This window comes from Streptomyces sp. AC512_CC834, from assembly GCF_019049325.1.
In the GTDB taxonomy this organism is placed as follows: domain Bacteria; phylum Actinomycetota; class Actinomycetes; order Streptomycetales; family Streptomycetaceae; genus Streptomyces.
The window spans coordinates 225071-282741 of the sequence record NZ_JAGMUO010000120.1 but is presented as its reverse complement, the minus strand read 5'-3'; the positions used below and the strand labels follow the sequence as shown (position 1 = coordinate 282741).

Genomic DNA, 57671 nt, shown 5'->3' with positions numbered 1-57671 from the left:
CCGGGTCCCTCCGGGAACGTCGAGTATTTTCTGTGGCTGCGGGCCGGGGCCGGCGAACTGGACCCGGCCGACGTTGACCGTGCAGTGGCGGAGGGGCCGCGTTGACACAGAACCGAGCGCGTACTGTTTTCCTGCTCGCCCACACCGGGCGCCCCGCTGCCATCCGCAGCGCGGAGCTGGTGGTCAAGGGGCTGCAGCGGGCCGGGATCGGGGTACGGGTCCTGGAGGCGGAGGCGCGTGACCTCCCGCTGCCGGGAGAGGTGGAGCTGGTCGGCGAGGCCACTCCGCAGTGCCTCGACGGATGCGAGCTGCTCATCGTGCTGGGCGGCGACGGGACGCTGCTGCGCGGCGCCGAGTTCGCCCGGGCCTCCGGGGTGCCGATGCTCGGCGTCAACCTCGGGCGGGTCGGGTTCCTCGCGGAGGCCGAGCGGGACGACCTCGACAAGGTCGTCGACCGGGTGGTGAACCGGGCGTACGAGGTCGAGGAGCGGATGACCGTCGACGTCGTCGTGCACCGCAACGGCGACATCGTGCACACCGACTGGGCGCTTAACGAGGCGGCCGTGCAGAAGGCCGGCGCCGAGAAGCTGCTGGAAGTCGTGCTGGAGATCGACGGGCGGCCGGTGACGGGGTTCGGCTGCGACGGCATCGTGCTGTCGACGCCGACCGGGTCGACGGCGTACGCCTTCTCGGCCGGCGGCCCTGTGGTGTGGCCCGAGGTGGAGGCGCTGCTGATGGTGCCGATCAGCGCCCACGCGCTGTTCGCGAAGCCGCTGGTGACCTCGCCGGACTCGGTGCTCGCGGTGGAGGTGCTGCCGCACGTCCCGCCGGGGGTCCTGTGGTGCGACGGGCGGCGGACGGTGGAGCTGCCACCCGGGGCGCGGGTCGAGGTGCGGCGGGGGGCGGTGCCGGTGCGGCTGGCTCGGCTGCACCATGCGTCCTTCACCGACCGGCTGGTGGCGAAGTTCGCCCTGCCGGTGTCGGGGTGGCGCGGGGCGCCGCACTAGCGATCTCGAAGGGGTGGTTCCGGTGCGGTGCGTCGCGGGCCGCCGGGTGCGTAGTGGCTGGTCGCGCCCCGCGGCGCAGCCGCGATCAGCGCAGTTCCGCGCCCCTGGCGGCATGCGCCTTCCCGGCGTGACATGGGTGGCCTGTGTGCGCTTCCCGCCCTCGACCTCGTATGGTCGGGTCCGTGCTTGAGGAGATGCGGATACGGTCGCTCGGAGTCATCGACGACGCCGTGGTCGAGCTGTCGCCCGGGTTCACCGCTGTCACCGGTGAGACGGGTGCCGGCAAGACCATGGTGGTCACCAGCCTGGGGCTGCTGCTGGGCGGACGCGCGGACGCGGCGCTTGTGCGGATCGGGGCGAAGAGCGCGGTCGTCGAGGGGCGGATCGCCGTGCCCGGGGGCGCCGCGGTCGCCGTCCGGGCCGAGGAGGCCGGGGCCGAACTGGACGACGGGGCGCTGCTGATCAGCCGTACAGTTTCCGCCGAGGGGCGCTCGCGCGCGCACCTGGGCGGGCGGTCGGTGCCGGTGGGGATGCTCGCCGAACTGGCCGACGAGCTGGTGGCCGTGCACGGGCAGACCGACCAGCAGGGGCTGCTCAAACTGTCCCGGCAGCGGCAGGCCCTGGACCGGTACGCGGGTGACGCGGTCGCCGGACCGCTCGCCAAGTACGCCGAGGCCTACCGGCGGCTGCGGGCCGTCGCCACCGAGCTGGACGAGATCACCACGCGCGCGCGTGAGCGCGCCCAGGAGGCCGACCTGCTGCGCTACGGCCTCGACGAGGTGTCGGCCGTCGAACCGCGCGCAGGCGAGGACGTGGAGCTGGCTCAGGAGGCGGAGCGGCTGGGCCACGCCGAGGCGCTCGCGTCGGCCGCCACGGCCGCCCACGCCGCCCTGGCGGGCAACCCGGAGGACCCCGAGGGTGTGGACGCGGCGACGCTCGTCGCGGGCGCGCAGCGGGCCCTGGACGCCGTACGGTCCCACGACCCGGCGCTGGCCGGACTCGCCGAGCGGATCGGCGAGGTCGGCATCCTGCTGCGCGACGTGGCCGGGGAACTCGCCGGATACGCCGACGACCTGGACGCCGACCCGCTGCGGCTGGCCGCGGTCGAGGAGCGCCGGGCCGCGCTCACCACGCTGACCCGGAAGTACGGCGAGGACGTCACCGCCGTGCTGACCTGGACCGAGCAGAGCGCCGCGCGGCTGACCGAGCTGGACGGCGACGACGAGCGGATCGGTGAGCTGACCGCCGAGCGGGACGCGCTGCGGGCGGAACTGGGCGGGCTGGCCCAGGCGCTGACCGACGCGCGTACCGATGCCGCCGAGAGGTTTGCCGCCGCGGTGACCGCAGAGCTGGCCTCGCTCGCCATGCCGCACGCGCGCGTGTCCTTCGCGATCCGGCAGACCGAGGACCCGGAGGGCGTGGAGGTCGGCGGCCGGCCGGTCGCGTACGGGCCGTCGGGCACCGACGAGGTGGAGCTGCTGCTCGCCCCGCATCCGGGTGCGCCGCCGCGGCCGATCGCCAAGGGCGCGTCCGGTGGTGAGCTGTCCCGCGTGATGCTGGCCGTGGAGGTCGTCTTCGCCGGGACCGATCCGGTGCCGACGTACCTCTTCGACGAGGTCGACGCCGGCGTCGGCGGCAAGGCGGCGGTGGAGATCGGCCGGCGCCTCGCGCGGCTGGCGAAGGGCGCGCAGGTCGTGGTCGTCACGCATCTTCCGCAGGTGGCCGCGTTCGCCGACCGGCAGCTTTTGGTGGAGAAGACGAACGACGGCTCGGTGACCCGCTCCGGCGTCAAGGTCCTCGAGGGCGAGGATCGCGTCCGGGAACTCTCCCGCATGCTCGCCGGCCAGGAGGACTCCGAGACGGCCCGCGCCCACGCGGAGGAACTGCTCGCGACGGCCCGGGCGGACGCGTAGCCCGGCCGGGGGGAGAGGGACGGACGACCGCGACACGTTCACTCGTACGAGTGAGGTGGTTCTGAGTTGGCGGCTCACCGGTGGCTTGCCGGTGGTCAGGCGGTGGTCAGTCGGTGGGTTGCCTGTTGTCCCGTCGCGCTGGTCGTCGTTCCCGGAACACCCGTGCGGCCTGGCATCCTTGACGGAGCGGCGCACAGGAAACCGCGCGGCGTGCCCCGTCCCCACCATCCTTCTGTACGTTCTTCGTGACCGTCCCCCGCCGAACCAGGAGCCCCGGCCAGGTGACCCCCGTGAGCAGCCACTCACCGCACGGCCAGCAGCCACTGCGCACCGTGCAGGTGCTGGGCGGCGGCAACGCCGGCAGCAGCGCGCACGTGCGCTCGCTGGCCGCGGGGCTTGTCGCACGGGGCGTGAAAGTGACCGTGTGCGCCCCCTCCGATGCGGAGTGCACCTACGACTTCACGGGCGCCGGAGCCGACCACGTGCACGTCCCGCGCAGCAGCGACCCCGTCTCGGTCGCCGCGCTGCGAACGGTGTGCGCGAACGCCGACCTGGTGCACGCGCACGGACTGCACGCCTCCTTCCGGGCCGCCCTGGCCCTCGGCGGGCGGCGCGTGCGCACTCCGCTCGTCGTCACCTGGCACGACCGCGTGCACGCCGAGGGGGCGCGCGCCCAGCTCCTGCGCGTGCTGGAACGGCGGGTGATGAAGGCCGCCACCGTGGTGCTCGGCGCCACCTCGGAACTGGTCGACGGGGCGCGGCGGACGGGCGCGCGCGACGCCCGGCTCGGCCCCGTCGCGCTGCCCGCCCGGCCGGTCCGGCCCGCCGGGCCCGAGGACCCCGACCGGCTGCGCCCCAAGGTCCGGGCCGGACTCGGTGCCATCGGCCGCCCGTTGCTGGTCGCGGTCGGCTCCCTGGAGCGGCACCGGGGGTACGACGTCCTGCTCGACGCCGCGCGCGTGTGGCGCCGCCTCGACCCGGCGCCGCTGGTCGTCGTCGCCGGTGAGGGGCCGCTGCGCGGGGAGTTGCAGGAGCGGATCGAGGGCGAGGGACTGCCGGTGGTGCTCGTCGGCAGCCGCGACGACGTCCCCGAGCTGCTGGCGGCGGCCGACGTCGCGCTGTTGCCGAGCCGCCGGGAGACCGGGCGTTCCGTTCTGGCCCAGGAGGCGCTCCACGCGCGCGTGCCGCTAGTCGCGGGCGACGTGGGCGGCATCCCCGAACTGGTCGGCGACGCCGCCGAACTCGTCCCGCCCGGGGACGCGGAGGCGCTCGCCGACGCCGTCGTCCGCCTCCTCGACGACCCCGCGCGGCGGGACGAACTGCGGGAGCGGGGCATACGGCAGGCGGCCACCTGGCCGACCGAGGACGAGACCGTCGCCCAGGTCCTCAGCGTCTACGACGAGTTGACCCAGCCCACACCGTTGCCTTGAGCGCCCGCCTCGCGGGCCCGGCCCTCAGGAGACGTGCCGTCGGGCGCGCAGGGCCAGGCTCAACGCCAGGACGGTCTGCGGGTCGTCGAGGTCGGTGCCCAGCAACTCACCGATCCGCGCCAGCCGGTTGTAGAGCGTCTGCCGGTTGAGATGGAGTTCGCGCGCCGTCTCCGCCTTGCGGCCGGCGTGCGCCAAGTACGTCTGGAGGGTGGGCAGCAGGGGCGGCTTCGAGCGGTCGTCGTGCTCGCGCAGCGGGCCGATCGCCCGGTCCACGAAGGCCGCGAGGTCGGGATGGCCGCGCAGCCGCCACAGCAGCAGGTCGATGTCGAGGCGCCGGGCGTCGTACCAGGGCCGGTCGGTGAGGCCCTGTGCCGCGGTCGCCGTCTCCGCCGCGTGCCGCAGGCCCGCCGACGCCGCCGCCCAGCCCCCGGCCACCCCGACGACCACGACGGGCGGCTGCGCCCCCGGCCGCCGCATCCCGGCCCGCTCCACGCCCGCCCGCAGCGCCGCCGCGACCCGGTCGGCGACGGCCGCCCGCTCCGACTCCGAGCGCAGGCCGAGGAGCAGCGGAACCCGGCCCTCCACCGGCCGTACGCCCAGCAGCACCGGCACCCCCACCGACGCGAGCTCCTCGGCGACCGCGCGTGCCAGCACCGCCCAGCCGCCGCCCGCGGGGGACAGGGCGTCGCCGAGCCGCATCACCACCGGGAGCAACGGGCTGCCGCCCGGCTTGAAGCCCAGGACGCGTGCCTGGGCCGGGGCGTCCTCCGCCGCGATCCGGCCCTCGGCGAGGTCGGTGAGGAAGTCGCCGCGTCCGCGCGCCGCCAGCTCCTCCTCCTGCCGTGCCTGCATCAGCACCACGGCGAGGATGCCGGCCGCCCGCTCCGCCGCCATCCGGTGCACCGGCGCCAGCGGGGACCGTACCGGCAGCAGGACCATCCGGGCCCGGACCGACCCGGCGCCGGGTCCTCCGCCGGGCACGTCCACCAGGACCGAGCCCGCCGGGGGCGGCGCCTCCTTGTGCGGGCCGCGCAGCCCCTCCCAGACCTGGAGGGGGTCGGCTCCCTCGGGGCCGGAACCGGCGGCGTACAGCAGGCGGCCGTCGGTCGTCTCCAGGAAGACGGGGTTGCCGGCGAAGTCGGCCAGGATGGCGAGGACCTGAGGCACTCCGCCGCCGCCCAGCAGGGCCTCGGTGCAGCGGCGGTGCACCTCCTCGGCCCGTTGGAGCAGCGCGTAGTGGCCGTTGACGATCTCGGTGTGGATCTCCTCGGTGACCGTGACGAACGGCACCTCGCGGTGCAACTGCGCCAGCGGCAGCCCGGCCGCGCGGGCCGTGTCGACCAGGGCCGCGGGCAGCCGGGCGAAGCGCGGGCCCAGCTCCACGACGAGGGCCGCGATGCCGCGCTCGGCCAGCGTGCGGACGAACGCCCGCTGCTCGGCGGGGCGGGTGCCCAGGCCGTACCCCGTGGTCAGCAGCAGTTCGCCGCCCTTGAGGAGCGAGGCGATGTTGGGCACCTCACCGGCGTGCACCCAGCGCACGGTCCGGTGCAGGCGGTCGGCACCGGCCAGGATCTCCGGCAGGCCACTGCGCAGCCCGGGCAGCTCCAGTGCCCGCTGCACGGTGATCCCGGCGCCCTGCGTGTCGAATCCGCTGTTCCTGCCGCTGTCCATGAGCCGGACGCTACCCGTGCGCCCCTGGTCGGGACATCCCCGGGACGGGACGCCGGTCGGCACGGCGGCGACCGGGTGGTCGACGGGCCATGACCATGAACATCACCGTGGTGGCCGCCGCACGTGAGGACGACGGCTCCCTCGACGAGCCCCTGCGGGTGGCGGTGCGGGCCGACCGGCTGGGCTACTCCGAGGTGTGGCTGGGGGAGGGACCGGCCTGGGACGCGTTCGTGCCGGCCGCGGCCGTCGGGGCGGGCACCGGGCGGGTCGCTCTGACCGCCGGGCCTGTCGCCGTGTCGGTGCGGGATCCGCACGGCATCGCTCGGCGCGCCGCCTCGGCGGCCGCGGTCACCGGGCCCCCGGTCGGGGTGGCGCTGGACACGTCCGGCAAGCGGGTGGTCGAGGGGGTGCACGGCCGCCCCGGAGGAGACGGCCGCGGCACCGCGGGAACCGCTGCACGGGACGCCGGGGGAGCCCGTGGTGCCCGGCAGCGGCTTCGTGCGACGGCATCGGCCACCGGCCACCGGGGGGTCCGCTCACCGTGGCGGCCTTCGGCGACCGCGCGATCTCCGTCGCGGCGCGGTACGCCGACCGCATGCTGCTGGACGTGGTCTCGCCCGAGCAGGTACGTGTCCTGTGCGCCAAGCTCGTCGCGGCGGCCGACGAGGCCGGGCGGACCCCGCCGACGCCGCCGCGTGGGTGCCCGCCGCCGAGGACCCCGACCCCGCCTCGCTCACTGTTCGAGGCACTGTTCGAGGCCGCCGGTTTCGGCGAGGCGGTCGGGTCGGCCCGTGGCGGCGCCGACCCCGACACCCTGCCTGCGGGCGCTGCCACCGGAGGCGGCGGCCACGGTGGGTCTGATCGGCGACCTCGACACCGTACGGGCCCGGACGGACGCCTGTGCCGAGGCCGGCCTGGACGAGACCGCCCTGGTACCCGCGACGGCCGGCAACCCCGGCGGAGAACGGACGCCGACGGCACTGGTCGGCTCACTGGCCGGCTGAACGACCGCGCGGGTGCCGCAGCGGGGCATGCGCGGGCCGAGGCGCCGACCTTGCGCGAGGTCGGCGCCCACCCCCTCGTGCCCGGGTCGGTTCAGCCCCCGTACGCCCCGCTCGCCGTCAGGCGTAGTGCCGTGTCGATGAGGGGGACGTGGCTGAAGGCCTGGGGGAAGTTGCCGACCTGGCGTTGGAGGTGGGGGTCCCATTCCTCGGCCAGCAGGCCGAGGTCGTTGCGCAGGGAGAGCAGCTTCTCGAAGAGCTTGCGGGCCTCGTCCACCCGGCCGATCATCGCGAGGTCGTCGGCCATCCAGAACGAGCAGGCGAGGAAGGCGCCCTCGTCGCCCGGCAGGCCGTCCACGCCCTCGTCCTTGCCGTCCGTCGGATAGCGCAGGATGAAGCCGTCCGACGTGGACAGCTCACGCTGGATGGCCTCGATGGTGCCGATGACCCGCTTGTCGTCCGGCGGCAGGAAGCCCATCTGCGGGATCAGCAGCAGGGAGGCGTCCAGCTCCCGGGAGCCGTAGGACTGCGTGAAGGTGTTGCGTTCCTTGTCGTAGCCCTTCTCGCACACGTCTCGGTGGATGTCGTCGCGCAGTTGCTTCCAGCGCTCCAGCGGGCCGTCCGCGTCGCCGGACTCGATCAGCTTGATGGTGCGGTCGACGGCGACCCAGGCCATCACCTTGGAGTGCACGAAGTGCCGGCGCGGGCCGCGCACCTCCCAGATGCCCTCGTCCGGCTCGTGCCAGTGGGACTCCAGGTAGCGGATCAGCTTGAGCTGGAGCACCGAGGCGTAGTCGTTGCGGGCCAGCCCCGTCATGTGGCCCAGGTGCAGGGCCTCGGTCACCTCGCCGTACACGTCTAGCTGGAGCTGGTGGGCCGCGCCGTTGCCGACCCGGACCGGGGTGGAGTTCTCGTAGCCCGGCAGCCAGTCCAGCTCCGCCTCGCCCAGTTCACGCTCACCGGCGATGCCGTACATGATCTGCAGGTTCTCCGGGTCGCCCGCGACCGCGCGCAGCAGCCACTCGCGCCACGCCCGGGCCTCCTCGCGGTATCCGGTGCGCAGCAGCGAGGACAGGGTGATCGCGGCGTCCCGCAGCCAGGTGTAGCGGTAGTCCCAGTTGCGGACGCCGCCGATGTCCTCCGGCAGGGAGGTGGTGGGCGCGGCCACGATGCCGCCGGTGGGGGCGTACGTCAGGGCCTTCAGCGTGATCAGGGAGCGGACCACGGCCTCCCGGTAGGGACCGTGGTACGTGCAGTGCTCGACCCAGTCGCGCCAGAAGTCCTCGGTGGCCACCAGCGACTGCTCGGGCTCGGGCAGCGCCGGCGGCTCCTTGTGCGAGGGCTCCCACGAGATGGTGAACGCGATCCGGTCACCCGGCGCCACCGTGAAGTCCGCGTACGTGGTCAGCGCCTTGCCGTAGGTCTCCGCCTCCGTGTCGAACCACACGGAGTCCGGACCCGCGACGGCCACCGTGCGGCCCTCGTGCTTGTGCACCCAGGGGACCACCCGGCCGTAGCTGAACCGCATCCGCAGCTCCGAGCGCATCGGCACCCGGCCGGAGACGCCCTCCACGATCCGGATCAACTGCGGCGCGCCGTCGCGCGGCGGCATGAAATCGGTCACCCGGACCGTGCCGCGCGAGGTGTCCCACTCGGACTCCAGGATCAGCGAGTCGCCGCGGTAGTTCCGCCGGGCCGCGACGGGTGGTTCGGCACCGGGGGAGTAGGCGGGTCCCAGCCGCCAGAAGCCGTGCTCCCCGGTGCCGAGCAGACCGGCGAAGATGGCATGCGAGTCGAAGCGGGGCAGGCACAGCCAGTCGACTGTGCCGTTCCGGCAGACCAGGGCAGCGGTCTGCATGTCTCCGATGAGTGCGTAGTCTTCGATGCGCCCGGCCACGTGCAACTCCAGTCGAACGGCCACGTCACCCCACGTGGGGGCGGTCGCTAGTGCGGTCAAGGGTGGGGTCAGGGGTGTGTGTCAGTGGGATGTGTGTCATGTGTCGTTGAGCCATGAAGCAAAGCAGCCGTCGGGCCGTGGAGCCAAACGCTGTGCCGCAAACGACAATTGTTGCTCAACGAACTGACGAGCTCTCGTTGTTCCGGGGCTGACGGGCGAGGGGTGGTGCCATGTCGCCGGGCGGGCTCGGCAGCGAACGTCCGAGCAGGATACGACGCACGTAGATGATCTGTGTGCCGCTCCGGGCAACCCGGGTCCGCCGAACGGGTGACCACCCGGTGAGGAAACGGTGACGCTCCCGTCTGCGTGTCCGGGCGTGCGCGGAGGGTGTCCGGAAGCCATCGCCCCGAGGCGCTGATACGCTGGTAGCCCGTGGACCGGTGGGAGAAAAACCCCGGAACCGCAGCGACGGCGCCGCCGACGACCTCCGGGACGACCGGGTCGAAGGACGCGCGCACCGCACCCCAGACCGCGACCACGGGAGCCCCCTCTTGGCCATGCCGCCCGCTGCTTTTCGAAACAGCACAGCTTCGACGACCAAGCACATCTTCGTCACCGGGGGTGTCGCCTCCTCGCTCGGCAAGGGGCTGACCGCCTCCAGCCTCGGCATGCTGCTCAAGGCACGGGGTCTGCGCGTCGTGATGCAGAAGCTCGACCCGTACCTCAATGTCGACCCCGGCACGATGAACCCCTTCCAGCACGGTGAGGTGTTCGTCACCAACGACGGTGCGGAAACCGACCTGGACATCGGACACTACGAGCGCTTCCTCGACCGTGACTTGGACGGCTCCGCCAATGTCACTACGGGCCAGGTCTACTCGACGGTGATCGCCAAGGAGCGGCGCGGCGAGTATCTCGGCGACACGGTGCAGGTCATCCCGCACATCACCAACGAGATCAAGCACCGCATCCGCCGCATGGCGACGGACGAGGTCGACGTCGTGATCACCGAGGTCGGCGGCACCGTCGGCGACATCGAGTCGCTGCCGTTCCTGGAGACCGTCCGCCAGGTCCGGCACGAGGTGGGCCGCGACAACGTCTTCGTCGTCCACATCTCGCTCCTGCCGTACATCGGCCCCTCGGGCGAGCTCAAGACGAAGCCGACCCAGCACTCGGTCGCGGCGCTGCGCAACATCGGTATCCAGCCGGACGCGATCGTGCTGCGCTGCGACCGCGAGGTGCCGACCGCGATCAAGCGCAAGATCTCCCTGATGTGCGACGTCGACGAGGCCGCGGTCGTGGCCTGCCCCGACGCCCGCTCGATCTACGACATCCCCAAGGTCATCCACACCGAGGGCCTGGACGCCTACGTCGTCCGCAGGATGGACCTGCCGTTCCGCGACGTGGACTGGACGACCTGGGACGACCTGCTCGACCGCGTCCACAAGCCCGACCACGAGATCGTCATGGCCCTGGTCGGCAAGTACATCGACCTGCCCGACGCCTACCTCTCGGTCACCGAGGCGCTGCGCGCGGGCGGCTTCGCCAACAAGGCCCGCGTGAAGATCAAGTGGGTCACGTCCGACGACTGCAAGACCTCGGCCGGGGCCAAGGCGCAGCTCGGCGACGTCGACGCGATCTGCATCCCGGGCGGCTTCGGCGACCGCGGCGTGCTCGGCAAGGTCGGCGCGATCAAGTACGCCCGCGAGAACCGGATCCCGCTGCTCGGCCTGTGCCTGGGCCTGCAGTGCATCGTGGTCGAGGCCGCGCGCAGCCTGGCCGGCATCTCGGACGCCAACTCCACCGAGTTCGACCCGGCCACCGGCCACCCGGTCATCTCCACCATGGCCGAGCAGCTCGACATCGTGGCAGGCGAGGGCGACATGGGCGGCACCATGCGGCTCGGCATGTACCCGGCGAAGCTGGCCGAGGGCTCCATCGTGCGCGAGGTCTACGACGACAAGGAGTACGTCGAGGAGCGGCACCGCCACCGCTACGAGGTGAACAACGCCTACCGCGCGGAGCTGGAGAAGAAGGCCGGCCTCGTCTTCTCGGGCACCTCCCCGGACGGCAAGCTCGTCGAGTACGTCGAGTACCCGCGCGACGTCCACCCGTACCTGGTCGCCACGCAGGCGCACCCGGAGCTGCGCTCGCGCCCGACCCGCCCGCACCCGCTCTTCGCCGGGCTGGTCAAGGCCGCGGTCGAGCGGAAGACGTCGAAGTAGCACACCAGTTGTACGGTGGCCGGGGCGCGCGCACTCAACGGCGCGGGCCCCGGCTTTCGCGTACGTCTGGAAGGACAGGTCAGGGATGACGGGCAGCACGATCAAGGACAGCCCCGAGGAGTGGGAGGTCCGCGGCACCCGGACTCCCTTCCGGGGCAACAAGACCTCCGTCCGCACCGACGACGTGGTCATGCCCGACGGCTCCGTGGCGACCCGCGACTACCAGGTCCACCCCGGCTCCGTGGCCGTCCTCGCCCTGGACGGCGAGGGCCGGGTGCTGCTCGTCCGGCAGTACCGGCACCCCGTGCGCGAGAAGCTGTGGGAGATCCCGGCCGGCCTGCTCGACGTCCCCGGCGAGAACCCGCTGCACGCCGCCCAGCGCGAGCTGTACGAGGAGGCGCACGTCAAGGCCGAGGACTGGCGGGTGCTGACCGACGTCTACACCACCCCCGGCGGCTGCGACGAGGCCGTACGGATCTTCCTCGCCCGGGACCTGTCCGAGGCCGAGGGGGAGCGCTTCGAGGTCGAGGACGAAGAGGCCGACATGGAGCTGGAGCGGGTGCCCGTCGCGGACCTGGTCCGGGGGGTGCTCGCGGGGGAGCTGCACAACAACTGCCTGGTCGTGGGCGTGCTCTCGCTGGTCGCGGCGGAGCGGGGCGACGGACTCGACGCGCTCCGTGCGGCCCAGGCGCCCTGGCCGGCGCGTCCCTTCGAGGTCTGAGCGCGTCGCGTCGAGGCCTGAGCGTGTGGCGTCAAGGCCCGAGCGTGTCGCGGTCCGAACGCCGCCGTTGCACCATGCCGGTGTGACCATCGGTTGATCCGATCGAGGGACGTGCCCGCCGCGCTCCGCCGGGAATGTAGCAGAGCGTGAACTAGGCTCGGGAAACGCCCGAACCGGGGTTCCGGCGGGTGCCGGCGTGCGGTGGGATCGGGAGTGTGGCCCGTGACGGATCAGGCGGTGGACACGGACGGCGTACGGCTGTCGGAGGACCCTGCTGAGGAAACCGGGTTCCTGGGCCGCACCCGGGAGTTGAAGGAGCTGCGCGCCGACATCGAGCGCGCCGGCCTGGACACCCTCTCCGGCCGCAAGGCCCCCCGCGCGCGCGTGCTGCTCATCGCGGGCCGGCCCGGCTCGGGGCGCACCGCGCTCGCCGAGGAACTGGCGGCCCAGGTCGCGGACAAGTACCCCGACGGCGTGCTGCGGGCCCGGCTGAGCGAACCGGACGGCACCCGCGTGCCCGTGGAGCGCCTCGCCCGGGAACTGCTCGGCGAGCTGGACCACCCCGCCCCGCCCGGGGCCGGCGAGGACGACCTCACCGAGGCCCTGCGCACCGTCCTCGCCGACCGCAGGGTCCTGCTCCTGCTGGACGCCGCCGCCGACGCCGAACAGGTCGACGCCCTGCTGCCGGACACCCCGGACTGCCTGGCCGTGGTCGTGGCCGAGGGCCCGCTGACCGGCATCACGGACGTCCGCCCGTGCACCCTTGGGGGCCTCGACACCAAGTCGGCCGTGGAGCTGCTGTCCCGGCACACCGGCTCGGTCCGCATCACCGTCGACCCCCGGGCCGCCGAACAACTGGCCGAGGTCTGCCAGGCCCAGCCCGCCGCGCTGACCCTGGCCGGCGGCTGGCTCGCCGCCCGTCCCCAGGCGGCCGTCGCCGACCTCGCCAAGCACGTGCACGCGGAGGGCGACGAGGGGACCGCGTTCAGCCGAGTCTTCCGCCTCGTCTACGCCTCCCTGCCCGGCCCCGCCGCCCGGATACTGCGACTGCTCTCCCTCGCCCCGGCCGGCCTGGTCGACCCGCACACCGCCTCCGCGCTCGCCGGCTGCTCGGTGAACGGCGCCCGCAGCACCCTGGACGACTTCGTCGCCCTCGGCCTGGTGCGCGCCGTCGACTCGACGCTGCCCGAGTACGAGGTCCCCGGATGCCTGCACGCCCAGCTCCGGGCCCTCGCCCTGAGACACGACCGGCCCGCCGAGCTCCAGCTCGCCCGCGCCCGCATGCTGGAGCGGACGGTGCGGCTGCTCCAGTCCTGCCGCGCGGTCACCGAGACCGACAGTCCGCAGGCCCGCGAGAAGCTCCTCGCCACGCCGCGCGACCTGCGCTTCCCCCACCCGAGGGCCGCCGCCGACTGGCTGCGCGCCCGGCGCCCCGCCCTGCTGGCCTCGGCCCGCCTCGCGGTCGCCGACGGCGAGCTGGACACCCTCGCCCGCAGGCTGATGTCCCAGCTTGTGCGGGCCATGGTGGCCCACTTCGGCACCCGGGCGGCGGCCCCCGACCTGTACGGCATCCACCGCCTCGTCCTCGACGTGGCCGAACGCCGCGAGCTGCCCCGGGAGAAGGCGGCGGCCCTGCTGAACCTGGCCGACCTGGACGCCCGCACCGGCCGCACCGCCGAGGCCCTGGTGCGCTACCGGGCCGCGCTGGACGCCGGACGCGAGGCGAACGACCCGTACGCCACCGGCCGCGCGATGGAATCCGTGGGCGGCGCCCACCTGGAGCTCGGGGACTACGACCGGGCCGCCGACTGGTTCGGCCGGGCGCTCGCCCAGCGGCTCGCCCGGGACGAGCGGGCCGACGCCGCCCGGATCTACGGCCGCATCGCCACGACCCACACCTACGCCGGCCGCTACGGCGAGGCGGTGCGGTCCTGGCGCGCGGCCCTCGCCGGGTACCGCAAGGCCGACGACGTGGCCGCGCACGCGCGGGCCCTGTCCGAGCTGGCCCGCGTCCAGGAGTACGCCGGGCGCCCCGAGGAATCGCTGCGCACCTGCCAGGAGGCCGTCGACTGGGCCCGCCGGGCCGAGGACGTACGCCTCCAGGCCGCGCTGCACCTGCGGCTCGCCGACACGCTCGACCGGCTCGGCGACCCCACCGCGGCCGGCCTGCAGCGCGGCACTGCGGAGCGCATGCTGAGGGAAGAGTCCGCAGACGCCTGCGAAATCCGCAGCGCGGTGACTGAAGATTGACTCTTTGAAAGGCTGGACAGAGAGAACACCTTCATTAGACTGGCTCTGCCGCGCGTTCTCCTGCGGTCTCTCCCGGTGTGCCCGCGCTTGAGCGGGTATGCCTTGTAATAGCCCATCCTCTGAGCCAAGGACCGTGATCCACGTGAAGGTCGGCATCCCCCGCGAGGTCAAGAACAACGAGTTCCGGGTGGCCATCACCCCCGCCGGCGTGCACGAACTGGTGCGCCACGGTCACCAGGTCGTCATCGAGCGCGACGCCGGCGTCGGCTCCTCGATCCCCGACGCCGAGTACGTCGCGGCCGGCGCGCGGATACTCGACACCGCGGACGAGGTCTGGGCCACCGCCGACCTGGTGCTCAAGGTCAAGGAGCCGATCGCGCAGGAGTACCACCGCCTGCGCAAGGACCAGACGCTCTTCACCTACCTGCACCTGGCCGCCTCCAAGGAATGCACGGACGCGCTCATCGAGTCCGGCACCACCGCGATCGCCTACGAGACGGTCGAGCTGCCCAGCCGCGCGCTGCCACTGCTGGCCCCGATGTCCGAGGTCGCGGGCCGCCTCGCCCCCCAGGTCGGCGCCTACCACCTGATGGCCGCCAACGGCGGCCGCGGCGTGCTGCCCGGCGGAGTTCCCGGCGTGCTGGCCGGCCGGGCCGTCGTCATCGGCGGCGGCGTCTCCGGCTGGAACGCGGCGCAGATCGCCATCGGCATGGGCTTCCACGTGACCCTGCTCGACAAGGACATCAACAAGCTCAAGGAGGCCGACAAGGTCTTCGGCACGAAGATCCAGACCGTCGTCTCCAACGCCTTCGAGCTGGAGAAGGCCTGCCTGGAGGCCGACCTCGTGATCGGCGCCGTGCTGATCCCGGGCGCCAAGGCCCCGAAGCTCGTCACCAACGAGCTGGTGTCCCGGATGAAGCCCGGCAGTGTCCTTGTCGACATCGCGATCGACCAGGGCGGCTGCTTCGAGGACTCGCACCCCACCACCCACGCCGAGCCGACCTTCCCGGTCCACAACTCGGTCTTCTACTGCGTCGCCAACATGCCCGGCGCGGTGCCGAACACCTCCACCTACGCGCTGACCAACGCCACGCTGCCCTACATCGTGGAGCTGGCGGACCGCGGCTGGGCCGAGGCGCTGCGCCGCGACCCCGCGCTGGCCAAGGGTCTCAACACCCATGACGGCAAGGTCGTTTACAAGGAGGTCGCCCAGGCGCACGGCCTCGAGCACGTGGAGTTGGCCTCGCTGCTCGCCTGAGTCGTCACCCGGCCAAGTCGTCACTCGGCCAAGTCATCAACCGGAAAAGGCGATACGTCAACAGTCGCCGTCAACCGCGCACACCCGGCCGGACCTTGCCCGACGAGGTCCGGCCGGGTGTGTGTATGGTCACTTTGCGATTCTCGGTCAACTCGCCTCGAACGTAACGCTTCAACCGATTCGCGCACCGGTGAAACCTGCTGTGCGACGGCCGTACGCCCTTGACAGAGGGATGTTCCATTGCCGACACATCGGGCCGGGTCCGGCGGATTGTGTTGCTGCGGACGGCCGACACGCCATAGAGTCGCCGAACGTCGGCATGGTGCCACGCTGACCTGTCGAGAAGTTCCCTGGTCACCAAGGAGGTAAGACGACTTGTGAATGAGTCGACATTTACTCCCGGGGGTGGTCAACCAGGAATGCCTGCACGGGCCCACGGCCCCGGGCGTCTCGAGGCTGTCGGCTCCGTAGCTGTACGCACCTTCGCAGCCGCCCACCAGAGTCCGCAGGCGACTCGGACAGCACACATGAGTATGGATGGCCAACACGTGAACGCCATGGCCGGTGACGGAAGTGGCGCGTCCCGCAACCACTTCGCCGACTACGACGCACTGCCCGAGGGGCACTTCTACGACCCGGACGCGGAGTACGAACCGGATCCCGAGTACGCCGCCACGCTCGCGCCCGACGCGGCCCGTCAGCGCCGTGAGCGCATCGGCCCGACCGGACGCCCGCTGCCGTACTTCCCGATTCCGGGACCGCTGACCGATCACGGCCCCGCCAAGATCATCGCGATGTGCAACCAGAAGGGCGGCGTGGGCAAGACCACGTCGACCATCAACCTGGGTGCCGCGCTCGCCGAGTACGGGCGCCGGGTGCTGCTCGTCGACTTCGACCCGCAGGGCGCGCTGTCGGTCGGTCTCGGCGTCAACCCGATGGAGCTCGACCTCACCGTCTACAACCTGCTCATGGAGCGGGGCATGGCGGCCGACGAGGTGCTGCTGAAGACGGCGGTCCCCAACATGGACCTGCTGCCCAGCAACATCGACCTGTCGGCGGCCGAGGTGCAGTTGGTGAGCGAAGTCGCGCGCGAGTCGACACTGCAGCGGGCACTGAAGCCGCTGATGGACGACTACGACTACATCGTGATCGACTGCCAGCCCTCGCTCGGCCTGCTGACGGTCAACGCGCTGACGGCCGCGCACAAGGTGATCGTGCCGCTGGAGTGCGAGTTCTTCGCACTGCGCGGTGTGGCCCTCCTGACCGAGACGATCGAGAAGGTCCAGGAGCGGCTCAACCCGGACCTGGAGCTGGACGGCATCCTCGCCACGATGTACGACTCGCGCACGGTGCACAGCCGTGAGGTACTCGCGCGTGTCGTCGAGGCGTTCGACGATCACGTCTACCACACGGTCATCGGGCGCACGGTCCGCTTCCCGGAGACCACGGTCGCCGGTGAGCCGATCACCACGTACGCGTCCAACTCCGTCGGTGCCGCCGCCTACCGCCAGCTCGCCAGGGAGGTGCTCGCCCGGTGTCACGCCGAGTGAGTCTGCCGGGGGCCGACGAACTCTTCCGTACGACAGGGGGAATGGCGCTCCAGTCGTCCTCCCCGCGACGGCCGGCCAACGGGGAAGCCCGGGTGCCGGCGCCGGCGGGGGAGAGCGACCGGGCCGCCGCCGAGGACGCACCGCAGTCGGTGCCCGCGCAGGGCGGTGACGGCGAGGGCGCGGAGCACGCCGCGGCGGACGCGGAACCGGGCTCGGCGGGCGAGTCGCGCAGCCGGGGCGCCGAGCGCTCCACGCGCGGCCCCGGGCCGGGTACGGCGACGCAGGAAGGTTCTGCCGCCGACCGGCCCCGCAAGCGCGGACGGTCCCCTTCGCGCCGTCCCAGCGGCCGGGAGCGCCACGACGAGAAGATCACCGTGTACGTCTCCGCCGAGGAGCTGATGGACCTGGAGCACGCCCGCCTGGTGCTCCGGGGCGAACACGGCCTGGCCGTCGACCGCGGCCGCATCGTCCGCGAGGCGGTCGCCGTGGTCCTCGCCGACCTGGAGACCCGCGGGGACGCCAGCATCCTCGTACGACGGCTGCGCGGGCGGTAGCGGTAGCCTGCGGGGGCCATGACCTCGAACGACGCTCCCAGCCCCGGCGCCCGCGCCGGCCGTCGGCGCGCGCTGGGCACAGGCCCGGCAGAGCGGGTGGCTCCGCCGGTCCCCGAGGAGACACCGCCCGGCACCGGTCCGTCGGCGGCGCCCGCCGCCCCGGAGGCCGCCGAACGCGTCCCGGGGCCGGAACCGGCCCCCGGCCCGGCCGGGGCGCCCCCTGAGGGCCCCAAGGGCCCCGAGGTCCCTGGGGAGCCCGGGGAGGTGCCGTCCGGCTCCGAGTCCCGCGGACCCGAGGCCGTCCCCGAGGCGCCCCTGTCCGGGGCACCGGAATCCACGGCTTCGGGAGCCTCGTCGCGGAGCGGCGCGACCCCTCCGGAATCCTCCCGCACGCCAACCGAGCCGGAGGCGGAGGCGGGCGCACAGCGGTGGCCGGGCCGCCCGGAGGTCGGTGTGCGGCACGAGTCGCAAACGCCGGCGAGCCCTCGGCCGCAGGCCGCGGAACGCGCCCCCAGGACGGAACCGGCCCCCGGCCCTGCCGAGACACCCCCTGCGGGCCCCGAGGTGCCCGAGCAGCCGGTGCCGTCCGGGGCGTCGGGAACGACGGCTTCCGTCCGGGACGCGATCGCCTCTCCGGAGGCCCTGGGGAGCCAACAGCCGTCGGGCGCCGGGGCGCAGACGTCCACCCTGGTGTCCGGGGCCGTGGCGCAGGATGCTGCCGGGGAGGGTGGTGACGCCGGCGACGGAGTCTTCAAGGTGCGGCTCGCCAACTTCGAGGGGCCGTTCGACCTGCTCCTCCAGTTGATCTCCAAGCACAAGATGGACGTCACCGAGGTCGCGCTGTCCAAGGTGACCGACGAGTTCATGGCGCACATCCGGGCGATGGGGCCGGACTGGGACCTCGACGAGACGACCGAGTTCCTGGTGGTCGCGGCCACGCTCCTCGACCTGAAGGCGGCCCGGCTGCTGCCCGCCGCGGAGGTCGAGGACGAGGCCGACCTGGCGCTGCTCGAGGCCCGCGACCTGCTCTTCGCGCGGCTGCTCCAGTACCGCGCGTACAAACAGATCGCGGAGATCTTCAACGAGCGGCTCGAGGCCGAGGCCCGCCGCTACCCCCGTACCGTCGGCCTGGAGCCCCACCACGCCGAGCTGCTGCCCGAGGTCGTCATCAGCATCGGCCCCGAGGGCTTCGCCAAGCTCGCCGTGAAGGCGATGCAGCCCAAGCCGAAGCCGCAGGTGTACGTCGAGCACATCCACGCGCCCCTGGTCAGCGTGCAGGAGCAGGCCGGGATCGTCGTCGCCCGGCTGAAGGAGCTGGGCGAGGCCAGCTTCCGCGTGCTGGTCCAGGACACCGAGGACACGCTGACCGTCGTGGCCCGCTTCCTGGCCCTGCTGGAGCTGTACCGGGAGAAGGCCGTCGAGCTGGACCAGGAGACCGCCCTCGGTGACCTGCTGGTGCGCTGGACGGGAGGCGACGAGGACACCGCGCCGGTGGTGACGGACGAGTTCGACCGGCCGGTCGACGCGGTCGAGGCGGCCGAGTCGACCGAGAAGGAGCGGAAGGCGTGAGTGACGAGACCACGGAGGTCGCGAGCGGGCCGGAAGGCGTCGCCCACCTTGACCTCAAGCCCGCCCTCGAGGCCGTCCTCATGGTCGTCGACGAGCCCGCGACCGAGGAACACCTGGCGAAGATACTGCAGCGGCCCCGCCGGCGGATCGCGGACGCCCTGCGCGAGCTGGCCGACGAGTACACCGTCCAGGGCCGCGGCTTCGAGCTGCGCCTGATCGCGGGCGGCTGGCGCTTCTACAGCCGGCCCGAGTACGCCGCGGCCGTCGAGGGCTTCGTCCTGGACGGCCAGCACGCCCGCCTCACCCAGGCCGCGCTGGAGACCCTCGCCGTGGTCGCCTACCGCCAGCCGGTCAGCCGCAGCCGCGTCTCCGCGGTGCGCGGCGTGAACTGCGACGGCGTGATGCGCACCCTCCTGCAACGGGGTCTGGTGGAGGAGGCGGGCACGGAACCCGAAACAGGTGCGATCCTGTACGTGACGACGAACTACTTCCTGGAGCGGATGGGCCTGCGCGGCCTGGACGAGCTCCCGGAGCTCGCGCCGTTCCTCCCGGAGGCGGCGGCGATCGAGGCCGACACACTGGAAGGGGTCCCGTCGTTCGATCCGGACGCCCCGGATTCCGAGGACGCAGACGACAAGACGGAACTTTGATGCGAAGCAGCAGCGGCAGGAACAGCAGCGGAAACAACGGCGGGAGCCGTGGTGGCAACAGCGGCGGCCGCGGCGGGAGCGGTGGGAGCGGCGGTGGCCGCGGTAACCACCGCGGTGCCGGTGGCAACCGCGACGACAAGCAGGACGGCCGTCCGAAGAAGCCGCGCCCGGAGGAGCGGCGCTACGACGTGGGCCCCGGCGCCACCCAGGACGGTCCGAAGTCGGGCCGCGGCCCCTCGGCCCGCGGCGGTGCCAAGGGCGGCCCGAGGCGGCCCCAGCAGCGGGGGCGCAGCGTCCCGGCGACCTCCCGCGAGTACGAGGCGCGCGCCGAGGAGCGCAACCGTGACCGGTACGCCGGCAAGAAGGACGTCAGGCCGCCCAAGACCTTCCCGGGCGCCGAGCAGGAGGGCGAGCGGCTCCAGAAGGTCCTCGCGCGCGCGGGCTACGGCTCGCGGCGTTCCTGCGAGGAGCTGATCGAGCAGGCGCGGGTCGAGGTCAACGGCGAGATCGTCCTCGAGCAGGGCAAGCGGGTCGATCCCGAGAAGGACGAGGTCAAGGTCGACGGCCTGACCGTGGCGACGCAGTCGTACCAGTTCTTCTCGCTCAACAAGCCCGCCGGTGTCGTCTCCACCATGGAGGACCCGGAGGGCCGGCAGTGCCTCGGTGACTACGTCACCAACCGGGAGACCCGGCTCTTCCACGTGGGCCGCCTCGACACCGAGACCGAGGGTGTCATCCTGCTCACCAACCACGGTGAGCTGGCCCACCGGCTGACCCACCCCCGGTACGGCGTGAAGAAGACCTACCTCGCGCACATCGTGGGCCCGATCCCGCGCGACCTCGGCAAGCGCCTCAAGGACGGCATCCAACTGGAGGACGGGTACGCGCGCGCGGACCACTTCCGGGTCGTCGAGCAGACCGGCAAGAACTACCTGGTCGAGGTCACCCTCCACGAGGGCCGCAAGCACATCGTGCGCCGGATGCTGGCGGAGGCGGGCTTCCCCGTCGACCAACTGGTGCGCACCGGCTTCGGCCCGATCACCCTGGGCGACCAGAAGTCGGGCTGGCTGCGCCGGCTGTCCAACACGGAGGTCGGCATGCTGATGGCGGAGGTCGAACTCTAAGCCGACTCCGGGCCGACTGCAGACCGACTCCAGGTCGCCGTTGCCGTAGAGGGCTTGTACCGACCGGCCACCCCCTTTATAGTCGAAGTGACTATTAAAGGGGGTGGCCGGTCGTGCACGGCTACGACAAGCACGCATTCGAGCCCTTCGCCGTCACCGTCGACCTCGCCGTCCTCACGCTGCGCGCGGGCGCGCTGCACGTGCTGCTCGTCGAGCGGGGACAGGAGCCCCACGCCGGCCGCTGGGCGCTGCCCGGCGGCTTCCTGCTGCCGGACGAGTCGGCGGAGACGGCCGCCCGGCGCGAACTGGCCGAGGAGACCGGACTCGCGGATGTGACCGGACTGCATCTGGAGCAGCTACGGACCTACAGCGAACCCGGCCGTGACCCCCGGATGAGGGTCGTCTCCGTCGCCTTCGCCGCCCTGCTGCCCCACCCTCCCGAGCCGCACGCCGGGACCGACGCCGCCGAGGCCCGCTGGGTGCCGCACGCCAGGGCCCAGGGCCTCGCCTTCGACCACGACCGGATCCTGGCCGACGCCCGGGAACGCGTCGGCGCCAAGCTCGAGTACACCTGCCTGGCCACCGCCTTCTGCCCGGCCGAGTTCACGCTCGGCGAGCTTCAGCAGGTCTACGAGACGGTGTGGGGCACGGCCCTGGACCGGCCCAACTTCCGGCGCAAGGTCCTCGCCACCCCGGGCTTCGTCGAGCCCGTTCCGGGCGCCGCCCGACTGACCGGAGGCCGCGGCAAACCGGCCGCGCTGTACCGCGCCGGCCCGGCCGGCTCCCTGCACCCGCCCCTGCTGCGCACCCCTCGGGAAGGACGCCCCGCATGAACTCGACCACCGTCACCAAGCGCGCCGCCACCGGAGTGCTCACCGGCCTCGCCCTCGGCGACGCGCTGGGCTTCCCCACCGAGTTCAACGACGTCCCCTCCATCCTCGCCAAGTGCGGCCCCTGGCGCGAGATGGCGCTGCCCGACCCCGCGTTCGTCACCGACGACACGCAGATGACGCTGGCCCTGGGCAAGGGGCTGCGGACGGCCATGGACCGGGGGGTCCTGGCGCCCGAGGGGATGACCGAGCCCGTACGGCAGGAGTTCATCACCTGGAACCGGTCCCCGGAGAACAACCGGGCCCCCGGCAACACCTGCCTCACGGCCTGCGACCTCCTGGAGCGGCCGGACCGCCCCTGGCAGGACGCCAGCCAGGTCGGCTCCAAGGGCTGCGGCGCCAACATGCGCGTCGCGCCCGTCGGACTCGTCCCCGGGCTCAGTGACGAACAGCGCGCGGGCGCCGCCCAGTTGCAGTCCGCGCTCACCCACGGGCACCCCACCGCCCTCGCCGCCTCCGACCTCACCGCGCACGCCGTCCGCCTGCTCGCCGAGGGGGCCGAGCCGACCGGACTGGTCGGGCTGCTGCGGTCGTACGCCTACGACAACCGCACCCGCTACCACGAGCGCTGGCTCGGCGACCTGTGGACCCGCGCCCAGGACCCCACGCCCGAACACTTCGTCGCGCGCGGCTGGGACGAGTGCCTGGGGATACTCGACCGCCTCCAGGAGGCGGTGCGCACCGCCTCGCCCGAGACCGACCCCTGCCTGGCCGTCGGCCAGGGCTGGATCGCCGAGGAGGCCATGGCGGCAGGCCTGCTCTGCTTCCTGCTCTTCGTCGACGAGCCGCTGACCGCCCTGCGGCGCGGCGCCTGCACCTCCGGCGACTCCGACTCCATCGCCTGCCTCGCGGGCGCCTTCGCCGGCGCCCACCTGGGCGCCGGCGCCTGGCCGGCCGAGTGGGCCGACCGCATCGAGCACCGGGGCGACCTGCTGGCCCTCGGAGCACTCTGGGACGCTTGAGCCCATGATCGACGCCCTGGACATCGACTTGGCTCCGGTGGTGGCCGAACAGCCTTTCCCGGTGCTGTTCGCCACCGTCTCCGGCGCCCACCTCTACGGCTTCCCGTCCCGCGACTCGGACGTCGACCTGCGCGGCGTGCACCTGCTGCCCGCCGCCGACCTGGTGGGGCTGCGCGAACCGGAGGAGACCAGGTCGCGGATGTGGGACCGGGACGGCGTCGAGATGGATCTGGTCACCCACGACCTGCGCAAGTTCGTACGGCTGATGCTCCGCCGCAACGGCTACGTGCTCGAGCAGTTGCTCTCCCCGCTGGTCGTGCACACCACCGACGCGCACCGGGAACTGGCCGCCCTCGCGCCGGACGTCCTCACCTCCCACCACGCCCACCACTACCGGGGATTCGCCCAGACCCAGTGGCGCCTGTTCGAGAAGACCGGCGAGCTGAAGCCGCTCCTGTACACCTTCCGGGTCCTGCTCACCGGCATCCACCTGATGCGCTCCGGCGAGGTCCAGCCGCATCTGCCCACGCTCCTCGGGGAGGTCGACGCGGCCCCGGCCTACCTGCCCGAGCTGATCGCCGCCAAGGCCGAGCGCGAGCACGGGGACGCCGGCGTCGGGCACGCGCGCGTGCGGGCCGACGTGGAGCGGCTGCACACCGTGCTGGACCGGGCGCAGGCCGCGTCAGCGCTCCCCGACGCCCCGACCACCGCCCACGACGCCCTGCACGACTTCGTCGTACGGATCCGGCTGGAGCGCTGAGGCGCGGCGGGTGCGGACGAGGAAGTCCTCCACGCGGCGCCGGTCCGGCTCCTCGGGCAGCGGGCTGCGCCGGGCGGCCTCCTCGCCCTCCTCGGCCAGCCGCGTCATCCGCGCCTCCACCTCCGGCCAGGGCACCTCGCCGCGCTTCACGGCGAGCAGCGGCTCCCGCCGGTCGCCGACGTCGATGGTGAGCGTGCCCGTGCGCAGCAGGTCGCGGGCGGAGGTCAGCAGCCGCAGCAGGTGCATCGCGTGTTTCCAGCGCGGGGCGCCGTGGGCGCGCACGTCGGCGTCCAGTTTGCGGCGCTGGGCGTGCGCGTAGCGGGTGAACGTCTCGTACGCCCGGCGGGAGAGGAACGCCTCGCGCAGGGCGAGCAGTTCGCGGCCCGTGTCGTCGGCGTACTCCACCAGCGGGGAGTGCAGGCACTCCAGGATGTTCGGGTTGGCGCGCAGGGCCAGCTCGCAGAAGCGCTCCAGCTCCCAGCCGAACTGCTCCTCGGCCGGGCCCTCCACGTGCGTCGGCGGCTTCTCGAAGCGCCAGAACAGCGGGGTCGGGGCGAGGAAGACACCCCGGCGGTCGGTGTCGCTGCCCTCCGTCGCCAGACCGAAGGCGCGCGAACCCATGACACAGGCGTAGATCGTGTGGTCGCGTACCAGGGTCTCGGGTTCCATGCCCGGAGCGTACGCGGGCGGCTCACGCCGAACGGATCGAATTTCCCTCCACCGCGATCCGCTCCTCGGGCAGCGGCCTCGTCGCCGGTCCCTGCGCGACCGCGCCGTCGGTGATGCTGAACCTGCTGCCGTGGCAGGCGCAGTCGATGGTGCCGTCCCGCACCGTCGACACCAGGCAGTTCTGGTGCGTGCAGACCGCCGAGAACGCCTTGAACTCGCCCTGCTCCGGCTGGGTCACCACGATCTTCTCGTCCGGGAAGATCTTCCCGCCGCCGACCGGGATGTCGCTCGTCGGCGCCAGCTCCTGTCCCGGCGAGGCGGCCGAGGAGTCGCCGTCGCCGTCACCGTCGCCACCTCCGTCGCCGCAGCCCACGGCGAGCGCCGCCGTGCCCGTGCAGAGGAGGACCGTACGGCGGGTCGGGGTGTGGGTCATCTCGCAGCTCCGGGGGAGGGGGGTACCGGCCGCGGCCAGCGTCTCAGGAGACGGGCGCCGCGGGCCGGTACGCGGCGGGCTGACTAGGCTGGACGGACCAAGAACCGATCAGCGAGGAGCATCGTCGTGGCGGTACGAGCGGTCCGGGGCGCAGTCCAACTGGAGCGGGACGAGGCCGGGCACATGGACGAGCAGGTCGCGGCCCTGCTGACCGCCGTCATGGAGCGCAACGCCCTGACGGTCGACGACCTGATCAGCCTGTGGTTCACGGCCACCCCCGACCTGCACAGCGACTTCCCGGCCGCCGCGGCCCGCGGGCTCGGCATCACCGACGTACCGCTGATCTGCGCCCAGGAACTGGACATCGAGGGCGCCATGCCCCGCGTCGTGAGGGTCCTCGCCCACATCGAATCCGACCGGCCCCGCGCCGACATCGCCCACGTCTACCTCGGCGCCGCCGCGGCCCTGCGCAAGGACATCGCCCAGTGAGAACCGCACTCGTCATCGGCACCGGCCTCATCGGCACCTCCGCCGCCCTCGCCCTCACCGCCAGGGGCGTCACCGTCCACCTCGCCGACCACGACCCCGAGCAGGCCCGTACGGCCGCCGCGCTCGGCGCGGGCACCGAGCAGGCCCCGGACGCGCCCGTCGACCTGGCGATCGTCGCGGCCCCGCCCGCCCTGGTGGCCGACGTGCTCGCCGACGCCATGGGACGCGGCGCCGCCCGCGGGTACATCGACGTGGCCAGCGTCAAGGGCGGCCCCCGGCGGGAGCTGGAGACGCGCGGGCTCGACCTGTCGTCGTACATCGGCACCCACCCCATGTCCGGCCGTGAGAAGTCCGGCCCGCTGGCCGCCACCGCGGACCTCTTCGAGGGCCGCCCGTGGGTGCTCACCCCGACCCGGGACACCGACACCGAGGTGCTGAACCTCGCCCTGGAGCTGGTCTCGCACTGCCGCGCGGTGCCGGTCGTGATGGACGCCGACGCCCACGACCGCGCCGTGGCCCTCGTCTCCCACATGCCCCACCTGGTCTCCAGCATGGTCGCCGCACGCCTGGAGCACGCCGAGGAGGCAGCCGTACGGCTGTGCGGGCAGGGCATCCGCGACGTGACCCGGATCGCCGCCTCCGACCCCCGGATGTGGATCGACATCCTCTCCGCCAACCCGGGGCCGGTCGCCGACCTGCTCACCGACGTCTCCGCCGACCTGGAGGAGACGGTACGGGCCCTGCGCGCCCTGCAGTCCGCCGACGAGGACAAGCGCAGCGAGGGCGGCACCGGCATCGCCGAGGTGCTGCGGCGCGGCAACGCCGGACAGGTCCGCGTCCCGGGCAAGCACGGATCGGCGCCGCGGACCTACGAGACGGTGGCCGTCCTCATCGACGACCAGCCCGGCCAGCTCGCCCGCATCTTCGCGGACGCGGGACGGGCCGGGGTCAACATCGAGGACGTACGCATCGAGCACGCGACCGGGCAGCAGGCGGGCCTGGTGCAGCTCATGGTGGAGCCGAGGGCCGCCGCCGTGCTCACGGCGTCGCTCAAGGAACGGGGCTGGGCGATCCGGCAGTGACCGCGAGCCACACAGGCCGCTCGGGGAACAGGGCTGTCAGAGGGGCTCCCCGGGCCCGGTAACCTAGGGCCTGTCTGATGATTCCCGTCTGCCCGGCGACGCCTGGCACGCACGCACGCTCGCCGCGTTGCCGAAACGCCCGCGTGGCTCCTCCCCCACTGCCTGAACGGCGTGGGAGGGACCCCCACCGAGGGCGCTCCGGCGCCTTGCGATCGCACGCACCAGACGCCGCCGGGCCCGCCCTCCGGGCGGACGACGGGAATCATCAGACAGGCCCTGTGCGGGACGCGCTCGCGTCCCGCACACCACCCACCGCACCGCACCAGGAAGGTGTCCCCTCGTGGAAAACGGCGCCGCCCCGACCGTCCCGGCCGTGATTGTCGCCATCGACGGCCCCTCCGGCACGGGCAAGTCGAGCACGTCGAAGGCCGTGGCCGCACAGCTCGGCCTGAGCTACCTGGACACCGGGGCCCAGTACCGGGCGATCACGTGGTGGATGGTCAGCAACGGCATCGACACCGACGACCCGCACGCCGTCGCCGCCGCGGCCGGCAAGCCCGAGATCGTCTCCGGCACCGACCCGGCGGGCCCGGCCATCACGGTCGACGGCGTGGACGTGGCCGGCCCGATCCGCACCCAGGAGGTCACCTCCAAGGTCAGCGCGGTCAGCGCCGTACCGGAGATCCGCGCCCGGATCACCGAACTCCAGCGCTCCATCGCCACCGCCGCGCCGCTCGGCATCGTCGTCGAGGGCCGCGACATCGGCACCACCGTGCTGCCGGACGCCGACCTGAAGATCTTCCTCACCGCCTCGGCGGAGGCCCGCGCCGCCCGCCGCAGCGGCGAACTGAAGGGCGCCGACGTCAACGCCACCCGCGAGGCCCTGATCAAGCGGGACGCGGCCGACTCCACCCGCAAGACCTCGCCGCTGGCCAAGGCCGGCGACGCGGTCGAGGTGGACACCACCGCCCTCACCCTCCCGCAGGTCATCGAGTGCGTCGTCACCCTCGTCGAGGAGAAGCGGGCGGGCAAGTGACCGAACCCTCCGTTGTGCCCGTCCCCTCCGAGAAGGGCGCCGAGGTCGGGCGCCGCATCGGCGTCGGCCTGATGTACGGGCTGTGGAAGCCGCGCGTGCTCGGCGCCTGGCGGGTGCCCGCCACCGGCCCGCTGATCTACGCCGTCAACCACGCGCACAACATCGACGGCCCGATGGTCATGGGCGTGGCACCCCGGCCGACGCACTTCCTGATCAAGAAGGAGGCGTTCATCGGCCCGCTCGGACGCTTCCTGACCGGCATCGGCCAGCTCCAGGTGGACCGCCACTCCACCGACCGCACGGCCATCGCCCGGGCCTTGGGCGTACTGGACGACGGCGGCGTCCTGGGCATCTTCCCGGAGGGCACCCGGGGCGAGGGCGACTTCGCCTCACTGCGCGCCGGGCTCGCCTACTTCGCGGTGCGCAGCGGCGCGCCGATCGTCCCGGTCGCGGTGCTGGGAAGCACGGACCGTCCCGGACGGTTGATAAAGGCGCTGCCCCCGCTGCGCTCCCGCGTGGACGTCGTCTTCGGCGACCCCTTCGACGCGGGCGACGGCAGCGGGCGGCGCACCCGCAGGGCGCTGGACGAGGCCACCGAACGCATCCAGAAGCAGCTCACCGCGCACCTGGAGAACGCCAGGCGCCTCACCGGGCGCCGAGTGACACTTGAGTAGTGGATCACCCGGTACAGGGTGCGCCACCGATCACCACGATGAACGAGGTACGAACTTCATGAACGACCACATCCACTCCGAGGGCTCGGGCGGGGAGCACGACCACGGGGCGCTCGGCGACGCCGAGTACACGCAGTTCATGGAGCTGGCCACCGAAGAGGGCTTCGACGTCGAGGAGGTCGAGGGCGCGATCGAGGAGGCCGGGCACGGCCCGCTGCCGGTCCTCGCCGTCGTCGGCCGCCCCAATGTCGGCAAGTCGACCCTGGTGAACCGCATCATCGGCCGCCGCGAGGCCGTCGTCGAGGACAAGCCCGGCGTGACCCGCGACCGTGTCACCTACGAGGCCGAGTGGGCGGGCCGCCGCTTCAAGGTCGTCGACACCGGCGGCTGGGAGCAGGACGTCCTCGGCATCGACGCCTCCGTGGCGGCCCAGGCCGAGTACGCGATCGAGGCCGCCGACGCGGTCGTCTTCGTCGTGGACGCCAAGGTCGGCGCCACCGACACCGACGAGGCGGTCGTACGGCTGCTGCGCAAGGCGGGCAAGCCCGTCGTGCTGTGCGCCAACAAGGTGGACGGCCAGAGCGGCGAGGCCGACGCCTCCTACCTGTGGGCGCTCGGACTGGGGGAGCCGCACCCGGTCTCCGCGCTGCACGGCCGCGGCACCGGCGACATGCTGGACAAGGTCCTGGAGGCCCTGCCCGAGGCCCCCGCCCAGACCTTCGGCACCGGCCTCGGCGGCCCGCGCCGCATCGCCCTGATCGGACGCCCCAACGTCGGCAAGTCCTCGCTGCTGAACAAGGTGGCGGGTGAGGAGCGCGTCGTCGTCAACGAACAGGCCGGCACCACCCGCGACCCGGTCGACGAGCTGATCGAACTGGGCGGCGTGACCTGGAAGTTCGTCGACACGGCGGGCATCCGCAAGCGCGTCCACCTCCAGCAGGGCGCCGACTACTACGCCTCGCTGCGCACCGCCGCCGCCGTCGAGAAGGCCGAGGTGGCCGTCGTCCTCATCGACGCCTCCGAGTCGATCTCGGTCCAGGACCAGCGGATCGTCACCATGGCCGTCGAGGCGGGACGCGCGATCGTCGTCGCCTACAACAAGTGGGACACCCTCGACGAGGAGCGCCGCTACTACCTGGAGCGGGAGATCGAGACCGAGCTGGCCCAGGTGGCGTGGGCGCCGCGGGTCAACGTCTCGGCGCAGACCGGCCGCCACATGGAGAAGCTGGTCCCCGCGATCGAGACCGCCCTGGCCGGCTGGGAGACCCGGGTCCCCACGGGCCGCCTCAACGCCTTCCTCGGCGAGCTGGTCGCCGCCCACCCGCACCCGGTCCGGGGCGGCAAGCAGCCGCGCATCCTCTTCGGGACGCAGGCGGGCACCAAGCCCCCGCGGTTCGTGCTCTTCGCCTCCGGCTTCATCGAGGCGGGCTACCGGCGCTTCATCGAGCGCCGGCTGCGCGAGGAGTTCGCCTTCGAGGGCACGCCGATCCACATCTCCGTGCGGGTGCGCGAGAAGCGCGGCGCGAAGAAGAAGTAGGACCCCCGACAGTGAGAGAGGGCGACCCCGGCCGGGGTCGCCCTCTCTCACTGTCGGGAGGCGGTCAGCCCCCTGCGTGCGGGGCCGGTGGCAGCGCGGCCGGGACGTGGTGCGTGCCGCCGACGCGCTGCCACACCGACTGCTGGCCGACGCGGGCGCTCTGGGCCCCCGCGCTGTAGGCGCTGTAGGCGCCTCTGCTGCGCGGGATGCTCCTGAAGGCCGTGAATCCCAGCTCCTCCTCACCGCTGCGATCGCCCGGCAGCGATCGGAAGGACCGGACGTACTCGGCGTAGAGCGCGTCGTAGATCGGAGTGGCCGAGGGGCCGCCGTGGCGGTGGAAGGCGTCGTATGCGTACACGTATGTCCAAACGACCCCGCGCTGGAAGGGATGCGGCCCAGGTGGCAGCCGTCCGGCAGGCGTGTGAGCGGGCTCAGGTCCCCGCCAGCGGCAGCGCCGCCGCGACGAGCTGCCCGTTCGCCGCCGCCTTGTCCAGCGCGTCCCGCAGCAGGTCCTCGCGCGGCTGCCGGCCGATCGACCCGACGGGCGCCGCGAACATCAGCACCTGCTGGTGCTTGTTGGCCGCCGTGCGCCAGCCCTCGGTGACCTGGAGCGGCTGGTGTGCCTGCCACCAGGCGACCGGCCGGCCGCCGTTCGTCCCGGGCTGGAGCACCGCGTGCAGCTGGCCCGTCGCGAGCAGGACCGACCAGCCGTGCAGCACGGCGGGCGCGGACGACAGCTCGGTGACCGGCATGAAGCCCTGCTCGATCAGGAGCGGCAGGAAGTCGTCGCCGGCCCCGGCGGTGCCGGGCCGCGCGATGGGCGCGGTCGGCTCCACCACGAGGGCCGGGTGCAGCTCCCCGGCGATCAGGATCAGTCCGCTGGTCACACCCAGCACGGCCTGCTCGGACGCGGCCTGCTCGGGCGCGGCCGGCGCGGACTCCGGGCGGTCCTGGTCGGCGCTGATGGACCGCACGGCCCCCTGGAGCTGCTCCTCGGTGACCTTGACGACCTGCGAGGGCAGACAGCCGGAGTGGGCGAAGGCGAGCACGGCGGTCTCGTCCCCGATGAAGAGGACGGTGCTGGTGCGCTCCTGCTCACAGTCGCCCGGGGTGCGGCAGGACGTGCAGTCGTAGCTGCCCGGGGCGGACTCCCCGGCGAGCAGGCGGTCGGCTTCTTCGTCGCCGATCTCGGCGCGTACGTCGTCGCTGACGTCGAGCATGCGCGGCACGGGTGGCTCCCTCGGGATGCGGTGCGTGACCGGACCGGGTGGCTCCCGGGCCGTGGTCCGGGCGGGTCCCCGGCTCATGCAAAGACAACGGGTGATCTGTGGCGGGAGTCACGCCCCATGGCCAACGGAATCGAACCGTGCGCGGCGTGCGGGCGTCTGCCGGCGGTGATCGCCGCAACACACCCAAGTGCCGTGCCGTATAACGGGGTTGGGTCGATGAGACAGTCCGCGGCCGTCCCGCCCGAGAGTCGACAAATCAGGAAATCAGTGAATTAACCGGGTGGCCGGAAAGGGCCGTCCTCCGGTCGTGACCACATCGCAATCGGACACGGACAACCAGAAGGCGGGGTTCCGGGTCTAACCGGACGACGGGAAGAGTCAGGGAGGAACCGCACCGCATGACGCCGACGGCCCCACCGGCCGCCCCGCTGCGCGCCGACTGCATCGGCGACTCCGCGGGCGGCCTGACCTTCGACGTCGCCGCGCGCGGAAACACCGGGGCAGCCCTGCTCATCCTCCGCCGCCGCGACGCCGATGACGCCGATGACGCCGGTGCCGTCGACGAGTCGGTCAGCCTGCCGCTGGCCCCGGCGGCCAAGGGGCGGCTGCGTGCCGCGCTGCCCAGCAGCGTGTCCCTGCCCGAGGGCCGCTGGGACGCCTACGCCCGGGTGTCCGGGGGCGAGCCGCGGCGCCTGGTGCCCGGCGTCACCGATCTGCGCTCCCTCGCCGAGCGCACCCCCAGCGGGCTGCTCGGCCATGTCGCCGTCCGCATCCCGTACGCCACCCGGCAGGGCAACCTCACCGTCCGCAGTTGGCTGCGCGCCCCGCACGCGGAGACGGTGGACCTCAGTCCGGCGGACGGCGGCCTGACCGTGCGCGGGCGGGTGTACGGCACACAGCTCGTGCCCGGCGCCCATGCCGAGTTGCGGGCCCGGCCCGGCGCCGACGGTGGCGGCGGTGGCGGCGGTGGCGGCGTACACCGGCTGGACGTCGTGGCCGAGCGGACGGAGTTCGGCTTCACCGTGCCCTACGACGCCCTGGCGCCGGGCGTCTGGGACCTGTGGCTGCGGCCTGCCGGGGACTCCGGTCCCGTGGTGCGCCTGGCGCGGCTGCTGGACGACGTCGCCGACAAGCACCCCGTCTTCATCCATCCGCCCGCGCGGGTGCGGACCCCGCACGGCGTCGTGGAGGCCGGGCCGTTCTACACCCGGGACAACGACCTGTCGCTGGCCGTCACCCCACTGGAATCCTGACCGCGGACAGAACCAAGGCGGACAGAACCTGTCCGCGACCGCTGGCACACTCGGCGCCATGCTCGAGACCTCGGCACGACTGTTGCGCATGCTCTCCCTCCTCCAGGCCCACCGCGAGTGGTCCGGCACCGACCTGGCCGACCGGCTCGGTGTCTCCCCGCGCACCGTGCGCCGGGACGTGGACCGGCTGCGCGAGCTGGGCTACCCGGTCAACGCCAGCCCCGGCACCGGCGGCGGATACCAACTGGGCGCGGGCGCCGAACTGCCGCCGCTGCTGCTGGACGACGACGAGGCGGTCGCCGTCGCCGTGGGGCTGCGCACGGCCGCCGGCCAGGGCATCGAGGGCATCGGCGAGACCTCCGTACGCGCCCTCGCCAAGCTGGAACAGGTGCTGCCGGACCGGCTGCGCCGCCGGGTGGGTGCCCTCAACGCCTTCACGGTGCCGATGCTGCGCGGCCCGCAGCCATCCGCCGTCGACCCGGCCGTCCTGACCGAGCTGGCCCACCTGTGCCGGGACGGCGAGCGGCTGCGCTTCGCGTACCGGGGCCACGACGGCACCGACAGCCGCCGCACCGTCGAGCCGTACCGGCTGGTGTGCTCCGAGCGCCGCTGGTACCTGGTCGCCTTCGACCTGGACCGGGCGGACTGGCGCACCTTCCGGGTCGACCGCGTCACGCCGAGGCCGCCGCACGGGCCCCGTTTCGTCCCCCGTGAGCCGCCCGCCGAAAACCTGGCCGCCTACGTCTCCGAGGGGGTCTCCACGCGCGCGTACGCCACGCACGCGGTCGTCCGGCTGCTGGTGCCCCTGGAGGAGGCGGCGGAGCGGATCTCGCCCTCCGCGGGGGTGCTGGAGGCGGAGGGCCCGGACCGCTGCCTCCTGCGTACCGGCGCGGGGAGCCTGGACATCATGGTGGTGCACGTGATGTTGACCGGCTTCGACTTCGAGGTGCTCGAGCCGGCGGAGCTGACGGAGGCGATCCGGACGGCGCGCGACCGGCTCACCCGTGCCCTGGACCCGGGCGACGGGTTTCGGGTGTCCGATGTTCGATCCGTGTAAGCGGTCCACGCGTCCGTTCGCCCGGTCGTCCGCAAGTCCGTTCGGAGGTGTTCGGGGGTGTTCGGGTGTGAAATGCGGGGCGTCGCCGGGTCGCGTCGAACGCCTTTCCCGTCCGCTTATTCGACGGCGCAACACGACACGCGGCAATTCACCTCACAGGCCCGCTGAAGGCGTACAAAACCGCCCGTCCGGGTGAGGGAGTTCCAGCAGAACGCGCATCATGATCCTGTGACAGAAATGTGACCGTAGGCGCATCCGTGACCCGTCTTACCGGCCTGGGCTTCCCCGCTCCATGAGCAGGGCATAGCGTGGCGGCATGGCACCGATTCCGACACCCCCGGCCGAGCCCCAGGACAGTCCGGACACCTACGTCGGCCTCGATTCCGACGCGGCCGAGCGGCGGGCGCGCGAGCGGGGCTGGTCGACGGTGCGGTCACTGGCACCGGGCACGGTCATCACCATGGAGTACCGCGTGGGCCGCCTCAACTTCGAGGTGAAGGACGGTCGGGTGTCCCGGGCCTGGAAGGGCTGAGGCGCGCTCAGCCGCCCGACAGCGGGCGTGCGGCCGGGGCCGTGTTGCGCGGGTGGCGGTCGGAGTGCGGCGGCCGGCGGCTGCCGGCCGGGGTCACCGGCGTACGGTCCGAGCGGGTGTTGTGCGGGCCCGGAGCCAGGTATGCCGGGGCCCGGGTGTGGGGCGCGGCGACCGGCTCGCGGGTGGGCGCGTCCTCCTGGCCGGAGCCGGGCGGGGTGAGGACCACGGGCGGGCCGACCGGCCGTTTCGGCTCCCCCGCGCGGCCGCGCGGGGTGTACCAGCGGTCGCGCAGACCGAGGATCAACGTCTCGGCACGGGTGATCAGCGGTTCGCACCAGGGCAGCGCCAGCAGGATCAGCAGCCCCGCCGCCCAGCCGAGGAGCACGTCGCTCAGCCAGTGCGTACCGAGGTAGACGGTGGACATGCCCACGCCGAGCGAGGTGACCGCGGACACCGCGGACAGCCAGCGCCGGGCTCTGGGCGTCGAGGCCAGGTAGGCGAGAATGCCCCAGGTCACGACGGCGTTCGCGGTGTGACCGCTCGGAAATATATCGCCGCCGAGCCACATCTCGTTGGCGCCGATCGTGGTCGCGTAGTGCGGACCGAGCCGGCCCATGCCGTACTTGGCGGCGCCGACCGTGACGTTCAGCAGGAGCAGTGAGACGCCGAGCGCCAGCAGGGGGCGCAGGGTGTGCTGGCGCCATGATCGCCAGCCGAGCCAGGCCGCGACCATCACGGCGGTGGGGCCGCGCTGGCCGAGCACCACGTAGTAGTCGACGAACGCGTGGATCTCCGGCCACTGCTGGTAGGGCCGGAAGAACATGACCTGCCAGTCGAGCCGGACCAGCCACGAGGTGATCACCACGGCCCACACGATCGCGATGTAGAACGCGAGGGTTCCGGCGAACAGCGCGAACCGGTGCCGGCTCATATCCGGCACGTACAGGAGCGCCGGTCGTTCCGGCTCCCGGTCCAGTCTCGCGAACACCCGGTCCAGACGGGTGAGCTTCCGTTCGGTACGCACCCAATCGACGTTACAGCGAGTGAGGAGTGATCCCGGCCGAATCAACGGCTTTGTGATGACGATGTGATGTGGGATTCCTCTCAGGCGGCGATCTATTTCCGGGTAATCGGCAATCCAGGACCACCGCGGACTTCAATTCCTTTGATCTGCCCGGTCGGCGGTTTTATCGTCCTTATCAATGCGTTCACCGAATGCTGGTCCGGAATTGTCCCACTGGCCATGAGAGGTCAGCAGAGATCATCAGGGGTCGGTCAGGGCGGGCCGGAGCCGTTCAGCCAGAACGCCCCGTAGACGGCCGACGCCACCGCGACCCCGGCCACGACCAGCGCCGACCTGGAGGTACGCAGCCGGGCGAGGGCCAGGGCGAGGGGCAGCAGCAGCGGGAAGGCGGGCAGCAGCAGCCGGGGCTTGGAACCGAAGTAGCTCGACGCGCACAGGGCGAGGGCGACGACGATCCCCGTGTACACCAGCAGCGCGAGCGGCTGGCGCTGTCGTACGCCCACCACGTACAGCCAGACCAGCAGCGCGACGCCGACGACCAGCCCCACACCGGCCAGGGCCGCCGGGAACGACGTGAACTTCTCCGCGACGAAACGGGCGAAGGCCACGCCCCCGTCGAAGCCGTTGCGCCAGCCGGCCTGGACGTCGAGATAGCCGAGCGGGCCCTTGCCGGTGCGGTGGCCGACCCACAGCACGTAACCGGCGGCGCCCAGGGGCGCGAGCAGCATGCCGAGCACGCGCCGCGCGCCGTCACCGGGGGCGCGCGCCGGGCCCTGGGTGCCGTCCGCGACGGCGTCCCCCCGGCTTCGCGCGTATGCCGTGAGCGCGGCCACCCACACCGCCGCCGCCACCGCGAGCCCCACCGGGCGGGTCAGCCCGGCCAGCGAGGCCAGCACCCCCGCCGTCACCCAGCGCCCGGTCAGCACCGCGTACAGGGACCAGGCGGCCAGCGCCGTGAACAGGGACTCGCTGTACGCCATCGACTGCACGACCCCGACCGGCAGTACGGCCCACAGCAGCACCGCGCACACGCCCGCGCGGCGGCCGTACACGTGCTCCGCCACCGCGAAGATCCCCCAGGCCGCGGCGAGCGACGCGAGCAGGCTCACGACGAACCCGGCGTCGGCGTACGACAGGGGTGTCACCGCCGCCCCGAGCCGCTCCAGCCAGGGCAGCAGCGGGAAGAACGCCAGGTTGGAGTGCACGTCGCCGTTCGGTAGCCGCACCTCGTAGCCGTAGCCCAGCTCGGCGACCCTGGTGTACCAGAGGGAGTCCCAGCGGGCCGTCAGCAGCGTGTACGCGCTCTTGTCGCGCGCGGCGCTCCACAGGGCCAGGGCGAGCAGGCCCAGGGCGCGTACGGCCGCGTACCCGAGGAGCGCGGGCGCTGCCCGGCGCAGGGCACCGGGCAGACCTGAGGCGCCGGGGCGGCCCGCGGTGCGCGTTTCAAGATCGGTCACGGGCTCGATTATCTGCCGGGCCCGTCCGCGGCCCCGACCGGGGCGGGCGGGGCCGCGGACGCGGTGGCGCACGCCACACGGGCGACGCGGGATGTGTGAGCCCCGCCACGTGTGCGATGCACGGTCTCGCGTACTCTGGCGAGTCACTCGCGTTCCGTTGCACGGCCCGGAGCCCCCGCTCCTCTCCGGCCGAGCCCCAGGGGAGTCCCCACCCCACGGCCCGCCGGACGCGAGGGAACATCTTGGAGGTACGTACATGTCCGGGACGACCACGGCTGCCGCAGCGCTGCGCCGTCGGGCGGCCGGGGCCGGTGCCAACCGCTGGGTCGTGCTGGTCGTCCTCTGCGTCAGCCTGCTGCTCGTCGCCGTCGACGCGACCGTGCTGCACGTGGCGGTCCCCGCCGTCACCGAGGACCTCAGGCCCGGCGCGATCGAACTGCTCTGGATCGTCGACGTCTATCCGCTCGTCTGCGCCTCGCTGCTGATCCTCTTCGGCACCCTGGGCGACCGGGTGGGCCGCAGACGGGTCCTCCTGCTCGGCTACGCCCTCTTCGGCGTCGCCTCCGCGCTCGCGGCCCTCGCCGACAACGCCCAGGTACTGATCGCGGCCCGCGCGCTGCTCGGCGTCGGCGGCGCCATGATCATGCCGGCGACCCTGTCGATCCTGCGGCAGGTCTTCCCCGACCGGCGGGAGCGGGCGCTGGCCATCGGCATCTGGAGCGCCGTGGCCGCGGTCGGCGCGGCGGTCGGTCCGCTGCTCGGCGGCTTCCTGCTCGAGCACTTCTGGTGGGGCTCGGTCTTCCTCGTCAACATCCCGCTGATGCTGGTCAGCCTGCCGGTGGGGCGGCTGCTGCTGCCGGAGTCGAAGGGCGACGGACGCGGGCCCTGGGACGTGGTGGGCGCGCTGATGGCGGCGGCCGGTCTGTTCGGGGTGGTCCTGGGCGTGAAGCGGCTGGGCGGCGGTGAGCCGGTGGCGAGCGTGTTCACCGTGCTGCCGCTGGTGGTGGGCGCGGCCCTGCTGACCGGCTTCGTACGGCGGCAGCGGCGGCGTACGTATCCGCTGGTGGACCTGCGGATGTTCCGGCGGCCGGCGTTCAGCACGTCGGTGGGGTGCATCGTGCTGGCGATGCTGGCGCTGGTGGGTCTGGAACTGATCGCGGCGCAGTACCTGCAACTGGTGCTCGGGCTGTCCCCGCTCCAGACCGGGCTGCGGCTGCTGCCGCTGACCTTCGCGGCGATGGCGGCGGGGCTGGCGGGAGCACGGATGCTGCGGCGCTTCGGGCCGCGGACGATGGTGTGCGTCGGTTTCTGCCTGACGGCCTTCGCGGTGCTGCTCCTCACGGCGATGGGCCGCACCGACAACTGCGCGCTGCTGCTCTCCGGCTTCGTCCTGCTCGGCTTCGGTCTGGAGACGACGTTGTTCGGGGCGTACGAGTCGATGCTGAGCGAGGTGCCGCAGGAGCAGTCCGGCGGGGCGGCGGCGATCGGTGAGACCTCGTACCAGCTTGGCGCCGGGATCGGGATCGCGCTGCTGGGCAGCGTCATGAACGCGGCGTACACGCCGGGGGTGGCGGGAGGTGTGCCCGGGGTGCCGACTTCGGCGTCGGCGGCCGCGGGGCATTCGCTGGGGGAGGCGTACGAGGTTGCTGCGCAGCTTGGGGGGCCTGCGGGGGGTGCGCTGCGGCGGGCTGCGGCGGACGCGTTTGTGCATGGGCTGCATGTGACGTTGGTGGTGAGCGCGGGGTTGTTGTTGTTGGGGGCGGTGATGGCGTTGCGGTTGCCGCGGGTGATGCAGTGCGAGGGGGAGGGGGAGGGGGATGCGGTGGCGGTGCCCGCGCCTCGGGACGCGGTGGAGTCCCGTGTCTCGGTGTGAGCGATGGGTCTCCCACCCACGCACCACCCGTTCACCGTCGGGAGCGGGGTGGACGTCGCCCGTGGGCGGCTGAGAAGCGTCGGCGACTGCGACTCGCGACCCGGCCACCACGGACACGGCCCCGACCGCGCCCCGCGCCCCTGCGGCCACGGACTCGGTTCCGGGCTGCGGCCCGTGCTCCTGTGGTCACGGATTCGGTTCCGGGCTGCGGCCCGTGCTCCTGTGGTCACGGATTCGGTTCCGGGCTGCGGCCCGTGCTCCTGTGGTCACGGATTCGGTTCCGGGCTGCGCTCCGCGCTCCTGCGGCCACGGACTCGGGTCCGGCTGCGCCCTGCGGCCACGGACACGGTTCCGGCTTCGTCCTGGGCCCTGCGCCCCGCGGCCCCGCGCCCTGCGGACATGGACACGCTGCGCGCTGTGCCCCTGCGGACGCGGCCCATGCGCCTGCGTCACCTCGCCGATCGCGCCCACCGACCCCCGCGTGCCGACACCGCCCACCCCTCCGCGTGCCCGACACCGGCCATCCACCGTGAGTCGCTACCGTTCCCCCGCCCGTCATGAGCCGCCACCCACCCGCCGCAAGCCGCCCGCGGTGGGTCACCCCCGCGGGCGACGTCCACCCTTGTTTCTGGCGGTGAACGGGTGGTGCGTGGGTGGGAGACGGGCATGGTGGACGTGCGGAGCGCCGCATCGTAACGTCGGCAACGAGAGCCGTGACTAGCGGCGCTAGTTTTAACAGCCCCGGAGGGTGTCCCATGGCCGCGTCCCCCAAGTTGCCCGCGTTCGACCCCGCCGACCCCCTCGGTGTCGACGACCTCCTGGAACCGGAGGACCTGGCGATCCGGGACACCGTGCGCACCTGGGCCGCGGACCGCGTGCTGCCGCACATCGCGGACTGGTACGAGCGGGGCGAGCTGCCCGGCATCCGCGAGCTGGCCCGCGAACTCGGCTCCATCGGCGCGCTCGGCATGTCGCTCCAGGGTCACGGCTGCGCCGGTGCCACCGCCGTGCAGTACGGGCTCGCCTGCCTGGAGCTGGAGGCGGCCGACTCCGGCATCCGCTCCCTGGTCTCCGTGCAGGGCTCCCTCGCCATGTACGCCATCCACCGCTTCGGGAGTGAGGAGCAGAAGCAGACGTGGCTGCCGCGCATGGCCGCCGGCGAGGTCATCGGGTGCTTCGGGCTCACCGAGCCCGATCACGGGTCCGACCCGGCCAACATGCGCACCCACGCCAAGCGGGACGCCGGCGGGGACTGGATCCTCAACGGCCGCAAGATGTGGATCACCAACGGGTCGGTGGCGGGCGTCGCCGTCGTCTGGGCGCAGACCGAGGACGGCATCCGCGGCTTCGTCGTGCCGACCGACAGCTCCGGCTTCTCCGCGCCCGAGATCAAGCACAAGTGGTCCCTGAGGGCGTCCGTCACCAGTGAACTCGTCCTCGACGACGTACGGCTGCCCGCCGACGCCGTACTGCCACAGGGTGCCGGACTGCGCGGACCGCTGAGCTGCCTCACCCACGCCCGCTACGGCATCGTGTGGGGCTCGATGGGCGCGGCCCGCAGCTCCTTCGAGGCGGCCGTGGAGTACGCGAAGTCACGGGAACAGTTCGGGCGGCCCATCGGCGGCTTCCAGTTGACCCAGGCCAAGCTCGCCGACATGGCGGTCGAGCTGCACAAGGGGATTCTGCTCGCCCATCACCTCGGGCGGCGCATGGACGCCGGCCGCCTGCGTCCCGAGCAGGTCAGCTTCGGCAAGCTCAACAACGTACGCGAGGCCATCGACATCTGCCGTACGGCCCGCACGATCCTCGGCGCCAACGGGATCTCCCTCGAATACCCCGTGATGCGGCACGCGACGAACCTGGAATCGGTGCTCACCTACGAGGGCACCGTCGAGATGCACCAGTTGGTACTGGGCAAGGCGCTCACCGGACTCGACGCCTTCCGGTGAGGCGGAACCGGTAGTGCTCCGGCGGGGGCGGGGCCGTGGTGCGCGGCCCCGCCTCAGCTCTGGTTGAAGAAACCGTCGGAACGGTGCGTGGCGGTCTCGCCGCTGATGACCTGGGTGTCCGCCGGGCTCAGCAGGAACACCCGGGTCGACACCCGCTCGATCGAACCGCGCAGGCCGAAGATCAGTCCGGCCGCGAAGTCGACCACGCGCTTGGCGTCGGGGCCCTCCATGGCCGTGAGGTTCACGATGACCGGGACGCCGTCCCGGAACAGCTCACCGATGGACCGCGCGTCCCGGAAGCTGTCCGGGGTGACCGTCGCGATGCGGCGGCCCTTCTCCTCGGCCTCGTCCGAGGCCACCTTCACCCGCGGGTCCGTGACCCAGGCCTCCCCGGTCTCGGTGCCCTCGGAGTAGTCGTCGTCGTAGTAACGCTCGTCATCGTTGTCGTCGACGAGGCCGAGCCACGCACTCGCCTTGCGTACCGATCCCATGGACGCCTCCTCTCACAGCGGTCTTTCGTGCTTCCGCATCCCTATGGTCATCCATGATGCGGACGTCGCGCCAAGTGGATAGACGCCGCGCGGGGGGTTTGTGACGGTACTGGTGCACAGCGGATACGTCGAGAGTCCTTGTGTCCCAAGGGTCGTTTCCCAAACGGCTGCTGACTGTGAGTGAAATATGATTCTTCGCGGCGTACGGGTGAGGGCGGGTGCGTCCGGGTGAACGCGGCGGTCGGTACGATGCCGCAGCTCAGCGTCGTACAAACCACGGGGGAGTGTCGTGTTCGGAATCGTCAGGCCGTGCAGGCATCGGCTCGGAGAGAGCCTCACGAGCCAGTGGATGGCGCATTTGTGCGGGTTGTGCCTCGCGCTGCGCAAGGACCACGGACAGTTCGCACGGATCGTGACGAACTATGACGGGCTGCTCATATCGGTTTTGACGGAGGCTCAGGCCGAACGGGGTGGTGCGGGCGCCGGGCGGCGCACCGCCGGACCCTGTCCGCTGCGCGGCATGCGCACCGCCTCCGTCGCGCACGGCGAGGGGGCCCGGCTCGCGGCGGCCGTCTCCCTGGTGCTGGCCTCGGCCAAGGTGCGCGACCATGTCGCCGACAAGGACGGGCTGCTGGCCCGCCGGCCGGTGGCCCTCGCCGCCCGCCGGATCGCGGGCGGCTGGGACACGGCCGGAGCGCGGGGCGGCAGTGCCGTCGGATTCGACACCGCCGTACTGCTCGACGCCGTGGACCGGCAGGGCGGCATCGAGGCGCTCGCCGGACCCGGCACGCCCCTGCTCACCGTCACCGAGCCGACCGAGACCGCGACCGCCGCCGCCTTCGCGCACACCGCGCGCCTCGCCGGGCGGCCGCACAACGCCGAGCCGCTCGCCGAGGCCGGCCGGCTCTTCGGGCGGCTCGCCCACCTCCTGGACGCCGTGGAGGACCGGGAGGCCGACGCGGACGCGGGCGCCTGGAACCCGCTCACCGCCACCGGGACCCCGCTCACCGAGGCCCGTCGGCTCGCGGACGACGCCGTGCACGGGGTGCGGCTCGCCCTGCGGGAGGCCGAGTTCGGCGACGGCCGGCTGGTGCACCGGCTGCTCGTGCACGAGCTGGGGAACTCCGTCGACCGCGCGTTCGGCACCGTCTCGTGCGCCCACGGCAGCCATCCGTACGCCCCTCCCGGCACCCCGGGCGCCCCCGGCGGTCCCGGTGGGCCGACGCCCCCGGAACCGTCCCGGCGCGACCGGCGCGGGCTGCTCACCGGGTGCGCCGTGTGGCTGGGGCTGGCCTGCACGTGCCAGATGTGCTGCGGCACGTTCGAGGACCCCTGGAGCAGGCAGCGCAGGGAAGGACTCTGCTCCAACTGCGGCGACTGCTGCGACTGTTGCGACTGCTGCAGCAACTGCTGCGGCGACGACGGGTGTGGCTGCGGCTGTGACGGCTGCGACTGCGGCTGTAGCTGCTGAAGTCTCGTCGGTCCCCGTGGGAAGCGGTGGCACGAGCAGCGTGTCGCCAACGCCGGGGGTCGGTAAAGGCCGTTCAAAGGTTGAAGGCCGAAAGGCACTCTTGCGCCGACCGGTCGTTCGGCCGAATACTCCAACTTCAGCGCTTGTCAGGAGCACGACGTATCCGGAACCCGGAGGTCCGCCCCTGGCTGCGCCTCACGGGCCCCGACCCCACAAGAGGGGCCCCCGACTTCCCCTGTGGAGGAACGAAAAGTGAGGATCAAGCGCATCACCCCCCGCAGCGGTATCACGAGACGGACTCGGCTGATCGCCGTATCCACCGGTCTCGTGGCCGCAGCCGCCGTCGCGGTCCCCAGCGCGAACGCGGCACCCACCCCGGCCACCTTCAGTGCCGCCGAGCTGAGCAGTGCAGACAACGCGGTGCTCCAGGCCGACGTCCCCGGCACCGCATGGGCCGTCGACAGCGAGTCCGGCCGGGTGCTGCTCACCGTGGACAGCACGGTCTCCCAGGCCGAGATCGCGAAGATCAAGGAGCAGGCCGGCGACAATGCCGGCGCGCTCACGATCAAGCACACCCCCGGCACGTTCAACAAGCTCATCCAGGGCGGCGACGCCATCTACGCGAGCAACTGGCGCTGCTCCCTCGGCTTCAATGTCCGCACCAGCAGCGGCGCCGAGTACTTCCTGACCGCCGGTCACTGCACCGACGGCGCCGGCACCTGGTGGGCCGACTCCGGGCACCGCACGACCCTCGGTACGACCGCCGGCTCCAGCTTCCCGGGCAACGACTACGGCATCGTCCGGTACACCAACAGCTCGGTCAGCAAGCCCGGCACCGCGGGCGGCGTGGACATCACCCGCGCGGCCACCCCGAGCGTGGGCACCACCGTCATCCGTGACGGCTCCACCACCGGCACCCACAGCGGCCGGGTCACCGCTCTGAACGCCAGGGTCAACTACGGCGGCGGCGACATCGTCGGCGGGCTGATCCAGACCACGGTCTGCGCCGAGCCCGGCGACTCCGGCGGCCCGCTCTACGGCAGCAACGGCACCGCGTACGGTCTGACCTCCGGCGGCAGCGGCAACTGCTCCTCCGGCGGTACGACGTTCTTCCAGCCGGTGACGGAGGCCCTGGGCGCCTACGGCGTCAGCGTCTACTAGTCCGTCGGTCAGTCCGTCGGTCAGTCCGACAGTCCGTCACCGTTCACGTATCGAGCGCAGCCGGCAGCGCGACGAGCCCCCGTACACCGCAGCGACGGTGTACGGGGGCTCAGCCCGTGCTGCCGGGCAGGACGATGCCGTTCTCGTAGGCGAACACCACGGCTTGCGCGCGGTCACGCAGTTGGAGCTTGGCGAACATGCTGCCGATGTGGCTCTTCACCGTCGCCTCGGTCACCACCAGTTGCGTGGCGATCTCCGGGTTCGACAGGCCTCGGGCCACCAGGAGGAGGATCTCCCGTTCTCGCGGAGTGAGACCGGCCAGCACCGTGGCCCGCGGCCGGATGGGTGCGGCGCGGGTGGCGTAGTCCTCGATCAGCCTGCGGGTGATCGACGGCGACAGCAGGGCCTCACCGGCGTGAACGACGCGGATCGCCTCCAGCAGACGGTTGCGCGAGGCGTCCTTCAGCAGGAAACCCGACGCGCCCGCCCGTAGCGCGCCGAAGACGTATTCGTCCAGGTCGTAGGTGGTGAGGATCAGCACCCGTGGCGAGGATCCGGAGGCGGTCAGCCGGGAGGTGGCCTCGACGCCGTCCATGCGGGGCATGCGGATGTCCATCAGGACCACGTCGGGGTGCAGAGCGGCGGCCCGGGCGAGTGCCTCGTGGCCGTCGGCCGCCTCGCCGACGACCTCGAGGTCGTGCTGGGTCTGCAGGAACAGCCGGAAGCCGGTGCGGATCAGCTCCTGGTCGTCGACGATCAGAAGGCGGACGGTCATGCCTCGTCCCCGACCGGGAGCCGGGCGGTCACCAGGAATCCGCCGCCGGCGGTGGGGCGGGCGTCCAGGCTGCCGCCGGTCACCGCCGCACGTTCCCGCATCCCGAGGATGCCGTGCCCGGCGGCCGACTTCGGGACCGGTTCGCCGCCGCCGCCGCCGTCGTCTTCGACCGTGACGTCCAGTTGCGTCCGGCCGTAGTGGAGCGCCACCGTGACCTGGGTGGGGTCGGTGTGTTTGAGCACGTTGGTCAGTGCCTCCTCGACTATTCGGTAGGCCGACAGCTCGAGGCCGCCGGCCAGCGGCCGGGTCTCGCCGGTGAGCTCCAGCCGCACGGGCATCCCGGCCGTCCGGTACCCGGAGACCAGCTCGGAGAGCTGGCCGAGCGACGGCTGCGGGCGCCACCGCACCCCGTTGTCCGGCGTGCGCAGCAGGCCGAGGATCCGGCGGAGCTCGGCCAGGCTCTGCTCCGCGTTGACCTCGACCTGTTCCAGGGTCTCGGCCGCGACCCGGGAGTCGGTCGGCAGGACGTCCCGGGCGCCGCGCACGCCGATCAGCATGACGGTGACCGAATGGGCGACGATGTCGTGGAGTTCGCGGGCGATGGAGGTGCGTTCCCGCTGTGCCGCGATCTGGTCGAGCTGCTCGCGCTCGCGTTCCAGGGTGGCGGCGCGGTCCTCCAGCGCCCGGGTGTAGCGCCGCCGGGTCTGGAGGTACGAGCCGAGCGCCCACGCGCCGATCGGGACGGGCAGCGAGGTGATGCTCGCCAGCAGCAGGAACAGCGCCGTCGGGACGAGCGCCGCCACCGAGACCCTCCGGTCGCGCAGGTCGGCGAGCGAGGCGAGGGCGACCACGACGGGCGCCCCGCCCGGCGAGTAGCCCAGCGGTACGAGCACCGCGGCGCCCGCACAGGCCGTGACGAGCACGGTCAGGGGGGCGCGTCGGCGGAGGAGCAGGGCGGAGCCGGTCAGCACCGTCACCACGACCGGGATCACGCCGACCGGGATCGCGTCGGCCGGGATCACGACGACCGGGGTGCCGCCGTCGAAGAGCTGCCCGATCTCCACTCCGGTCGTGATCACCGCCAGCGCGAGGTCGAACAGCGCCGAGCGGCGCGCGACCAGCAGGTCGTACGCCGCCCGGGCCCGCCGGAAGAGCACGTTCACGCCAGATCGCGCCGTCGCTCGACGAGGACCGCGACCAGCGTGACCGCGGCCGTCCAGGCGGCCAGTACCCATCCGGCCGAGACCACCGACAGCGTCGTGTGGTGCGTCATCCGGCTCAGAATCCCGGCCGCGCCGAACGGCGTGAGGTTGACGCCCGATTCCCAGACGCCGGACAGCAGCGGGATCACGGCGAAGTTCACGATCAGCAGGACGACCACTCCCAGGACCGGGCTACGGATCAGGGCGCCGAGGGCGGCACCCAGGATCGCGGACAGGACGAACGCCACGAGGTTGCCCGCCACGACGGCACCGACGTCTCCCGAGGTGAGATCGGGTCCCGGCTGGTCACTCAGCAGCGGCAGCGCGAGCCCGACCGACACCGTGGTCGTCAGCGCGCCGAGCAGGAGCCCGGTCAGCGCGTAAGCGGCAATTCTCGCCGACAGTACGACCCCGCGGCCACGGCGGCCCACCAGTGCCGCCGGCGCGGCCGTCCGGTGCCGGTACTCACCGGCCGCGCCGACCAGCCCCCAGAGCAGGAGCAGGATCGGCATCGCCGACAGGGCCTCCTCCTTCTCGGGCACCTCGTCCAGCGTGCCCGACCACGCCGCGACCACAAGGGCGTTGAGAGCGGCGAACGCGGCCGCGCCCACCGCGAAGCCCAGGACGGTCCGGGTGGTCACGGTCTTGATCAGTTCGCCGCGCAGCAGATGGCTCACCGGTCCGCACCTCCCGTGAGACCGAAGAACGCGTCCTCCAGCGACGCGGTCCGCTCGACGATCTCCTCCAGCAGGACGCCGTCGCGGTGGGCCAGCCGCGCCACCTCCGTGACATCGAGCCCTTCGACCAGCAGCCCGCCTCCGTCGTCGGCCCTTGTACGGCCACCGGCCGCGGCCACCAGCCCCGACAGGCGCGCGGCCTCGGCGGTGCGCACCGCGACCACGCTCTCCCCGGACCGTTCGAGGTCCCGGATCGCGCCTTCGTGGACCAGCCGGCCCCGGTCGATCATGACCACGTCGTCGACGGTCTGGGCCGCCTCGCCCAGCATGTGGCTGGACAGCAGGACCGTGCCACCGTTCGCGGCCCGCTCCCGCAGCAGCGTGCGCAACCAGCGGATGCCCTGCGGGTCCAGGCCGTTCACCGGCTCGTCAAGGACCAGGATCTCCGGATCGCCCAGGAGCGCCGCGGCGAGCCCCAGCCGTTGCCGCATGCCCATCGAATACTTTCCGACCCTGCCCCTGGCCGCCTCCGCCAGGCCGACGAGTTCCAGGACCTCACCGACCCGGCGGCGGGGGAGTCCGGCCAGTGCGGCCAGCGAGCGCAGGTGCGCCCTGCCGGTGCGGCCGGGATGGGCCCCGCAGGGCTCGATGTGGACGCCGAGCAGGCGGGCGTCTGGCCTGACGGCCGTGACCGTCGTGCCCCGTACGAACGCCCGGCCCGCTGTCGGCCGCGCCAGTCCGACGACCGCTTTGAGCGCAGTGGTCTTCCCTGCCCCGTTCGGGCCGAAGAACCCCGTCACCCTCCCGTGCCCGACCGTGAACGACAGGTCGTCGACCGCCGTTCTGCGGCCGTAACGCTTGGTCAGCCCTTCGACCCTGATGGCCGGCGGGTCCCCGGCACCTCGTGAAGAAGTCATGCCCGAAGCCTCCGGCGTGGTGGTCTCCCCGTCATCCACCCACGGTCGAAACCCGGATTCCCACCAGAGTCGGAGATCACCTCGTCTCCTCGTCGCCTCGTCCCCTCGCCTCGTCTCCTCGCGAGAAAGCGGTGAAGGCCGTGTGACCACGCTGGAGTTGTCGTGCGCACGTCCTGGAGTCGACCTTGTGTGCGGCCGGTGGAATCGGGAGAGTTAACGCTCGTCAACCAGCCTTCCGGTTCGCGAGGTCCCCACAACCTCCCGGGCCGACCCCCCACAGGAGGACATGAGTTGAAGCACCGACGCATACCCAGGCGGCGGGCCGCCGTGGTAGGTGCGGGAATCACCGCACTGGTCGCCGCGGGAGTCACCTTCCAGAGTGCGAACGCCAGCGAGGCCCCGAAGACCGCCGCGCCCGAGACCCTGTCGGTCACGGCGGCCGGAAAGCTCGCCTCCACGCTGATCGGCGACCTCGGCACCGACGCGGCGGGCACGTACTACGACGCGCAGGCCAAGAGCCTCGTGGTCAACGTGCTCGACGAGAGCGCCGCGCAGGCCGTCGAGGAGGCCGGCGCCAAGGCGAGAGTCGTCGAGAACTCGCTCGCCGACCTGAAGAGCGCGCGCACCGCCCTCACCGAGGACGCGACCATCCCGGGCACCTCCTGGGCGACCGACCCGACCACCAACAAGGTCGTCGTCACCGCCGACCGCACGGTCTCCAAGGCCGAGCTGGCCAAGCTGACCAAGGTGGTCGACGGACTGGGCGCCAAGGCCGAACTCCAGCGGACCAAGGGCGAGTACAAGCCCTTCGTCTCGGGCGGCGACGCCATCACCGGAGGCGGCGGGCGCTGCTCGCTCGGCTTCAACGTGACCAAGGGCGGCGAGCCGTACTTCATCACCGCCGGTCACTGCACCGAGTCCATCTCGAGCTGGTCGGACTCCTCCGGGAACGTCATCGGCGAGAACGCGGCGTCCAGCTTCCCGGACAACGACTACGGCCTGGTCAAGTACACCGCCGACGTGGACCACCCGAGCGAGGTGAACCTCTACAACGGCTCCTCGCAGGCCATCTCGGGCGCTTCCGACGCCACCGTCGGCATGGAGGTGACCCGCAGCGGTTCCACCACCCAGGTGCACGACGGCACGGTGACCGGCCTGGACGCCACCGTGAACTACGGCAACGGCGACATCGTCAACGGCCTGATCCAGACCGACGTCTGCGCCGAACCCGGCGACAGCGGCGGCTCGCTCTTCTCGGGCGACCAGGCCATCGGCCTCACCTCCGGCGGCAGCGGCGACTGCACCTCGGGCGGCGAGACCTTCTTCCAGCCGGTGACGGAGGCCCTGTCGGCCACCGGTACGCAGATCGGCTGAGCACCACCCGCACCTGTGAAGTCCCGTCCCGCGCGCGAGGGGCGGGACTTCCGCGTGCCCGCGGCGGATCAGCCGGCCCGGGTGGGCAGCTCCTTCTCCCGCGGCCCGATCGGCAGCATGGCCGCCAGCATCGTGATCACCGTCCCCGCGACCGCCCATGCCCACAGCACCAGCAGGGAGAAGGTCACGTCGTTCCCCTTGAAGTAGGCGATCGAGCGGGCCGCCCAGGTGCCCGCGCCCGGGGGCAGCGCCGGGCCGATCGCCCTCCAGAACGGCGGCAGCAGCGGCAGCGGGAAGGCGCCGCCCGCGCTCGGGTTGCCCGCGACCACCACCAGCAGGATCGCAAGACCGATGCCGACGATCCCGAAGACGCCCTGGAGGGCGAGCGTGGCGGCGCCCACCGCGAAGGTGATCAGTGCGCCGAGTCCCCACAGGTCCACCACGCTGCCGGGCAGCGCGTCCAGGATCGGCCCGACGATCACCGCGCCGCCGAGCCCGCCGACGATCGCGACCAGCGCCATCACGATGAGCCGGATCGCCGCCCGGCGCGGGTTGGCCGGCCGGGCGCCGGTGCTGATCGCCAGGATCGAGGCGCACAGATAGCCGCCGACGCACCAGCCCACGACCAGGTAGAAGGACGACAGCCCGTCGAAGTCGTGGGGGGAGGCCGGGGCCACGTCGACCACCCGCACCGCGCGCCCCTCTGCCTGCTCCACCTTGCCGACGATGCCCTCCAGGGTGGTGGCGAGGACGGTGCCGCCGCCGGAGGCGACCAGCAGGGTGTCCTGCCCGCCGTCGGGGTTCACGATCAGGGCGCCGTCGATCTCCCTGTTCACGATCTGCTTCCGGGCGCTCTCCTCGTCGGCCACCGTGCGCGGATCCAGCGGCGAGCCGGACAGTTGCTCCAGCCGGTCCACCGTCTGCTCGGCGGCGGCCCCGGGCGCGACCACCCCGAAGGGCACGTCCTTCGGCCTCGGGTCGTGCAGCGCCCCCACGTAGGAGGCGATGAACAGCAACTGGAGCGCGATCACGCCGAGCACGAGCAGGGTGGCCCGCGGGGTGACGGCGTCCTTCACCTCGCCGAGGAAGGAGCCGCTGCGACGGTCGGCGACCGGGGTGTGCGACATGTCCTCACCGTCCGTGTCGGAGGGCGTTTGCGCAGGTGGGGCGGGTCCGAACGGATGTCGCACACATATTCGAGGATGGGGGTATGGTGGGTGGAGTAGCTGGGAACAGACGTTCGATAATGGCGTTCGGTCATGCGTCGGGTTCATGAGTCGGGAGGTGCGTGTGCCAGGTTTCACGCATCTGCACACCGTCTCCGGGTTCTCCGCCCGCTACGGCGCCTCCCACCCGGAGCGGCTGGCCGAGCGCGCCGCGGAGCGGGACATGGACGCCCTCGCCCTCACCGACCGCGACACCCTCGCGGGCACGGTCCGCTTCGCCAAGGCCTGCGCGAAGGCCGGCGTCCGTCCACTGTTCGGCGCGGAGCTGGCGGTGGCCGCCCCCGCCCCCGAGCCCGGGCCCGCCGACCGCACGGCCACCTCCGTACGCCGGGACCGGCGCCGCGCCCCCGTGCGCGGAGGTGCCTTTGTCGACGAGTCGGCCCCGCGGGTGACCTTCCTCGCCCGCGACGGCGCCCGCGGCTGGGCCGACCTGTGCCGCCTCGTCTCCGCCGCCCACACGGCCGAGGGCACCCCGCTGCTGTCCTGGTCCGACAACCACGCCGACGGCCTGACCGTCCTGCTCGGCCCCGGCTCCGACGTCGGCCGCGCCCTCGCCGCGGGCCGCCCCGACCGCGCGGCGCGGCTCCTCGCCCCCTGGCGGGAGGTCTACGGCGACGCCCTGCGCCTGGAGGCCGTCTGGCACGGCCGCGAAGGCACCGGACCCGGCTCCCTGCGGCTGGCCGCCCGCACCGTCGGCTTCGCCGCCGAGCAGGGCGTCCGGCCGGTGCTCAGCAACGCCGTCCGCTACGCCGACCCCGGCCAGGGCGAGGTCGCCGACGTCCTGGACGCCGCCCGCCGGCTCGTCCCGATCGACGCCACCAAGGAACTGGACTCCGGCGAGGCCTGGCTCAAGGACGCCGGCGCCATGCGGCACGCCGCCGAGCGGATCGTCGAGTCCGCGGGCTTCCGCCGCGACACCGCCCACCGCCTGCTGGAGCAGACCCGGGCCACGGCCGCCGAGTGCCTGGTCGACCCCGAGGACGACCTCGGCATGGGCGCCGTCCACTTCCCCGAACCGCACCTCGTGGGTGCCGGGCACCGCACCGCCCAGCGGGCGCTCGCCTCCCGGGCGGCGGCGGGCATGGTGCTGCGCGGCTACGACCGGCGCCGCGACCGCCGGGAGTACTGGGAGCGGATGCACCACGAGCTGGACATCATCGCCCACCACGGCTTCGCCTCGTACTTCCTCACCGTCGCCCAGGTCGTGGACGACGTACGGCACATGGGCATCCGGGTCGCCGCGCGCGGCTCCGGCGCGGGCTCGCTCGTCAACCACCTCCTCGGCATCGCGCACGCCGACCCCGTCGAGCACGGGCTGCTGATGGAGCGCTTCCTGTCCAGGGAGCGGGTGGTGCTGCCCGACATCGACATCGACGTGGAGTCCGCGCGGCGCCTGGAGGTCTACCGCGCGATCATCGGCCGCTTCGGCACCGAGCGGGTCGCCACGGTCGCCATGCCGGAGACGTACCGGGTGCGCCACGCCATCCGCGACGTCGGCGCCGCCCTGTCCATGGACCCGGCCGAGATCGACCGCGTCGCCAAGTCCTTCCCGCACATCCGCGCCCGCGACGCCCGCGCGGCCCTGGCGGAACTGCCCGAACTGCGGGAGCTGGCGGGGGAGTCCCGGCGGGACGGAGGCGGGAGGTACGGCAAGCTCTGGGACCTGGTCGAGGGCCTGGACGCCCTCCCGCGCGGCGTCGCCATGCACCCCTGCGGCGTGCTCCTCTCCGACGCCTCCCTGCTCTCCCGTACGCCGGTCATGCCGACCAGCGGCGAGGGCTTCCCCATGGCGCAGTTCGACAAGGACGACGTCGAGGACCTCGGGCTGCTCAAGCTGGACGTGCTCGGCGTGCGGATGCAGTCGGCGATGGCACACGCGGTCGCCGAGGTGAAGCGGGCCACGGGGGAGCGGGTCGACCTGGACGCCGTACCGGAGGGCGACCCGGCGACGTACCGGATGATCCGCTCCGCCGAGACGCTGGGCTGCTTCCAGATCGAGTCGCCGGGCCAGCGGGACCTGGTGGGGCGGCTCCAGCCGGCCACCTTCCACGACCTCGTGGTCGACATCTCGCTCTTCCGGCCGGGTCCGGTCGCCGCCGACATGGTGCGGCCGTTCATCGAGGCCCGGCACGGGCGGGCGCCGGTGCGCTACCCGCACGAGGACCTGGCGGAGCCGCTGGAGGGGACGTACGGGGTCGTCGTCTTCCACGAGCAGATCATCGACATCGTCGACATCATGACCGGCTGCGGGCGCGGCGAGGCGGACCGGGTGCGGCGCGGTCTTTCCGACCCGGAGTCGCAGGGGCGGATCAAGGTGTGGTTCGCGCAGCACGCGGCGGGGCACGGCTATGACGCAGAAACGATTCAGCGCACCTGGGGGATCGTCGAGGCCTTCGGTTCGTACGGCTTCTGCAAGGCGCACGCCGTGGCCTTCGCGGTGCCGACGTACCAGTCGGCGTGGCTGAAGGCTCACCACCCGGCCGCCTTCTATGCGGGCCTGCTCACCCACGACCCCGGCATGTATCCCAAGCGGCTGCTGCTGGCGGACGCGCGTCGGCGCGGGGTGCCGATCCTGCCGTTGGACGTGAACAAGTCGGGGGTCGCACACAGGATCGAACTGGTGTCTGAATCGAGTAAGGCGGGTAAGGCACGTAAGGCGAGTGAGGCGCGCAGGGTGAACGCCTGGGGACTGCGCCTCGCACTCTTGGACGTGCACGGCATCAGCGAGGCCGAGGCGGAGCGGACCGCCGAGGGGCAGCCCTACGCCTCCCTGCTCGACTTCTGGGAACGGGCCCGCCCCAGCAGGCCGTTGGCCGGACGGCTCGCCCAGGTCGGCGCGCTGGACGCGTTCGGCGCCAACCGCCGCGACCTGCAACTGCACCTGACCGAGCTGCACCGCGGCGCCCGGGCCGGACGCGGCGACCAGCTCCCGCTGTCCGGCGGACGCAAGACGGCCCCCGCCGGACTGCCCGACCTCACCTCGGCGGAGAAACTCAGCGCCGAACTGGGCGTGCTCTCCATGGACGCCTCACGCAACCTGATGGACGACCACCGCACCTTCCTGCGCGAACTCGGCGTGATGTCGGCCAAGCGGCTGCGCGAGGCACGGCACGGGGAGACGGTGCTGGTCGCGGGCGCCAAGGCGGCCACCCAGACACCGCCGATCCGCTCCGGCCGCCGGGTCATCTTCTCCACCCTCGACGACGGATCGGGCCTGGTCGACCTCGCCTTCTTCGACGACTCCCACGACGCCTGCGCGCACACCGTCTTCCACTCCTGGCTGCTGCTGGTGCGCGGGGTGGTGCAGCGGCGCGGCCCGCGCAGCCTCAGCGTGGTCGGCTCCGCCGCCTGGAACCTCGCCGACCTGCTGGAGGTGCGGGGCGAGGAGGGCCTTGAGGGCGTCGCGGCCCGGCTGGCCGACGCCCCCGGCGCCGGTCCCGAGGCGTCCGACGGTGACGGTGACGGCGGTGATGGCGGCGGTGATGGCGGCGACGGCGACGGCGGGAGGCAGCGGAGGATCCGCATGTCCACGGGGTACGAGATGCACCCCTGGGCCGATCTGCGCCCCGCGGGCGAAGGGCCCGCGGTGGGAAGGAAGTTGTGGCACCAGAGTCCGGGGAGTGCGGGATGACCATCCTCTGCGTACGTTTCCAGCTACCGCCGATGCACGAGGCGGCCCTGCCCGAACTGCTCGGGCTGCTTGAGGAGTTCACGCCGGTCGTCGAGGCCCTGCCGCCCGACGGCGCGCTGGCCGACCTGCGCGGCGCCGAGCGGTACTTCGGACGCGACGCCGTGGAGTTGGCCTCGGTGATCCGCGTCCGCGCCCTCGCGCTGTACGGCGTCGACTGCCTGACCGGCGCCGGTCCCGGCCCCATGCTGGCCCGCATGGCCCTGCGCGACGCCCGGCCGGGGCTGACCCGCGCGGTGCCCGGGGGCGAGGAGCGCGAGTTCCTCGCCGGCAAGCCCGTCGCCGCGCTGCCCGGCGTCGGCACCGCGACCGCCCGCACGCTGTGCGAGTACGGCCTCGACACCCTCGGCCGGGTCGCCGACGCACCGCTGTCCACGCTCCAGCGACTGGTCGGCGCGAGGACGGGCCGCGAACTGCACGAGAAGGCGAACGGCGTCGACCGCGGCCGGGTCGTCCCCAACGGCGTCTCCCGGTCCCTGGCCGCCGACCGCCCCTTCGACCGCGACGAACTCGACCCCGACCGGCACCGCCGCGCCCTGCTCTCGGCCGCCGGGGAAATGGGTGCCCGGCTGCGCGCCGTGGACAAGGTGTGCCGCACCCTCACCCTCACCGTCCGCTACGCCGACCGGTCGGCCACCACCCGCAGCCGCACCCTGAAGGAGCCGACCGCGCACTCGGCGGCCCTGACGCGGACCGCGTACGACATGTACGAGGCGCTCGGCCTCCAGCGCGCCCGGGTCCGTTCGATCGCCCTGCGCGCCGAGGGTCTCGCCCCCGCCGAGCAGGCCTCCCACCAGCTCACCTTCGACCCCGTGGACGAGAAGGTCCGCCGGATCGAGGAGGTCGCGGACCGCGCGCGGGCGAAGTTCGGGCCGAGGGCGGTGATGCCGGGGTCGCTGGCGGCGTGAGGCCCCCGCGGGTCAGTTGGCCCACGGGGGAGTGATCCGGGTGCCGTCGGCCAGCTCGGCCGTCAGACCGACCGAGGTGGTGACCCAGGACGTCGCGGTCCGGTCGGTGGGGTTCTCGACGGCGAGGGTCGCCCCCGGGTTGATGATCACGGTGTCGCCCGCGGTGACGCGCTCGGCGTGGCCGTCGAGGGTGATCAGCAGTTCGCCGGTGAGCAGGTGGAAGATCTCCTCCCGGTCGACGGTGTGCGCGGGCGCCTTCGTCCCCGCCGGGATCTCACCCCGCCAGGCGCACAGCTCCTTGCTGCCGGTGCGGGGGTTGGCGTACGAGACGAAGCGGGTGCCGTGGATCTCGTGGCTGACACCTTCGGACGGGCGGACGACGGGCATGGGGGATCTCCTCTGCGCCTTTGCGCAAGCCATATGGTCAAGTTGGGCAAGTTGGTCAAGCTACTTGACTATCTAGGGTCGGCTTTATGGTCAAGCTGCTTGACCAATATGTCAAGGGTGTTTCAATGCCCCCGTGCAGAACTCCGACGCCATGGCCCTGTCCGCCGCCCTGCTCGCCGCGGCCGGCGGGCTCACGCAGCGCATCCACGAGGGGGTCGTGGCTCGCGGCTTCGAGGGAGTGCGTCCCGTGCACGGGTTCGCGTTCACCAGGCTCGCCCCGCACGGCGCGACGGTCACCGGCCTCGCCGCGCACCTCGGGATGACCAAGCAGGCCGCCAGTCAGCTCGTCGACGACCTGGTCCGCAAGGGGTACGCCGAACGCCGGCCGCATCCCGCCGACGCGCGTGCCCGGCTGGTCGTGCTGACCGAGGCGGGGTGGGCCTGCACGCGGGCCGCGGAGGAGGCGGCGGCGGAGGCCGTGGGTGCGTGGGTCGACGTGCTCGGCGAGGACGGGGTGCGCGCGTTGCGCGACGGTCTGCTGCGCGTGGCGCCGGGCGGGCCGCTGCGGCCCACTTGGTGACCCTTTGTCAGTTCTGGTGACCCTTTATCAGTTGCGGTGACGGCGGCGCCGGTTATCACTGGAAGTTTTTACTGACCCGTAACTTCACACTTGCACTACTCGCCCGTAACTTGACGAGTGAACAGCATCCTCGTGATCCGGATCACAGGGCGTCCTGCTGACGCAACTCCCCTGAGCCGCAAGGAGATCACCCGATGCTGCCCTGGAGCCGATTGCTCAGACCACTGACCGCGCTGCTGCTGACCGCCGCGGTCGCCCTGCTCCCCGCCGCCACCACCGCCCACGCCGCCGACACGCGCCCCAGCACCGGCTGGAACGACTACACCTGTAAGCCCTCCGCCGCCCATCCCCGCCCCGTCGTTCTGGTCCACGGCACCTTCGGGAACTCCGTCGACAACTGGCTGGGCCTCGCCCCCTACCTGAAGAACCGCGGTTACTGCGTCTTCTCCCTCGACTACGGCCAACTGCCCGGCGTCCCGTTCTTCCACGGCCTCGGCCCGGTCGAGAAGTCGGCGGAGCAACTGGCCGCCTACGTCGACAAGGTGCTCACCGCGACCGGCGCCGCCGAGACCGACATCGTCGGTCACTCGCAGGGCGGCATGATGCCCCGCTACTACCTGAAGTTCCTAGGCGGGGCCGCCAAGGTGAACGCCCTGGTCGGCATCGCGCCCAGCAACCACGGCACCACGCTCTCCGGCCTCACCAACCTGCTGCCGTACTTCCCCGGCGTCGGGGACCTGCTGAACGAGCACACCCCCGCCCTCGCCGACCAGGTCGTCGGCTCCGACGTCCTCACCAAGCTCAACGCGGGCGGCGACACCGTGCCCGGCGTCCGTTACACCGTCCTCGCCACGAAGTACGACGAGGTGGTCACGCCGTACCGCGGCCAGTTCCTCGACGGCCCGGGCGTGCGCAACGTCCTGCTCCAGGACCTGTGTCCGCTCGACTTCTCCGAGCACCTGGCGATCGGGCTGTTCGACCGGATCGCCTTCCACGAGGTGGCGGGCGCCCTGGACCCGGCGCACGCCACGCCCACCACCTGCGCCTCGGTCTTCGGCTGACCGGACGCTCGGCACACCACGCGGGGTCCGTCCGGCCTGAGCCGCCGGACGGACCCCGCGTTCCCCCGCGTTCCCCCGCGTTCCCCGTGTCAGTGGCCGTGCCGGCCACCGGTCGTCGCCCGCCGGCGGACCGACGCGAACAGCACGGCCGCGCCGAGCGCCAGGGCGGCGGCGCCACCGACGGCGATGTAGGGCGTGGTGCTGTCCCCGCCGGTCTCGGCGAGGTTCTCGGTGCTCGCGCCGGCGGCCTTGACCTGGTTGGGTTCACCGGCGGCCTCGGCGGCCGGGTCGGGTGCCTCGTCCGGGGCGGCCGGGGTCGCCGGGTCCGTCGGGTCGGTGGTCGTCTCGGCGTCCTGGTCGCCGTGGCCGTGGTGCTCGATCGTCGACTTGTCGGCAGCGGCTGCGAGCTGCTCCTCGGAGGGGGCGGAGGCCTCGGGTGCCGGTGCGGCACCGCCCGCCGTGTCGCTGCCCGTCGAGTCATCGCCCGCGTCATCGCCCGCAGCGCCGGCGCCGTCGCCGCCGCCGAAGGAGATGTCGGAGCAGGAGTAGAACGCCTCCGGGCTGTCCGAGCGCTGCCACACCGCGTACAGCAGGTGCTTGCCCGAGCGCTCGGGCAGGGTGCCGGAGAACGTGTAGAAACCGCCCGAGGCGGCCGGGTCGGTGACCGTCGCCACCGGGGCGGACAGGTCCAGGTCGCCCCAGCCCAGCGGCCCCGCCGGGTCGTAGCCGGGCTTGGTGATGTACACCTTGAACGTGCCCTTGTGCGGGGCCGTCACGCGGTACTTGAAGGTGTACGAGCCGCTGCTCACGCTGGTCGCGGGCCAGTCGCCGCGAGCCAGGTCCATGCCCTTGAAGGCCGGGTCGTTGGCGCTGCACAGCTTGCCGTCCGGGATCAGCTCCTGGTGCTTGCCCGCCGCGTTGCCGATGCGGATGCCGTTCCAGTCGTAGAGCGCCTGGGTGCCGCCGGCCGCGACCGCCGCCTTGCACGCGTCGGACTTCGGGTTCTCGGGGCCCTCGGCGTGGCACTGCGACACCCGGCTGACCGGGTCGCCCATCGAACCGTGCGCCGACGCGGGGGCCGCGGCCAGCGTGGTCAGGGCGAGCGGGGCGAGACCGGCGACAGCGACGGCGACGGCCCTGCGGGACACGGACGGTGCGGGCATGGTGATCTCCTAGAGACGGTCACGGGGAACGCGGGGAACATGGGGAACGTGGTTTTGCGCGGGCCGGAACCCGTGGGGTGGTCAGCAAACTAGCCCCGAGAAACCGTGGAATCGCCTGCTGGAGGCGGGTGATGGAGATCCTTATGGTCGCGTTAAGGGAGTGCTCAGGCTGTGCTGAGGTAGCTACCGTGCGCGGCATGACACACGAGCGCGAAGAGCGGATCCGGCAGGCGGTCCCCGCCGACGTACCGGCCGTCGAGGCCGTCACCGACGCCGCCTACCGCCCCTACGCCGAGCGCATCGGGGTGGCGCCGCAGCCCATGGAGGCGGACCACGCGGCGAACGTGGCCGCGGGCAGGGTGTACGTGACGGACGAACCCGGGATGGGCCTGGTGGGCCTCGTGGTCCTGGAGGAGCGCGCGGACCATCTCTTCCTCGACAGCGTCGCCGTCCACCCCGACGCACACGGCAGGGGCGTGGGGCGGCGGCTGCTGCGGTTCGTGGAGGCACACGCGCGTGCGCTGGGTCTGCCCGAGATCAGGCTGTACACCCACGCGAAGATGTGGGACAACCAGGAGATCTACCCGAAGTACGGGTACGAGCCGGTGGAACGCCGAGTGGACGGGTCCTACGACCGCGTCCACTACCGTAAGCGGCTGCTCTGACGCGTCTCATGGCGTGACCGGCCCGGTCAGCTCTCCGGCCACCACGTGCGCGCGATGTCCTTGCGGACCTCCGGGCGCCCCGCGGGGCGCTCCTCGGCCTCCTCGCGGACTCGGCGGGCGTCGGACTTCTTCAGGGGCTTCTGCACGGTCAGACGGCGCATGGCTGCCTCCTTACGGATCCACCGGGTTCCGCGTTCTC

At 72.7% G+C, this 57671-nt stretch carries 52 protein-coding genes and 1 pseudogene (1 of these 53 cut by a window edge); 36 read left to right on the top strand and 17 right to left on the bottom strand.

Features of this window, described 5'->3' with window-relative positions; translation table 11 throughout:
- The 4 genes from KUM40_RS38070 to KUM40_RS38055 form a co-directional block, all read left to right on the top strand.
- Positions 1-105, top strand: the final stretch of a protein-coding gene (locus KUM40_RS38070; RefSeq protein ID WP_217170892.1) for a hemolysin. 711 nt of this gene lie to the left of the window's left edge; 105 of the gene's 816 nt are visible here — the last part of the coding sequence; its start codon lies off the left edge, out of view; it ends in the stop codon at positions 103-105.
- Positions 102-1007, top strand: coding sequence for an NAD kinase (locus KUM40_RS38065; protein WP_217170891.1), 906 nt, complete (start codon positions 102-104; stop codon positions 1005-1007). The genes KUM40_RS38070 and KUM40_RS38065 overlap by 4 nt, the downstream gene beginning before the upstream one ends.
- Before the next feature lie 170 nt (positions 1008-1177).
- On the top strand, positions 1178-2920 hold the full coding sequence (gene recN / locus KUM40_RS38060) for a DNA repair protein RecN (protein ID WP_217170890.1): 1743 nt from the start codon (positions 1178-1180) through the stop codon (positions 2918-2920).
- A gap of 281 nt (positions 2921-3201) precedes the next feature.
- Positions 3202-4350 (top strand): glycosyltransferase family 4 protein, encoded by a 1149-nt coding sequence (locus KUM40_RS38055; protein WP_217170889.1) that lies wholly within the window; start codon positions 3202-3204, stop codon positions 4348-4350.
- A 24-nt stretch (positions 4351-4374) separates the two neighbouring features.
- On the opposite strand, the gene KUM40_RS38050 is transcribed toward KUM40_RS38055, so the two are convergent.
- On the bottom strand, positions 4375-6021 hold the full coding sequence (locus tag KUM40_RS38050; RefSeq protein WP_217170888.1) for a PucR family transcriptional regulator: 1647 nt from the start codon (positions 6019-6021) through the stop codon (positions 4375-4377).
- 89 nt (positions 6022-6110) lie between these two features.
- On the opposite strand from KUM40_RS38050, the pseudogene KUM40_RS41885 reads away from it, so the two are divergent.
- Together KUM40_RS41885 and KUM40_RS41875 are read left to right on the top strand one after the other, a co-directional pair.
- Positions 6111-6431, top strand: a pseudogene (locus KUM40_RS41885) (LLM class flavin-dependent oxidoreductase); the annotation flags it as partial.
- Between the two features lie 381 nt (positions 6432-6812).
- Positions 6813-7025 carry a hypothetical protein gene (locus KUM40_RS41875; protein WP_254396306.1) on the top strand — a complete coding sequence of 71 codons (213 nt, stop codon included), beginning with the start codon at positions 6813-6815 and terminating at the stop codon, positions 7023-7025.
- A 91-nt stretch (positions 7026-7116) separates the two neighbouring features.
- Here KUM40_RS41875 and KUM40_RS38040 read toward each other — a convergent pair whose 3' ends face one another.
- On the bottom strand, positions 7117-8919 hold the full coding sequence (locus tag KUM40_RS38040; protein WP_217170887.1) for a glycoside hydrolase family 15 protein: 1803 nt from the start codon (positions 8917-8919) through the stop codon (positions 7117-7119).
- 557 nt (positions 8920-9476) lie between these two features.
- On the opposite strand from KUM40_RS38040, the gene KUM40_RS38035 reads away from it, so the two are divergent.
- The 12 genes from KUM40_RS38035 to KUM40_RS37980 all read left to right on the top strand — a co-directional run bounded on the left by KUM40_RS38035 (position 9477) and on the right by KUM40_RS37980 (position 23432).
- Positions 9477-11144: a CTP synthase gene (locus tag KUM40_RS38035; RefSeq protein WP_217170918.1), complete on the top strand. Its 1668-nt coding sequence runs from the start codon at positions 9477-9479 to the stop codon at positions 11142-11144.
- 85 nt (positions 11145-11229) lie between these two features.
- A complete protein-coding gene (locus tag KUM40_RS38030; RefSeq protein WP_217170886.1) occupies positions 11230-11865 on the top strand; it encodes an NUDIX hydrolase in 636 nt (211 codons plus the stop codon).
- Positions 11866-12087: 222 nt separating this feature from the next.
- Positions 12088-14115, top strand: coding sequence for a tetratricopeptide repeat protein (locus KUM40_RS38025; RefSeq protein WP_217170885.1), 2028 nt, complete (start codon positions 12088-12090; stop codon positions 14113-14115).
- A gap of 133 nt (positions 14116-14248) precedes the next feature.
- Positions 14249-15373 carry an alanine dehydrogenase gene (gene ald / locus KUM40_RS38020; RefSeq protein ID WP_217170884.1) on the top strand — a complete coding sequence of 375 codons (1125 nt, stop codon included), beginning with the start codon at positions 14249-14251 and terminating at the stop codon, positions 15371-15373.
- A gap of 419 nt (positions 15374-15792) precedes the next feature.
- Entirely contained in the window at positions 15793-16923 is a 1131-nt protein-coding gene (locus tag KUM40_RS38015) for a ParA family protein (RefSeq protein ID WP_217170883.1), read from the top strand.
- A gap of 41 nt (positions 16924-16964) precedes the next feature.
- Positions 16965-17477, top strand: coding sequence for a hypothetical protein (locus KUM40_RS38010; protein ID WP_254396251.1), 513 nt, complete (start codon positions 16965-16967; stop codon positions 17475-17477).
- A gap of 264 nt (positions 17478-17741) precedes the next feature.
- Complete coding sequence (locus KUM40_RS42520) at positions 17742-19046, top strand: segregation/condensation protein A (RefSeq protein WP_374227464.1); 1305 nt, start codon at positions 17742-17744, stop codon at positions 19044-19046.
- Complete coding sequence (gene scpB / locus KUM40_RS38000; protein WP_217170881.1) at positions 19043-19696, top strand: SMC-Scp complex subunit ScpB; 654 nt, start codon at positions 19043-19045, stop codon at positions 19694-19696. The genes KUM40_RS42520 and scpB overlap by 4 nt, the downstream gene beginning before the upstream one ends.
- On the top strand, positions 19696-20820 hold the full coding sequence (locus KUM40_RS37995; protein WP_217170880.1) for a pseudouridine synthase: 1125 nt from the start codon (positions 19696-19698) through the stop codon (positions 20818-20820). Before scpB ends, KUM40_RS37995 begins: the two co-directional genes overlap by 1 nt.
- A gap of 113 nt (positions 20821-20933) precedes the next feature.
- Entirely contained in the window at positions 20934-21653 is a 720-nt protein-coding gene (locus KUM40_RS42275; RefSeq protein WP_217170879.1) for an NUDIX domain-containing protein, read from the top strand.
- On the top strand, positions 21650-22672 hold the full coding sequence (locus KUM40_RS37985) for an ADP-ribosylglycohydrolase family protein (RefSeq protein ID WP_217170878.1): 1023 nt from the start codon (positions 21650-21652) through the stop codon (positions 22670-22672). The genes KUM40_RS42275 and KUM40_RS37985 overlap by 4 nt, the downstream gene beginning before the upstream one ends.
- 4 nt (positions 22673-22676) lie before the next feature.
- Positions 22677-23432 (top strand): nucleotidyltransferase domain-containing protein, encoded by a 756-nt coding sequence (locus KUM40_RS37980; RefSeq protein WP_217170877.1) that lies wholly within the window; start codon positions 22677-22679, stop codon positions 23430-23432.
- Here the strand turns inward: KUM40_RS37980 and KUM40_RS37975 are convergent.
- On the bottom strand, positions 23355-24101 hold the full coding sequence (locus KUM40_RS37975; RefSeq protein ID WP_217170876.1) for a DNA polymerase beta superfamily protein: 747 nt from the start codon (positions 24099-24101) through the stop codon (positions 23355-23357). The genes KUM40_RS37980 and KUM40_RS37975 overlap by 78 nt on opposite strands.
- A 22-nt stretch (positions 24102-24123) precedes the next feature.
- Positions 24124-24534, bottom strand: a complete 411-nt coding sequence (locus KUM40_RS37970; RefSeq protein ID WP_217170875.1) for a Rieske (2Fe-2S) protein — start codon at positions 24532-24534, stop codon at positions 24124-24126.
- A 126-nt stretch (positions 24535-24660) separates the two neighbouring features.
- Between KUM40_RS37970 and aroH the strand changes: the two genes are divergently transcribed.
- The 5 genes from aroH to der all read left to right on the top strand — a co-directional run bounded on the left by aroH (position 24661) and on the right by der (position 29352).
- On the top strand, positions 24661-25023 hold the full coding sequence (gene aroH / locus KUM40_RS37965; protein WP_217170874.1) for a chorismate mutase: 363 nt from the start codon (positions 24661-24663) through the stop codon (positions 25021-25023).
- Positions 25020-26105 (top strand): prephenate dehydrogenase, encoded by a 1086-nt coding sequence (locus KUM40_RS37960; RefSeq protein ID WP_217170873.1) that lies wholly within the window; start codon positions 25020-25022, stop codon positions 26103-26105. The genes aroH and KUM40_RS37960 overlap by 4 nt, the downstream gene beginning before the upstream one ends.
- 340 nt (positions 26106-26445) lie before the next feature.
- Positions 26446-27141 carry a (d)CMP kinase gene (cmk, locus tag KUM40_RS37955; protein WP_217170872.1) on the top strand — a complete coding sequence of 232 codons (696 nt, stop codon included), beginning with the start codon at positions 26446-26448 and terminating at the stop codon, positions 27139-27141.
- A 71-nt stretch (positions 27142-27212) separates the two neighbouring features.
- The gene (locus KUM40_RS37950) at positions 27213-27815 is read left to right on the top strand and encodes a 1-acyl-sn-glycerol-3-phosphate acyltransferase (RefSeq protein ID WP_254396298.1); all 603 of its coding nucleotides are present in this window, start codon (positions 27213-27215) and stop codon (positions 27813-27815) included.
- A 58-nt stretch (positions 27816-27873) separates the two neighbouring features.
- Positions 27874-29352 (top strand): ribosome biogenesis GTPase Der, encoded by a 1479-nt coding sequence (der, locus tag KUM40_RS37945; RefSeq protein ID WP_217170870.1) that lies wholly within the window; start codon positions 27874-27876, stop codon positions 29350-29352.
- 64 nt (positions 29353-29416) lie between these two features.
- Here the strand turns inward: der and KUM40_RS37940 are convergent, their stop codons facing one another.
- Both KUM40_RS37940 and KUM40_RS37935 read right to left on the bottom strand, forming a co-directional pair.
- Entirely contained in the window at positions 29417-29710 is a 294-nt protein-coding gene (locus KUM40_RS37940; RefSeq protein ID WP_217170869.1) for a hypothetical protein, read from the bottom strand.
- A gap of 73 nt (positions 29711-29783) precedes the next feature.
- Entirely contained in the window at positions 29784-30581 is a 798-nt protein-coding gene (locus tag KUM40_RS37935) for a hypothetical protein (RefSeq protein WP_217170868.1), read from the bottom strand.
- Between the two features lie 398 nt (positions 30582-30979).
- Here KUM40_RS37935 and KUM40_RS37930 point away from each other — a divergent pair, with 398 nt between their 5' ends.
- The 3 genes from KUM40_RS37930 (at position 30980) to KUM40_RS37920 (ending at position 33423) form a co-directional block, all read left to right on the top strand.
- Positions 30980-31834, top strand: a complete 855-nt coding sequence (locus KUM40_RS37930) for a hypothetical protein (protein ID WP_217170867.1) — start codon at positions 30980-30982, stop codon at positions 31832-31834.
- 58 nt (positions 31835-31892) lie between these two features.
- Positions 31893-32891 carry a YafY family protein gene (locus KUM40_RS37925; RefSeq protein ID WP_217170866.1) on the top strand — a complete coding sequence of 333 codons (999 nt, stop codon included), beginning with the start codon at positions 31893-31895 and terminating at the stop codon, positions 32889-32891.
- 316 nt (positions 32892-33207) lie between these two features.
- Entirely contained in the window at positions 33208-33423 is a 216-nt protein-coding gene (locus KUM40_RS37920; RefSeq protein ID WP_217170865.1) for an I78 family peptidase inhibitor, read from the top strand.
- 7 nt (positions 33424-33430) lie between these two features.
- Here the strand turns inward: KUM40_RS37920 and KUM40_RS37915 are convergent, their stop codons facing one another.
- Together KUM40_RS37915 and KUM40_RS37910 are read right to left on the bottom strand one after the other, a co-directional pair.
- Positions 33431-34447: a phosphatase PAP2 family protein gene (locus KUM40_RS37915; RefSeq protein ID WP_217170864.1), complete on the bottom strand. Its 1017-nt coding sequence runs from the start codon at positions 34445-34447 to the stop codon at positions 33431-33433.
- 251 nt (positions 34448-34698) lie between these two features.
- Complete coding sequence (locus KUM40_RS37910; protein WP_217170863.1) at positions 34699-35904, bottom strand: glycosyltransferase family 39 protein; 1206 nt, start codon at positions 35902-35904, stop codon at positions 34699-34701.
- Positions 35905-36160: 256 nt separating this feature from the next.
- Here KUM40_RS37910 and KUM40_RS37905 point away from each other — a divergent pair, with 256 nt between their 5' ends.
- Positions 36161-37777, top strand: a complete 1617-nt coding sequence (locus KUM40_RS37905) for an MFS transporter (protein WP_217170862.1) — start codon at positions 36161-36163, stop codon at positions 37775-37777.
- Between the two features lie 755 nt (positions 37778-38532).
- A complete protein-coding gene (locus KUM40_RS37900) occupies positions 38533-39726 on the top strand; it encodes an acyl-CoA dehydrogenase family protein (protein ID WP_217170861.1) in 1194 nt (397 codons plus the stop codon).
- A gap of 53 nt (positions 39727-39779) precedes the next feature.
- On the opposite strand, the gene KUM40_RS37895 is transcribed toward KUM40_RS37900, so the two are convergent.
- Positions 39780-40217, bottom strand: coding sequence for a cell division protein SepF (locus KUM40_RS37895; RefSeq protein WP_217170860.1), 438 nt, complete (start codon positions 40215-40217; stop codon positions 39780-39782).
- A gap of 289 nt (positions 40218-40506) precedes the next feature.
- Between KUM40_RS37895 and KUM40_RS37890 the strand changes: the two genes are divergently transcribed.
- Positions 40507-41688: a DUF5685 family protein gene (locus KUM40_RS37890; RefSeq protein ID WP_217170859.1), complete on the top strand. Its 1182-nt coding sequence runs from the start codon at positions 40507-40509 to the stop codon at positions 41686-41688.
- 252 nt (positions 41689-41940) lie between these two features.
- On the top strand, positions 41941-42849 hold the full coding sequence (locus KUM40_RS37885; protein WP_217170858.1) for a S1 family peptidase: 909 nt from the start codon (positions 41941-41943) through the stop codon (positions 42847-42849).
- Between the two features lie 109 nt (positions 42850-42958).
- On the opposite strand, the gene KUM40_RS37880 is transcribed toward KUM40_RS37885, so the two are convergent.
- From KUM40_RS37880 to KUM40_RS37865, 4 genes are read right to left on the bottom strand one after another with little or no spacing between them, the layout of a single operon-like run.
- Positions 42959-43624: a response regulator transcription factor gene (locus KUM40_RS37880; protein WP_217170857.1), complete on the bottom strand. Its 666-nt coding sequence runs from the start codon at positions 43622-43624 to the stop codon at positions 42959-42961.
- Positions 43621-44787, bottom strand: a complete 1167-nt coding sequence (locus KUM40_RS37875; RefSeq protein ID WP_217170856.1) for a histidine kinase — start codon at positions 44785-44787, stop codon at positions 43621-43623. The genes KUM40_RS37880 and KUM40_RS37875 overlap by 4 nt, the downstream gene beginning before the upstream one ends.
- Positions 44784-45503, bottom strand: a complete 720-nt coding sequence (locus tag KUM40_RS37870) for an ABC transporter permease (protein ID WP_217170855.1) — start codon at positions 45501-45503, stop codon at positions 44784-44786. The genes KUM40_RS37875 and KUM40_RS37870 overlap by 4 nt, the downstream gene beginning before the upstream one ends.
- Entirely contained in the window at positions 45500-46420 is a 921-nt protein-coding gene (locus tag KUM40_RS37865) for an ATP-binding cassette domain-containing protein (RefSeq protein WP_217170854.1), read from the bottom strand. Before KUM40_RS37865 ends, KUM40_RS37870 begins: the two co-directional genes overlap by 4 nt.
- 291 nt (positions 46421-46711) lie before the next feature.
- Here KUM40_RS37865 and KUM40_RS37860 point away from each other — a divergent pair, with 291 nt between their 5' ends.
- Positions 46712-47794 (top strand): S1 family peptidase, encoded by a 1083-nt coding sequence (locus KUM40_RS37860; RefSeq protein ID WP_217170853.1) that lies wholly within the window; start codon positions 46712-46714, stop codon positions 47792-47794.
- Positions 47795-47862: 68 nt separating this feature from the next.
- Here KUM40_RS37860 and KUM40_RS37855 read toward each other — a convergent pair whose 3' ends face one another.
- Positions 47863-48921 (bottom strand): DUF3533 domain-containing protein, encoded by a 1059-nt coding sequence (locus KUM40_RS37855; protein ID WP_217170852.1) that lies wholly within the window; start codon positions 48919-48921, stop codon positions 47863-47865.
- Between the two features lie 163 nt (positions 48922-49084).
- Between KUM40_RS37855 and KUM40_RS37850 the strand changes: the two genes are divergently transcribed.
- Positions 49085-52651, top strand: coding sequence for a DNA polymerase III subunit alpha (locus tag KUM40_RS37850; RefSeq protein WP_217170851.1), 3567 nt, complete (start codon positions 49085-49087; stop codon positions 52649-52651).
- Positions 52648-53616 (top strand): hypothetical protein, encoded by a 969-nt coding sequence (locus tag KUM40_RS37845; RefSeq protein WP_217170850.1) that lies wholly within the window; start codon positions 52648-52650, stop codon positions 53614-53616. Before KUM40_RS37850 ends, KUM40_RS37845 begins: the two co-directional genes overlap by 4 nt.
- 12 nt (positions 53617-53628) lie before the next feature.
- Here KUM40_RS37845 and KUM40_RS37840 read toward each other — a convergent pair whose 3' ends face one another.
- On the bottom strand, positions 53629-54003 hold the full coding sequence (locus tag KUM40_RS37840; protein ID WP_217170849.1) for a cupin domain-containing protein: 375 nt from the start codon (positions 54001-54003) through the stop codon (positions 53629-53631).
- Between the two features lie 133 nt (positions 54004-54136).
- Here KUM40_RS37840 and KUM40_RS37835 point away from each other — a divergent pair, with 133 nt between their 5' ends.
- Complete coding sequence (locus KUM40_RS37835) at positions 54137-54583, top strand: MarR family winged helix-turn-helix transcriptional regulator (RefSeq protein WP_217170848.1); 447 nt, start codon at positions 54137-54139, stop codon at positions 54581-54583.
- 194 nt (positions 54584-54777) lie between these two features.
- On the top strand, positions 54778-55644 hold the full coding sequence (locus tag KUM40_RS37830) for a triacylglycerol lipase (protein WP_217170847.1): 867 nt from the start codon (positions 54778-54780) through the stop codon (positions 55642-55644).
- 89 nt (positions 55645-55733) lie between these two features.
- Here KUM40_RS37830 and KUM40_RS37825 read toward each other — a convergent pair whose 3' ends face one another.
- Positions 55734-56807, bottom strand: a complete 1074-nt coding sequence (locus KUM40_RS37825; RefSeq protein ID WP_217170846.1) for a lytic polysaccharide monooxygenase — start codon at positions 56805-56807, stop codon at positions 55734-55736.
- Between the two features lie 197 nt (positions 56808-57004).
- Between KUM40_RS37825 and KUM40_RS37820 the strand changes: the two genes are divergently transcribed.
- Positions 57005-57472, top strand: a complete 468-nt coding sequence (locus tag KUM40_RS37820; protein ID WP_217170845.1) for a GNAT family N-acetyltransferase — start codon at positions 57005-57007, stop codon at positions 57470-57472.
- Between the two features lie 26 nt (positions 57473-57498).
- Here the strand turns inward: KUM40_RS37820 and KUM40_RS42270 are convergent, their stop codons facing one another.
- Positions 57499-57633, bottom strand: a complete 135-nt coding sequence (locus KUM40_RS42270; RefSeq protein ID WP_302180946.1) for a hypothetical protein — start codon at positions 57631-57633, stop codon at positions 57499-57501.
- Between the last annotated feature and the right edge of the window lie 38 nt (positions 57634-57671).

What these genes read in the sequence shown, in the direction of transcription:
- recN (WP_217170890.1), top strand. Translation starts at nt 1,178, where the DNA reads ATGGTCGGGTCCGTGCTTGAGGAGATGCGGATACGGTCGCTCGGAGTC.
- KUM40_RS38050 (WP_217170888.1), bottom strand. Translation starts at nt 6,021, where the DNA reads ATGGACAGCGGCAGGAACAGCGGATTCGACACGCAGGGCGCCGGGATC.
- KUM40_RS38035 (WP_217170918.1), top strand. Translation starts at nt 9,477, where the DNA reads ATGCCGCCCGCTGCTTTTCGAAACAGCACAGCTTCGACGACCAAGCAC.
- KUM40_RS38030 (WP_217170886.1), top strand. Translation starts at nt 11,230, where the DNA reads ATGACGGGCAGCACGATCAAGGACAGCCCCGAGGAGTGGGAGGTCCGC.
- KUM40_RS38015 (WP_217170883.1), top strand. Translation starts at nt 15,793, where the DNA reads ATGCCTGCACGGGCCCACGGCCCCGGGCGTCTCGAGGCTGTCGGCTCC.
- KUM40_RS38010 (WP_254396251.1), top strand. Translation starts at nt 16,965, where the DNA reads ATGGCGCTCCAGTCGTCCTCCCCGCGACGGCCGGCCAACGGGGAAGCC.
- KUM40_RS37995 (WP_217170880.1), top strand. Translation starts at nt 19,696, where the DNA reads ATGCGAAGCAGCAGCGGCAGGAACAGCAGCGGAAACAACGGCGGGAGC.
- KUM40_RS37985 (WP_217170878.1), top strand. Translation starts at nt 21,650, where the DNA reads ATGAACTCGACCACCGTCACCAAGCGCGCCGCCACCGGAGTGCTCACC.
- KUM40_RS37980 (WP_217170877.1), top strand. Translation starts at nt 22,677, where the DNA reads ATGATCGACGCCCTGGACATCGACTTGGCTCCGGTGGTGGCCGAACAG.
- KUM40_RS37975 (WP_217170876.1), bottom strand. Translation starts at nt 24,101, where the DNA reads ATGGAACCCGAGACCCTGGTACGCGACCACACGATCTACGCCTGTGTC.
- KUM40_RS37970 (WP_217170875.1), bottom strand. Translation starts at nt 24,534, where the DNA reads ATGACCCACACCCCGACCCGCCGTACGGTCCTCCTCTGCACGGGCACG.
- KUM40_RS37950 (WP_254396298.1), top strand. Translation starts at nt 27,213, where the DNA reads ATGTACGGGCTGTGGAAGCCGCGCGTGCTCGGCGCCTGGCGGGTGCCC.
- der (WP_217170870.1), top strand. Translation starts at nt 27,874, where the DNA reads ATGAACGACCACATCCACTCCGAGGGCTCGGGCGGGGAGCACGACCAC.
- KUM40_RS37930 (WP_217170867.1), top strand. Translation starts at nt 30,980, where the DNA reads ATGACGCCGACGGCCCCACCGGCCGCCCCGCTGCGCGCCGACTGCATC.
- KUM40_RS37925 (WP_217170866.1), top strand. Translation starts at nt 31,893, where the DNA reads ATGCTCGAGACCTCGGCACGACTGTTGCGCATGCTCTCCCTCCTCCAG.
- KUM40_RS37920 (WP_217170865.1), top strand. Translation starts at nt 33,208, where the DNA reads ATGGCACCGATTCCGACACCCCCGGCCGAGCCCCAGGACAGTCCGGAC.
- KUM40_RS37905 (WP_217170862.1), top strand. Translation starts at nt 36,161, where the DNA reads ATGTCCGGGACGACCACGGCTGCCGCAGCGCTGCGCCGTCGGGCGGCC.
- KUM40_RS37900 (WP_217170861.1), top strand. Translation starts at nt 38,533, where the DNA reads ATGGCCGCGTCCCCCAAGTTGCCCGCGTTCGACCCCGCCGACCCCCTC.
- KUM40_RS37895 (WP_217170860.1), bottom strand. Translation starts at nt 40,217, where the DNA reads ATGGGATCGGTACGCAAGGCGAGTGCGTGGCTCGGCCTCGTCGACGAC.
- KUM40_RS37880 (WP_217170857.1), bottom strand. Translation starts at nt 43,624, where the DNA reads ATGACCGTCCGCCTTCTGATCGTCGACGACCAGGAGCTGATCCGCACC.
- KUM40_RS37865 (WP_217170854.1), bottom strand. Translation starts at nt 46,420, where the DNA reads ATGACTTCTTCACGAGGTGCCGGGGACCCGCCGGCCATCAGGGTCGAA.
- KUM40_RS37855 (WP_217170852.1), bottom strand. Translation starts at nt 48,921, where the DNA reads ATGTCGCACACCCCGGTCGCCGACCGTCGCAGCGGCTCCTTCCTCGGC.
- KUM40_RS37845 (WP_217170850.1), top strand. Translation starts at nt 52,648, where the DNA reads ATGACCATCCTCTGCGTACGTTTCCAGCTACCGCCGATGCACGAGGCG.
- KUM40_RS37840 (WP_217170849.1), bottom strand. Translation starts at nt 54,003, where the DNA reads ATGCCCGTCGTCCGCCCGTCCGAAGGTGTCAGCCACGAGATCCACGGC.
- KUM40_RS37830 (WP_217170847.1), top strand. Translation starts at nt 54,778, where the DNA reads ATGCTGCCCTGGAGCCGATTGCTCAGACCACTGACCGCGCTGCTGCTG.
- KUM40_RS37825 (WP_217170846.1), bottom strand. Translation starts at nt 56,807, where the DNA reads ATGCCCGCACCGTCCGTGTCCCGCAGGGCCGTCGCCGTCGCTGTCGCC.
- KUM40_RS37820 (WP_217170845.1), top strand. Translation starts at nt 57,005, where the DNA reads ATGACACACGAGCGCGAAGAGCGGATCCGGCAGGCGGTCCCCGCCGAC.
- KUM40_RS42270 (WP_302180946.1), bottom strand. Translation starts at nt 57,633, where the DNA reads ATGCGCCGTCTGACCGTGCAGAAGCCCCTGAAGAAGTCCGACGCCCGC.